43 protein-coding genes (2 of these 43 running past the window's edge) are annotated in these 57,671 nt (G+C 42.4%); 23 read left to right on the top strand and 20 right to left on the bottom strand.

The genetic code is table 11. The features are described 5' to 3' along the window. The 6 genes from BLQ87_RS25065 to BLQ87_RS25040 all read left to right on the top strand — a co-directional run. A protein-coding gene (locus BLQ87_RS25065; RefSeq protein WP_074611663.1) for a hypothetical protein crosses the window boundary here: on the top strand, positions 1-893 show its 3' portion. 13 nt of this gene lie to the left of the window's left edge; 893 of the gene's 906 nt are visible here — the last part of the coding sequence; the start codon falls outside the window, past its left edge; it ends in the stop codon at positions 891-893. 140 nt (positions 894-1,033) lie between these two features. Further along, positions 1,034-3,154: a S9 family peptidase gene (locus tag BLQ87_RS25060; RefSeq protein ID WP_074611662.1), complete on the top strand. Its 2,121-nt coding sequence runs from the start codon at positions 1,034-1,036 to the stop codon at positions 3,152-3,154. Between the two features lie 126 nt (positions 3,155-3,280). Continuing rightward, positions 3,281-4,891: a tetratricopeptide repeat protein gene (locus BLQ87_RS25055; protein ID WP_083362047.1), complete on the top strand. Its 1,611-nt coding sequence runs from the start codon at positions 3,281-3,283 to the stop codon at positions 4,889-4,891. Positions 4,892-5,151: 260 nt separating this feature from the next. After that, positions 5,152-7,920, top strand: a complete 2,769-nt coding sequence (locus tag BLQ87_RS25050) for a TonB-dependent receptor (RefSeq protein WP_074611661.1) — start codon at positions 5,152-5,154, stop codon at positions 7,918-7,920. A 5-nt stretch (positions 7,921-7,925) separates the two neighbouring features. Then, entirely contained in the window at positions 7,926-9,176 is a 1,251-nt protein-coding gene (locus BLQ87_RS25045; protein ID WP_074611660.1) for a right-handed parallel beta-helix repeat-containing protein, read from the top strand. 32 nt (positions 9,177-9,208) lie between these two features. Further along, positions 9,209-10,273 carry a phytase gene (locus tag BLQ87_RS25040; RefSeq protein ID WP_074611659.1) on the top strand — a complete coding sequence of 355 codons (1,065 nt, stop codon included), beginning with the start codon at positions 9,209-9,211 and terminating at the stop codon, positions 10,271-10,273. Here BLQ87_RS25040 and BLQ87_RS25035 read toward each other — a convergent pair whose 3' ends face one another. The 9 genes from BLQ87_RS25035 to BLQ87_RS24995 form a co-directional block, all read right to left on the bottom strand. Further along, a complete protein-coding gene (locus BLQ87_RS25035; RefSeq protein ID WP_074611658.1) occupies positions 10,274-12,088 on the bottom strand; it encodes an AsmA family protein in 1,815 nt (604 codons plus the stop codon). Positions 12,089-12,107: 19 nt separating this feature from the next. Further along, the gene (locus BLQ87_RS25030; protein ID WP_074611657.1) at positions 12,108-13,895 is read right to left on the bottom strand and encodes an AsmA family protein; all 1,788 of its coding nucleotides are present in this window, start codon (positions 13,893-13,895) and stop codon (positions 12,108-12,110) included. A 54-nt stretch (positions 13,896-13,949) separates the two neighbouring features. Then, entirely contained in the window at positions 13,950-14,795 is an 846-nt protein-coding gene (locus BLQ87_RS25025) for a DUF4249 domain-containing protein (protein ID WP_074611656.1), read from the bottom strand. A gap of 1 nt (position 14,796) precedes the next feature. Further along, a complete protein-coding gene (locus BLQ87_RS25020; RefSeq protein WP_083362046.1) occupies positions 14,797-17,346 on the bottom strand; it encodes a TonB-dependent receptor in 2,550 nt (849 codons plus the stop codon). Further along, positions 17,346-18,347: a FecR family protein gene (locus tag BLQ87_RS25015; RefSeq protein WP_074611655.1), complete on the bottom strand. Its 1,002-nt coding sequence runs from the start codon at positions 18,345-18,347 to the stop codon at positions 17,346-17,348. Before BLQ87_RS25015 ends, BLQ87_RS25020 begins: the two co-directional genes overlap by 1 nt. Before the next feature lie 12 nt (positions 18,348-18,359). Then, positions 18,360-18,974 (bottom strand): RNA polymerase sigma factor, encoded by a 615-nt coding sequence (locus BLQ87_RS25010; RefSeq protein ID WP_074611654.1) that lies wholly within the window; start codon positions 18,972-18,974, stop codon positions 18,360-18,362. A gap of 9 nt (positions 18,975-18,983) precedes the next feature. Next, positions 18,984-19,424, bottom strand: coding sequence for a hypothetical protein (locus tag BLQ87_RS25005; RefSeq protein ID WP_074611773.1), 441 nt, complete (start codon positions 19,422-19,424; stop codon positions 18,984-18,986). 292 nt (positions 19,425-19,716) lie between these two features. Beyond that, on the bottom strand, positions 19,717-20,724 hold the full coding sequence (locus tag BLQ87_RS25000) for a glycosyl transferase (protein WP_074611653.1): 1,008 nt from the start codon (positions 20,722-20,724) through the stop codon (positions 19,717-19,719). Then, positions 20,717-21,517, bottom strand: a complete 801-nt coding sequence (locus tag BLQ87_RS24995; protein ID WP_074611652.1) for a TIGR04325 family methyltransferase — start codon at positions 21,515-21,517, stop codon at positions 20,717-20,719. Before BLQ87_RS24995 ends, BLQ87_RS25000 begins: the two co-directional genes overlap by 8 nt. Positions 21,518-21,675: 158 nt before the next feature. Here BLQ87_RS24995 and miaB point away from each other — a divergent pair, with 158 nt between their 5' ends. From miaB to BLQ87_RS24930, 13 genes are all read left to right on the top strand, one after another. Then, positions 21,676-23,124 (top strand): tRNA (N6-isopentenyl adenosine(37)-C2)-methylthiotransferase MiaB, encoded by a 1,449-nt coding sequence (miaB, locus tag BLQ87_RS24990; protein WP_074611651.1) that lies wholly within the window; start codon positions 21,676-21,678, stop codon positions 23,122-23,124. An 18-nt stretch (positions 23,125-23,142) separates the two neighbouring features. Then, positions 23,143-24,372, top strand: coding sequence for a sigma-54 interaction domain-containing protein (locus tag BLQ87_RS24985; RefSeq protein WP_074611650.1), 1,230 nt, complete (start codon positions 23,143-23,145; stop codon positions 24,370-24,372). Positions 24,373-24,383: 11 nt separating this feature from the next. Continuing rightward, entirely contained in the window at positions 24,384-24,896 is a 513-nt protein-coding gene (locus BLQ87_RS24980) for an LptE family protein (protein ID WP_074611649.1), read from the top strand. Between the two features lie 24 nt (positions 24,897-24,920). Then, complete coding sequence (locus BLQ87_RS24975; protein ID WP_074611648.1) at positions 24,921-26,006, top strand: hypothetical protein; 1,086 nt, start codon at positions 24,921-24,923, stop codon at positions 26,004-26,006. A 14-nt stretch (positions 26,007-26,020) separates the two neighbouring features. After that, positions 26,021-26,380: a preprotein translocase subunit SecG gene (gene secG / locus BLQ87_RS24970; RefSeq protein ID WP_074611647.1), complete on the top strand. Its 360-nt coding sequence runs from the start codon at positions 26,021-26,023 to the stop codon at positions 26,378-26,380. Between the two features lie 324 nt (positions 26,381-26,704). Continuing rightward, complete coding sequence (locus tag BLQ87_RS24965) at positions 26,705-30,001, top strand: SusC/RagA family TonB-linked outer membrane protein (RefSeq protein ID WP_074611646.1); 3,297 nt, start codon at positions 26,705-26,707, stop codon at positions 29,999-30,001. An 11-nt stretch (positions 30,002-30,012) separates the two neighbouring features. Next, complete coding sequence (locus tag BLQ87_RS24960) at positions 30,013-31,437, top strand: SusD/RagB family nutrient-binding outer membrane lipoprotein (protein ID WP_074611645.1); 1,425 nt, start codon at positions 30,013-30,015, stop codon at positions 31,435-31,437. A 234-nt stretch (positions 31,438-31,671) separates the two neighbouring features. Next, the gene (gene groES / locus BLQ87_RS24955) at positions 31,672-31,965 is read left to right on the top strand and encodes a co-chaperone GroES (RefSeq protein WP_074611644.1); all 294 of its coding nucleotides are present in this window, start codon (positions 31,672-31,674) and stop codon (positions 31,963-31,965) included. A 58-nt stretch (positions 31,966-32,023) separates the two neighbouring features. Then, complete coding sequence (groL, locus tag BLQ87_RS24950; protein ID WP_073231974.1) at positions 32,024-33,664, top strand: chaperonin GroEL; 1,641 nt, start codon at positions 32,024-32,026, stop codon at positions 33,662-33,664. Between the two features lie 142 nt (positions 33,665-33,806). Further along, positions 33,807-39,815, top strand: a complete 6,009-nt coding sequence (locus BLQ87_RS24945) for a PKD domain-containing protein (RefSeq protein ID WP_074611643.1) — start codon at positions 33,807-33,809, stop codon at positions 39,813-39,815. 2 nt (positions 39,816-39,817) lie between these two features. Beyond that, positions 39,818-40,846 (top strand): PorP/SprF family type IX secretion system membrane protein, encoded by a 1,029-nt coding sequence (locus tag BLQ87_RS24940; RefSeq protein ID WP_074611642.1) that lies wholly within the window; start codon positions 39,818-39,820, stop codon positions 40,844-40,846. Positions 40,847-40,896: 50 nt separating this feature from the next. Continuing rightward, the gene (locus BLQ87_RS24935) at positions 40,897-41,553 is read left to right on the top strand and encodes an MgtC/SapB family protein (protein ID WP_074611641.1); all 657 of its coding nucleotides are present in this window, start codon (positions 40,897-40,899) and stop codon (positions 41,551-41,553) included. A 77-nt stretch (positions 41,554-41,630) separates the two neighbouring features. Beyond that, entirely contained in the window at positions 41,631-43,058 is a 1,428-nt protein-coding gene (locus BLQ87_RS24930) for an L-serine ammonia-lyase (protein WP_074611640.1), read from the top strand. A gap of 4 nt (positions 43,059-43,062) precedes the next feature. Here BLQ87_RS24930 and BLQ87_RS24925 read toward each other — a convergent pair whose 3' ends face one another. The 6 genes from BLQ87_RS24925 to BLQ87_RS24900 are packed head-to-tail and all read right to left on the bottom strand — an operon-like array spanning position 43,063 to position 49,121. After that, complete coding sequence (locus BLQ87_RS24925) at positions 43,063-44,409, bottom strand: DUF58 domain-containing protein (protein ID WP_074611639.1); 1,347 nt, start codon at positions 44,407-44,409, stop codon at positions 43,063-43,065. A gap of 11 nt (positions 44,410-44,420) precedes the next feature. Beyond that, positions 44,421-45,398, bottom strand: a complete 978-nt coding sequence (locus tag BLQ87_RS24920; protein WP_074611638.1) for an AAA family ATPase — start codon at positions 45,396-45,398, stop codon at positions 44,421-44,423. 2 nt (positions 45,399-45,400) lie between these two features. Further along, positions 45,401-46,582, bottom strand: coding sequence for a DUF4350 domain-containing protein (locus tag BLQ87_RS24915; protein ID WP_074611637.1), 1,182 nt, complete (start codon positions 46,580-46,582; stop codon positions 45,401-45,403). Then, positions 46,579-47,274, bottom strand: coding sequence for a DUF4129 domain-containing protein (locus tag BLQ87_RS24910; protein WP_074611636.1), 696 nt, complete (start codon positions 47,272-47,274; stop codon positions 46,579-46,581). Before BLQ87_RS24910 ends, BLQ87_RS24915 begins: the two co-directional genes overlap by 4 nt. A 25-nt stretch (positions 47,275-47,299) precedes the next feature. Then, positions 47,300-48,169 carry a hypothetical protein gene (locus BLQ87_RS24905; RefSeq protein WP_074611635.1) on the bottom strand — a complete coding sequence of 290 codons (870 nt, stop codon included), beginning with the start codon at positions 48,167-48,169 and terminating at the stop codon, positions 47,300-47,302. Then, positions 48,162-49,121: a stage II sporulation protein M gene (locus tag BLQ87_RS24900; protein ID WP_074611634.1), complete on the bottom strand. Its 960-nt coding sequence runs from the start codon at positions 49,119-49,121 to the stop codon at positions 48,162-48,164. The genes BLQ87_RS24905 and BLQ87_RS24900 overlap by 8 nt, the downstream gene beginning before the upstream one ends. Positions 49,122-49,205: 84 nt before the next feature. On the opposite strand from BLQ87_RS24900, the gene BLQ87_RS24895 reads away from it, so the two are divergent. Next, a complete protein-coding gene (locus tag BLQ87_RS24895) occupies positions 49,206-49,928 on the top strand; it encodes an RDD family protein (protein WP_074611633.1) in 723 nt (240 codons plus the stop codon). On the opposite strand, the gene BLQ87_RS24890 is transcribed toward BLQ87_RS24895, so the two are convergent. From BLQ87_RS24890 to BLQ87_RS24870, 5 genes are all read right to left on the bottom strand, one after another. Further along, positions 49,929-50,648, bottom strand: a complete 720-nt coding sequence (locus BLQ87_RS24890) for an SGNH/GDSL hydrolase family protein (RefSeq protein ID WP_074611632.1) — start codon at positions 50,646-50,648, stop codon at positions 49,929-49,931. A gap of 63 nt (positions 50,649-50,711) precedes the next feature. Continuing rightward, entirely contained in the window at positions 50,712-51,044 is a 333-nt protein-coding gene (locus BLQ87_RS24885; RefSeq protein ID WP_074611772.1) for a DUF2752 domain-containing protein, read from the bottom strand. Between the two features lie 12 nt (positions 51,045-51,056). Beyond that, positions 51,057-51,539 (bottom strand): DUF5684 domain-containing protein, encoded by a 483-nt coding sequence (locus BLQ87_RS24880; RefSeq protein ID WP_074611631.1) that lies wholly within the window; start codon positions 51,537-51,539, stop codon positions 51,057-51,059. Between the two features lie 78 nt (positions 51,540-51,617). Continuing rightward, complete coding sequence (gene lipB, locus BLQ87_RS24875) at positions 51,618-52,313, bottom strand: lipoyl(octanoyl) transferase LipB (RefSeq protein ID WP_074611630.1); 696 nt, start codon at positions 52,311-52,313, stop codon at positions 51,618-51,620. A 10-nt stretch (positions 52,314-52,323) separates the two neighbouring features. Next, positions 52,324-52,965, bottom strand: a complete 642-nt coding sequence (locus tag BLQ87_RS24870; protein ID WP_074611629.1) for a 4'-phosphopantetheinyl transferase family protein — start codon at positions 52,963-52,965, stop codon at positions 52,324-52,326. Positions 52,966-53,031: 66 nt separating this feature from the next. Between BLQ87_RS24870 and dcd the strand changes: the two genes are divergently transcribed. The 3 genes from dcd to BLQ87_RS24855 all read left to right on the top strand — a co-directional run. Next, the gene (gene dcd / locus BLQ87_RS24865; RefSeq protein ID WP_074611628.1) at positions 53,032-53,568 is read left to right on the top strand and encodes a dCTP deaminase; all 537 of its coding nucleotides are present in this window, start codon (positions 53,032-53,034) and stop codon (positions 53,566-53,568) included. An 86-nt stretch (positions 53,569-53,654) separates the two neighbouring features. Continuing rightward, positions 53,655-56,339, top strand: coding sequence for a TonB-dependent receptor (locus tag BLQ87_RS24860; RefSeq protein WP_074611627.1), 2,685 nt, complete (start codon positions 53,655-53,657; stop codon positions 56,337-56,339). Positions 56,340-56,452: 113 nt separating this feature from the next. Further along, positions 56,453-57,671 carry the 5' portion of a carboxypeptidase-like regulatory domain-containing protein gene (locus BLQ87_RS24855; protein WP_074611626.1) on the top strand. The gene runs 1,475 nt beyond the window's last position, so the window shows 1,219 of its 2,694 coding nt (coding positions 1-1,219); it begins with the start codon at positions 56,453-56,455; its stop codon lies beyond the right edge, outside the window.

The following is a 57,671-nucleotide window of genomic DNA, read 5'->3' as shown; positions in this document are numbered from 1 at the left end:
TCAAAACGCTCTTGATTTTAGGCCTCGCTACACAAACGTATGCACAAAGCAACAGCTTCCCCGATGAAGGAATGGCTGGAATCGGTATAAATCCATTGAACGGTTTACATATTTTTAGTCGCAATAATTTTAATGGAGGATCAATTAGATTTGGTCATAGCGGTTCCGAAGATGCGGTCATTTCTTATGGATGGGACGGAACCAGTCGGGATGTATTCAAAATCAGCAAATATCCCCACAATTCGTTATTGAGTCCTGTAGACCTATTTAGCATTACAACAGCGGGAAATGTAGGCATTGGAACCATTGATCCGAAATCCAAATTAGAAGTGGTAGGACAAATTAACATTAGCGGAATCAGCTCTGCAGTCAATTACCTGGATAGAGCCGATGATACTAAAGTAATGCAATTTTTTAATGATAGGGGGAAACTAAAGTTATTCTCCTGGGGCTATGGGACTGATGGCGACCTTTTAACAATTACCAGCAATGGAAATCTTGGATTAGGAACCACCATACCAAGAGAAAAGCTGTCCGTAAACGGAAAAATCCGTGCACATGAAATAAAGGTAGAGACACAAAACTGGCCAGATTACGTTTTCAAACCGGACTACAGGTTACAGCCACTCCATGAACTTGAGCAATACATTAAAGCAAATAAGCATCTCCCTGGAATGCCCTCAGCTCAGGCTGCCGAATTTGATGGCATCAATCTGGGAGAAATACAAAAACAACTCTTAAAAAATCAGGAAGAACTAACGCTACACCTGATTGAAAAGTCTAAAATAATAGCGGACTTAAAAGAAGAAAACGAAAAGCTAAAAAAGGAACAGGATGTAATTAAAGCAACATTAGATAAAGTTTTAAAGCATATTGAAAAAACTACTCATTAGCCAGACTAAAATAATTCTCAAAAAATCACCTGTACTTAAAGTAACATCTTTTAGACATTTTTGATAGATGGATTGCTATTCGTAAATTTTCAGAAATTTCCAATTTTTCGAAACCAACAAACATAAGGATATACAACTAAATGAAAACAACAATACTTATCGGTTTAGCCGCATCATTCTGCTTTAACCTGACTGCCCAGGCGCAGTTAAAAAGGTTAAATCAGCAGCAAACCCTTGGAAATCAAGCTTCCCTTACCAAACCAATGCCTATGGTAATGGGTTGGAGCGACGACAACCGTTATATTGAAACCAATCCAGGAGATCGGGAATTATATGCCGTAGATCCGAAATCCGGTGCAAAAACACCTTATACCCGGCCTCCAAAAAGCAATGTAAATGTTTCTCTAAAAGGCAATGATGTCTTTATACAATACGGAAAAGAAGCGGCAAAACAACTGACCAATACCAAAGCTGAAGAAAAGAACCCAACGCTTTCTCCGGATGGGAATTACATTGCCTTTACCCGCGACAATGATTTGTACTCGGTGGAAGTCAGCAGCGGAAAAGAAACCAGGTATACGAATGATGGTACAGACGTGATTTACAACGGCTGGTCCTCATGGGTCTATTTCGAGGAAATTTTAGGCCGCCCTACTCAGTACAAAGCATTTTGGTGGGCTCCGGATAGCAAGCGCATTGCATTTATGCGTTTTGACGACACTAAGGTTCCGATGTTCCCGATCAACGGATCAACAGGACAACATGGTTACACCGAGAAAACGCGTTATCCTAAAGCAGGAGACTCCAATCCGGAAGTTAGGGTAGGTTTTGTCCCTGTGACCGGAGGTACCGTTACCTGGGCTGATTTCAACGAAAAAGACGATCAGTATTTTGGCACGCCTTATTGGAGCTATGATGGCAGCAGCTTAATGGTACAATGGATGAACCGTGGTCAGGACAACTTAAAATTCTTTACCGTTAACCCAAATACAGGAGATAAAAAAGAGATCTATGATGAAAAACAATCTTCCTGGGTAGACCTGGATTACGATGGCCGTATTGAGTACCTTCAGGACAAAAAACACTACATCCTTAAAAGCGACAAAACCGGCTGGGCGCATTTTTACCTTTACACTTTAGCAGGAAAACTCATTAACCCAATCACCAGTGGAAAATGGCAGGTGACCGATCTGGAACATGTGGATGAGAAAAATAAAGTCATTTATTTTACTGCCCGTAAAGAAGCCTCTACCCGGAAAGATTTTTATCGCGTAGACTACAACGGAAAAAACCTGAAACGACTTACGTTCGGAGACTATACACATCAGGTACAAATCTCTCCAAATGGTCAGTATTTTATTACGACCTATTCTAACGTATCTACTCCTCAAAAAAGAACATTATTAGACAATACAGGTAAAGTTATTAAAGAGCTTGGCGACAGTAAATCTGCTGATTTTGCCCAATACAACTTTGGTAAAACAGAAATGATCACCATCCCTACAGATGATGGCTATCAGTTACCTGCAGTGATCACCTACCCTACAGACTTTGATCAGAACAAAAAATACCCGGTCATCATGAGCATTTACGGAGGTCCCAATGCCGGTACAGTAACCAATACCTGGAAAGGAACAGGAAACCAATGGTGGGCAAATGAAGGCATCATTCAGATTGCCGTAGATCACCGTGCTTCAGGACAATTCGGAAAAGAAGGCGTTGCACTCATGCACCGCAACCTTGGCAAATGGGAGATGAAAGATTATACCACTGCCGCAAGGTGGTTAAAAGCTAAATCCTGGGTAGACAACAAAAAATTATTAATCACCGGACATAGTTATGGTGGTTATATGACCTGCATGGCCTTAACTATGGGTGCCGATGATTTCGATTTCGGAATTGCAGGTGCACCGGTAACGAGCTGGGAATTGTACGACAGTCATTATACAGAACGTTTCATGGACACCCCGCAGGAAAATCCGGAAGGCTATAAAAATGGCTCTGTACTTACTTATGTAAACAAGTATAAGGGCTTGTTGCGCGTCATGCATGGGGACATGGACGACAATGTCCATGTGCAGAATACCATCCAGCTGATCGACAAATTACAGGATTCGAACAAGCATTTTGAACTGATGATCTATCCCGGAGGAAGGCATGGCTGGGGCGGTCTGAAAACGCCGCATGATAAAGCAGAACGTTACCGCTTTTATTATGAACATTTGTTGAACAAACCCGTTCCTGCAGACCTCTCGAACTAAGATAAATTTGATCCGCATCAGGAAAATATTCAGGCCGCCCTATTCGTTTAGAGGCGGCCTTTTTTAAGGTTAAGCATTCCGGTTGATTTAACAATTTATTAATACTGGGCCCTGTAATTTTAAAGGGTGAAAAAAGTCTATCCAAGCCAAATCTTCCGGATGCTGTTCTTTCTGCTGTTATCCGGCAACCTATATCCCTTTGCTACCTTCTCACAAGAGAACCTCAAACCCAATTTCCCTGTCATTGACACCTTAATACATAAGGCTCCGAACACCGCTTTTCTAAAGATCAAACAAACCTTAAAAGCCGCGTTGAAAAAGGAAGACTTTATTACCGCAGCGTTATGCTATCAGCAAATCGGGGAGCTCTTTTATTATCAGGCGGCCTATTCGCAGGCCATCATTTATTACTACAAAGCCGATCAGGTTTTCCGGCAGCAGCATGACCGGAACAACCTGGCAAAAAACCTGCACAAGATTGGGGAAACCTATTATTATGCCCGTCAGTACCGCGTATGCCTGGAGAAGTTTAAGGAAGCTTTGGGCCTTTACCAGCAATCCGGAGACCGTAAAGGAATTGCCAGGTCTTATGGCCTCATCGGGCAGACCTACGAGAAAAGCCTGGATTATCAGAATGCCATGAAATACCAGCAACTGGCATTAAACGTCTATAAAAAGGAGAAAGATCAGACTGGGATTGAGAAAATCTATGAAAATATCGGGAGCATTTATGAAGACAAGCCTCATTTAGATTCTGCACTTAAATATTACACACTGGCACTGGAAGGCAATACGGTGTTGAAGAATAACCGTGCACAGATAGAGATCATTAACAATATCGGGGATGTTTACCGGAAGACCGGCCGATATACAGAAGCGTTGGGTTATACCAGAAAAGCAGAAAGTCTGGCCAGGCGGATGAACGACCAATACCAGCTCAGCAGTGCCTACAGGGATCTCTCCAAAAATTTCGACCTGATGAAAAGGTACGACAGCGCCTATCATTATAGTGAGCTCGGCAGGAATATCTTTCTGAAAATTTTTACGGAGGATAACAATAAACAGCTTGCCCTCCTGCAAACTTTATTCGAGATCCAGCAAAAAGACGATGCCATTCTTCAGTTTGAAAATGAAAAAGATGCCAACCGGATTATGGTGATTGCTGCTGTGCTCATTATTGTGCTCCTCATTTCCCTCGCCGCAAGTACCATCAGCCGCCAAAGACTGAAAATCAAAAATGAGCAAAAGGCAAACGAACAGAACAACAGGCTCTACGAAACCCAGAAAACAGCGATCAAAGATGCGCTGGAGTTAAAGAGTAAAGAACTGACCAGCAATACTCTCCACATCATTCAAAGCAACCAGTTTCTGGAAAGCCTCAGGTCACAGATTGAGGAAATGGTAAAAGAGGATAAGCGGGACCAGAAGAGACAACTGCAGCAGCTTGTGCAACGGATCAACCAAAGCATCAGTCATGACCAGCACTGGAAAGATTTCACAGGAATGTTTGAACAGATTCATCAGACTTTTTTCGATCACCTGAAAGCACATTGTGACGAACTCACTGCAAATGACATCCGGCTGGTCGCACTGATCAAAATGAATTTGAGCTCTAAAGATATGGCTGCACTTTTTGGAATTTCACAGGATAGCTTACGCGTGGCACGCTATAGATTGAGGAAGAAACTGAACCTTCCACAGGGTGAAAATCTCAGCACTTTTATTCAGACTTTATAGCCCTTTTTTCAAAATACCTGACACTTAACAATAGCATAACATTACGCTAATCAAATGGTAATGGCGTTTTATGTTACCGACAAACAGCTAATTATCAATTAATTAAACAATCCATGTTCACGCTGTATGCGTTTTGTATATCCCTCATGTAACGCTGTATACATTTTGTTCACGGCAATAATTTCGAAGCTGATCTGCCAGTACTCACATTTGACCAACGTTAGCAAACACAAACCAGCAACAACAAATTAATTAAGAAAATGAAGACACTATTACCCGTTCTTTTTTGCCTATTATTTAGCATTACCGCAGCCCGGGCCACCAGCCTGAAGGGCTATGTTTACGACCAGAAAACAGGGGAAGCATTGGTGGGCGCTTCTGTTCTTCTGGAAAAGACAGATCGCGCGGTCCTCACCGGACTCGATGGATCATTCGTGATCAAACATCCACCAACAGGAACATTTACCATAAAAGTATCTTACCTGATGTACAAGACCTTCAGCCAACAGATCAGTATTCTTAAAGAAGACAACCCTGTAGTTAAAATTTTCTTATCCGAAACAAAAGATGCCGAGCTGCATGAAGTCATGATCTCTGCTAAAAATGACGGATCAGCAGAGAAAACAGCCAGAAGGATTGAGCAGAAATCCCCACAACTGGTCAATGTTGTTTCCGGCAGGGCCATGGAAGTTTCCCCAGACCTTACAGTTGCCAATGTCATTCAGCGCGTATCCGGTGTATCTGTGGAAAGAAGCAGTAGCGGTGACGGACAGTATGCCATCCTTCGCGGAATGGATAAAAGGTACAATTACACCCTCGTAAATGGTGTGAAAATTCCCAGTCCGGACAATAAATACCGTTATGTACCCCTGGATATTTTTCCTTCCGAATTATTGGAAAGACTGGAAGTTTACAAAACACTCAACTCCAATATGGAAGCTGATGCCGTTGGTGGCGCCATCAACATGGTCATGAAAGATGCACCCGATAAATTACAACTGAAAGTAAATCTGGCGACAGGTTATAGCCAGTTGTTCATGGACAGGGGTTTTGCAAGTTTCAAGACCAATGGTATCAATGGCAAATCTCCCTATGAATTGAATGGGAAGGACTATAAAGCCACACAGCTTGATTTTCCAAAAGGGACCATAGATTACAGTTCAAAACATCCTGCTCCCGGTCTGGTAGGTGGATTATCTGTCGGCAGACGCTTTTTGGATAACAAACTCGGTGTACTCCTTGCCGGAAGCTATCAAAACACTTATCGTGGCAGCAACAGCACCTTTTACAATTCTTCTAATGTAGATACGGATCCTTTTGCCACCATTACCTCCAGAGAGGACCGTCAGTATTCGGAGCAGCAACAACGCTATGGAACCCATGCAAAATTGGATTATATCTTTAATCCAAGACACAAATTAAGTTTATACAACGCTTATGTAAACCTGCAAAGCACTCAGCTTCGCGATTCAAAAGAGACTGATTTTTCTTCCGGTTATAACCAGAGCTTAGGGAACGCCAAATTAAATTACGAAACCCGTTCCCGCTTTACAGAACAGCAGATTTTCAATACGACGCTTCAGGGGGAACATCAGCTGATTCCTAAACAACTGAAATTGAACTGGTCTGCAGTATACTCTTCTGCAAAAAACGATGTTCCTGATCAGAGTACGATCAATATTCTTGGAATAAGAGAGAATTTTGCAGAACGGAAAACGGTAGTGCAATCCATCGGAGACGTATACACCCGTCGCTGGGAACGCAATACGGAAGAAGATAAAGCAGGTTATCTGGACCTGACTTATACCATACCCATTGCAGGAGTTAATGTAGATTTCAGTGCGGGAGCTTTATACCGCGACAAACAACGCAGTAGTTTTTATAACAACTATACCCTGACTCCTGCTACGCAGAACCTGGAATATGGCAAAGATTTCAACAACTACAGCGATATTTCATGGATCGTGAAAAATCCTGCCGGAGCCGTAAACAATCCTCTGACTTACGATGCCTCGGAGAAAATCGGCGCAGGATACGGGATGTTTAAACTGAATACCAAAGATCTTGAGGTGATCGGCGGTTTACGCATAGAACATACCGATCAGGGTTACCGCATGTTATTTCCCGCAGGAGAACTTCGTCCTTCCGGAAAGCAGGTTTATACGGACTATCTGCCGAGCATGAACTTAAAGTATAAGCTCAGCAAAAAAGAACAGCTTCGCGCCTCGTATTTCAGGTCGCTAAACCGTCCTGGTTTTTATGAATTGATTCCAGGTGGCGGAAACAGGGAAGAATATAAGGAAAGAGGAAACCCTGATCTGAAAAGAGCCCTGGCCGACAATCTTGACTTACGTTATGAATTGTTTCCCAATGGAACAGATCAGCTCATGGTAGGTGCATTTTATAAGAACATACAAAATCCTATAGAATATACCTTTCAGGCTGACGCAACCCGTGGACAAGACACCTATTATGTGCCTGGAAATTTTGGAACAGCAAAAAACTATGGATTGGAACTGGATTATATCAAGTTCTTTCATGAGTTCGGGGTTAAAGCCAATTACACCTATACCCACTCGAGGATTACGACCACTAAAACGTATAGAATACGTGATGCAAATGGAGATCTTCAACCACTCAGCACCAATCAAAGCAGACCTCTGTTCGGGCAGTCTGCACATATTGCCAATGTTTCCCTATTGTACAAAGACAGTAAAAAAGGCTGGGATGCCCAGCTGGCCGCCTCTTATACCGGAGAAAGGATCAACACCATTTCTCAGTTCTTAAACAATGACCTGTGGCAGAAGGGTTTTATCCAGATGGATGCTTCGGCAGAAAAGAAATTTAAGAACAACCTGAGCGTATTTATTAAAGCCGGAAACCTGTTGAACACGCCATTGAAATTATTTATCAAAGGAACGAACGAGAAAAATTCACAAACCACCGCTCAGGAGTTTGATGGCAATACCCTCATCCGTAACGATTATTACAAACAGAATTATTTATTAGGTCTTCGCTATAAATTATAAAAGACATGAAAGCAAAACAACTATTTATCTGCCTGACTTTAACCGCAGCACTTTTTGCAGGATGTAAAAAAGCAAATAGTGACGCAGATCCGGATACCGGTAATGGCACAATTTCCGGAGCAGCATCAGGCGTCTGGAAAAAAGGAAGCACCCAGCTGATCAAGGGCGATATCATCATACCAGAAGGACAATCACTAACGATTGAAGAAGGGGTTACGGTACTCATGGATACCCTTTCAAAACCAGAGATCATTGTAAGAGGAAATCTTTATGCGCAGGGAACGGCAGAATTTCCCATCCGTTTTACGGTAGCAGAAGGTGCCAGAACTAAAGAATTCGGCCGTCTGTGGGGAGGGATTCTGGCTGCACCGAGCTGTCAGGAACTCCTGCTGGACCATACCATTATTGAATATGCCGGAGCAACGACGTCAGACGCTTCGACCTCGGTAAAGCAAAACCTGTACAAGGGAGTGGCCGGAGAAAACCTTCCCGCACTTTGGTTTGCCAATGTTAACGGAAAACTCGTTGTCACCAATAGCATCTTTAGAAACTTACAGGAAGATTGCACCTATATTGATGGGGGAAAGATCATTTTTTCCAATAACAAATTTTACACAACAGGAGTTTCCGGTGGCGAGGCCATTAACCTGAAATCCGGTTGTGTGGCAGATGTGGCCTATAACCTGATCTACAGTGCCAATACCAATGCCTTAAAACTTTCGAACTCCGGCGACCGCACGCCTCAGGCCTATGTGATGGTGTATAACAATACCATGGTCAATACCGGATGGCGCAGACCTACTGCTAAAGGTGGCTCGATCTGGGTAGAAGCAACCGTACGTGTTGAAGTCTTTAACAACCTCTTTGCGAACACACGTTTTGGCATTAAAAGAGACACCAAAAAAGTAGAAGACAAAAGATCCCTGTTCGGGAATAACCTTTACTATGGAAACAGCCAGGCCACCGCAGACCAGTTTCAGCCTTCTGCGGAGATCATTGCAGGTGTAAATGACATCATCGGTAAAACAGCAGGATTGAACGATCCTAAATTTGTAAATTACCCTTTAACTACTCCTGTAAACAATGCGACTTTTATTCCGGCATGGGATTTCCACCTTCAGGCAGGATCACCGGCATTGGGTAAAGGAAAAACAGACATCAAGCCACACTATGCTGTAAATGGACTAGTAATGAACGGCATCAGCTATACCTCTCCGGCAGCAGCAAGCTATATCGGCGCTTTTGGAACCAACTAACCAATTTTTGACTAATTATAAAGAATTTTTTAATGAATAAACCGAACTTAATCCTTAGCCTTTCTGCTTTATTGCTGACGCTGAATATCTCCTGCTCTACCGTACAGAAAGATCCTCTAGCCGTAAAACCCTTATATACTTCAGACCCTGTACAGTTCGACTCTGATGATCCTGCGATCTGGGTAAACCCTGCCGATCCTGCCCAATCCTTAGTAATTGGCACCGACAAAGACGAAAATGGCGGACTTTATGTGTACGACCTTAAAGGGAAGACCATCAAGGAAAAGACTGTCAAAGGATTGAAAAGGCCCAACAATGTAGACATTGCTTATGGTCTGGTACTGGGCGGCAAAAAGATAGACATCGCCGTTGCGACGGAAAGAATGACGCATCAGCTCCGCATCTTTTCCTTACCGGATATGAAACCAGTTGATAACGGAGGAATTCCGGTTTTCGAAGGAGAACAAAAAGAGCTGTATAGAGACCTGATGGGCATTGCCCTGTACACATCGCCAAAAGGAGAGGTTTACGCCATTGTAGGCCGTAAAACAGGGCCTGCTGATGGATATTTATGGCAATACCTGCTGGAAGACGATGGCACAGGTAAACTGAAGGCCAGCCTGAAAAGGAAATTCGGCAAATACAGCGGAAAGAAAGAAATTGAATCGATCGCGGTAGACAATGAGTTGGGTTATATCTATTATTCTGACGAGCAGTTTGGGGTAAGAAAATATTACGCAGATCCTGCCAAAGGAAATGAAGAACTTGCCTTATTCGCAAAAACAGGATTCAAAGAGGACAATGAAGGGATCAGCATTTATAAGACATCCCCTACCACCGGTTATATCCTCGTTTCCGATCAGGCGGCAAATCATTTCCAGGTCTTTAACCGCGAAGGAAAATCCGGCCCTCATGATCATGTATTGCTGACCAGCATTCCTGTTTCCACCAATAACAGTGATGGTTCAGATATTTACTCAGGCCCATTAAACGGGGACTTTAAGCATGGGCTGTTTGTGGCGATGAGCGATGACAAGACTTTCCAGTTTTACCGTTGGGAAGACCTTGCAGGGAAAAAGTTATCCATCAACAAATAGTTATTTTTTTCTAAGGGCTTCTGCTTTTTTCCGCAGGAGCCTTCTTTTTTCTCTCCTGGCTTGCCGGGCTTCACGATCGATCTTCATCTGTCCAAAGCGGGCGATCTGTGTTTTGATCTTTTGCTGTTTCGCCTCAGTCACGCCAACACTATGTTTGATTCCCTGTAAGAGGCTTCTCCAGATAAAAGCGAAGAAGGAACCATTCTTTTTTCGTTCTTCATGAATTGCTGCAGTAATCAGGATGCCACTGCTATCGGGATTATTGGGATTGAGGATGATGGCATTGGCAAGGAAGGACATCCAGCCCTGTCGCACCAGACGACTCTCCCCCTCCTCTCTTTTCAGCAGGTTTACCGAAAGGTCATTGTATTGAAATTTCATCAGCCCGCTGGCCTTCCGGTCGTTGGCATCGATCAGAAACTCCAGTTTTTTTACCGTTCCGCTTTTCACCTCCACCATTCCCAATGGCCTGGTGATGCGGTTCAGCGAGCGGCCTTCCATGGGTCCCAGAACCCCGGAATACGAAAAAGCGCCATCTTTGGCATTCAGGTCGAATTTAAAGTTAACATCCAGTTTCCCCTTTCCCATCAGATAGCTCGTTAAACTGGCCGTCATAAATGGATTTAAGGATTTGTACTTAGGAGTATTCGTCACATTGCTAAAGCTCCCGGAGGTGTTTTCAAAGCTGATCGTTCCCTTCTGCCTGCTATCCCGGTCAAACTCAGAATAGCTGATATTTACATTGCTCAGGTTAAGTTTACTGATGTTCAGCTTTGCTTCTACCTTTTGCAGCAGCTGATGGGGATACCGTCCGATTTTTTCCGTATTCCTTTTGGCGAGGGAGTTGTTGTTGAATACGGCAACAGACCCATTGGCGATGTTCATTTCTCTGGCAAAAAGTTCCTGTTTAAGAATGTATAAAGGCAGGTTGATGCCATCCAGGCTAATGTCGCTCATTTGAATCTCATACCTGTCTTTGGCATAGCCGAGGATCTGGCCAAACCTCATCTCGTCATACCTGGGGATCAGGCTGAAACTTTTAATGTTCAGTTTGCCGGAAGCGGCAGAAAAATCCAGTTGATTCAGGTTGAGGCGGTACAGGCTGTCCGGAGTAGCAAAAGTATAGTTGTTCAAATTGATCTTCACATCCTTCAATAAATACAGGCGGTTTTTATCTGTTGCAGAATGAGGATCGATCAGGTAGTCTTTCAGCCTAATGTTCAGATTTTTCACGGAATCTATTTCCGGCTTTGCTTTGTTATTGTTGATGTATTTAAACCTGACGTTGTTAAAATCGATGGTATGAATGCGGAATTCTTTCAGGTAGGCAGAGATATAGTCGTAGGGACTTTGGTTGGGCCGGGGCTGTTTATCTTCATTGAAGTCGAACTGTTTATTGATCATGACCACATTTGGATTGTCCAGGCGGAGCTGACTAATATTTAGTTTACGGTGTCTGAGTAACCTGAAGAGGTGAAAATTTCTGATTCCCAATTTCTCCAGTTCCACATAATAGATGTTATTGGGTGCTTTCTTTAAGGCGGTCAGCTTTTTAAAAACCTGCGTATCGGGGATTACTTTCACTTCCGTTAAAGAAGCATTCGCAGTGAGCAGATTAATCCGGATAGCAGAAAATTCAATATGGTACAGGCTGTCCGTAGACCTTAAAACCAGCTCTTTGATCTGTGCTTTTATTAAGGGTTTGAATTTATTGGCAAAATACTTTGAGGTCAGGCTAATGCCCAGTACCAGTATTAGTATAATGCCCCCTGTCCAAATCAGTATCTTCTTTCTTTTTCGGGATTTTTCAATCATAGGCCTTACACTGAATACCCTAAGATACTTTTTTTTCGCGCTTCTTTTCCTCTCGTGCTCTACTTTTCTCTTTGCGCTCCTTTTTCTTCTCCTTAATGGCTTCCGTTCCTTCCTCCGGTGTTTTTACCGGGACCATGCCAAGGCCGGCTGTTTCGCGCATCCCCACAAACACCCCTTTCCAGAGCAGATTAAAAAAAGAAGCCGCCGGGGAGCGTTGAAAGGTAACATTCGCTGTTCTTGCTGCTGCCCCTTTAGCGGGATTTGCATCTTCCACGAGCAGGTTATTGGCCAGGAAAGATAACAGCCCTTTTTTCTTCGGAGCTGCTCCATTCTCCCCTTCTTTGAGCAATTTCAGCTTCAGGTCCGTATAATAAAAATGAACCTTTCCGGAAGAGCCATTGCGGTTTGCGGTAAAATTGAAATCAACTTTCTGCATATTACCGCTTTCAATTTCAATCAGTCCTAATGGAACAGCTACCGGGTTAAGGGCTTTCAGATCTAAGGATCCTGCAGCGCCAGAATAGCTGAACGCCCCATTTTTATCCGTCAGGTTGAAATCTATCTGAAGATTAATTTTAGTCTTTTTCATCACCATCGCATTCAGATTGGCGATGGCATGGTTGCTTTTAACCAGGCTTAAGGAATCGGTGGTCACGTGACGTATTGTTCCATTCAGGTTTTGAAAATAAACCGTCCCTCTCTTCTGACTAATGGGATTGTACTCCGTGTAGGCGAGATCGATATCCTCGAGTTTTACCGTATCAATAGTCGCCGGCAGGGTTAATTTTCTCAGGGCCATGTGCGGGAAGTTCGCTCCTTTATCCAGGCCCGGAGCCGGTGGCATCTCCCGGTTTAAAAATATGCCCACTTTGGAGGGGCCAAGCCTCAGCGTTTTCGCATGAAACACCTCCTCTTCATTTAAGCGAAGAAAATCTACTCCCGAAAAGCTGATCTCGCTAAAATTCAGGTCATAGCGGTCTTTTCCATATTTGTACATCCGGCTAAAGGCCAGATCAGGATGTAAAGGGATCATTTTGAGCCCCTGAATCCGTATGGTTTTTCCGGTTGCAGAGCCCGAAATGGTATCCGCTTTAGTCAGGTACATTTTGTCTTTAGACTGGTATCCGGTCAATTCAAAACCAATATCTTTGGTATGGTAGAAACGGGTCGTATCATATTGTGACAGAGAATCGATCAGCAAATCTTTAACATTCAGGTTTAGTTTCCTGATTCTGTTTAAAGGTTTCGAGGTTTCTCCTTTCACATAATCAAAATCTGCATTTACGATTCTGATGGCATTGACATGAATTGATTTTATTCTTCCGGGCAACAGTTGATACAGGCTGAGCTCCGGTTTCAGGCTATCCTTTCTTTTGCGGACCTTATAGTGGATCATATTGATGGAAGGCTGATCCAGCACTATACTGCTGATGTCAACTTTTTTATTAAAATAAGCATTGAGCAGGCCGATATGATTGATTTGTAGCTTTTTCACTTTAACCTGAAACAAGTTTGCCGGGGCCAGTCCAACTTTTTTCAAGGCAGAAAACACGATGGTATCCGGGTTCAGCACCGCCTCGTCTACAGAGGCTGTACCCGTCAATACATTTAAATGAATATCTTTAAAATCGAGTATATATAAGCCTTGAGAGCTATTCACCACTGTTTTTTTTATTTTTTCGGAAAGAATGGGTTTCCATTTATGATATAAATAGAGTCCTGATCCAATTGCTATAAGAAGAAGGGTCGCGAAAATTCCGGCAACCCATTTCCACCATCTCTTTTTTACTGATTTCTCCTGTGCCATAAGCTCCTGATAATGGGAATGACCTGCAATATCAAGGCCACAAATCAGGACATATTACAACTCGCTCGCCTTGTACCTCCGGGCATCAACATCTATTGCATAGAAATATCCCTGTACATTTCCGGATATATTCCCTGTAGCATTGACGGGAACACTGGAAAAAAGCCCACTCCAGTCTGTTTCCATAAATACGTCATAGAGGTATTTGGCATAGCGCTCAGAAAGCGACAACTTATAAATCGTGATGTAATCGTCTTTGCCCAGGGTAAAAGTTCTTTTTAGATTATTGAGCGGATAAAGCGAATTTGGAGAGCCCAGAACATGCGTATAACTGTAGTATTTGGACTGATCAAATTTACCGGGGTTCCATAAGGGAATATCCGAATAAGAAATCATCCATTTATTAGGGTTCAGATAACCGAATGTATGTTTGGGAATCGTTCCGTTATACTTTCCATCTGCCGCTATTTTTGTTGACAAGGGCAGGAAATCATCTACAATATTGACTACCTGCCTCAAGGTATCCACGGCAGTATACGATTTATCGTTGTATTTGATGGTCAGGGTATAAGCTCCATTATAATTGGGTTCATTTATAGCCGTTCCGGTATAGACTCCTTTTACCGCGGACTCCTTAAACAGGATATCAGATTTTCCACCGACACCAGATCTCCCGTCGTTTATACTAATCACTGCTTTAGAAATGGGTGTTGGGTCCTGATCGGGGCTCATCGCTGGCTTGGAAAGCCGGATATACTGGGTCGTAAACCGGGTATTGAACCCTCCTTCCACCGACAGATCATACTGCCGTTTTGGAACGAGGAACTGATCATCCAGAGATTTCTTACATCCTGACAACCCCGGAATAAGAAGTACCATTAACAGCAGATAGTTCCTCATACTAAATCTTAAAACTGTAAGCGATCCATGGATAAAAACCGAAACCGTATTCAATATTACTCTTTTTTGTTTCAAATGAGGAAGAATTCAGGTGATAATACAGTGGATTCTTCCGGTTATACAAGTTGTACGTACCTACGGAGATGGTACTGGAAATGTGTCGTTTTCCAAATAACCTGGTTTGAAACTGGTATTGGGCAGACAGATCCAGGCGACTAAAATCAGGAAATCTGGACGTATTCCTTTCCTCAAAGATGGGCACGTTTAAACCATCATGCTGATAGTAACCAACAGGGAGGGTCAATGGTCTTCCCGTAGAATAGATAAAAAATCCCTGGAAAGACAATTGTCTGGTCAGGTCATACCTGGCCGTTATTTTCAATTCGTGCGGGATGTCGTAATTCGCGGCAAACCTATTGCCGAAGTTAATATCGGCGATCTTCCGGAATACCCTGGAATAGCTGTAAGCAATCGTTCCACTTAGCTTTCCTTCCGTTTTGGTCAGTTCAACCTCCAGTCCATAGGCATTTGATTTTCCGGCTCTCAGCTGGCTTCTTACTTCCGGGTTTTTGATGATTTGCGCATGATCAATCAAATCCAGCTGATGGTCCAGGTATTTATAATAGGCATTCACTGAAAGCACGAAATTTGTCGGCGAATAACGATAGCCCATAGAAAAGTAATCAGAATGCTGAGGCTTAATTGTTTTTGAAGCAGGAATCCATGGTTCCAATGAAGAAAATGCCAGGGTGCTGTTCTGGATCAGCTGGAGGTACTGGTAATTGCGGTTATAAGTCAGGAAAAAGCGTTCCGATGCACTCGGCAGGTAACTGATGTTCAAACGGGGTTCCGGGTTAACAAATACCTTTACTTCATTTACACTGATGCGGTTTCCCTGGGGATCGAAGACATTATTCCGTTCCTGAACATTTTTAAACAGCCCCAGGCGAAGGCCATAGCTCAGTTCAAAAGATTTGTTTAATGTGATTTGCTGCACATAATATAATGCTGCTTCCAGAGATTTATCACGGGAGATGTTAAACTCATCCTTCGGTGATTTACGGATTTCTCCGGGACTAAACAGGTGATAGATTCCTGAAGCACCAAACTTAATCTGGTTTACCGGGCTGTAGTAATAGGTATAATCTGCTTTCAGCGTAATGTCCCTCACCCCGGTACTCCATTGTGTTTTTTGTGAAAGTGTGTCCGCATTCAGGTCCAGCAGGTTGCTATAGTTGCTATAAATCACAGAAATGTTCTGAAAGATCTTTGCGTTAAAAATGTGGTTCCAGCGCAGCGTGGAAGTCAGGTTTCCCCAGTTGTTGGTATAGGAATTTTCGGACAGTAATTTATCCTGACCAGCATAGACAGAATAGAAAACGCTGTTATTTTTATTGAGCCTGTAATTGGCTTTGGCATTGAGGTCGTAATAGACCGAATAGGGGCTAAACAACTTGAAATTATTTTGAAATACATCCAGCAGGCTTCTTCTGAAAGCAACGATAAAGGAGCCTTTCTCTTTTACAATCGGCCCTTCTACGGCCATGCGGGCCGACATCAGGTTTATGCCACCACTAAGATGGTACTCTTTATTGTTTCCTTCCGCCATTTTGTTCACCAGCACTGAAGAAAGTCTTCCGCCAAAATTGGCCGGCATATAATCCCTGTAAATCTGTACGTTGTTGACCACATCGGGATTAAACACAGATACCAAACCGTATAAATGAGAAGGATTATAGACAATCGCCTCATCCAGCATCACCAGGTTCTGATCGGTATTACCTCCTCTGACGAATAAGCCGGAGCTGCCCTCGGACATCGATTTGATTCCGTTCTGCATTTGCAATCGTTTCACAACATCCGTCTCTCCGGCATAATAAGCGGCATTATTTAGCTGCTTAATGCCGAAATTCTGTTCATTTAACAAGATTGGGTTCGGTGCAATGGCCGATTGCTTAATTTCGACTTCTTCCAGACGGTTTGTTTTCTGGCGGAGTTCAATTTCCAGTTCAAGATCTTTATATAAACGGATTTTTTCTTCCTTTGTCTGATAGCCTGTATTGGAAATTTGTACCTGATAAACTCCTTCAGGAACAGATATCGCATAAAAACCATATTGATTGGTATTGATCCCCACCCCCAGCTCGGGAATATAGAGTGTGGCTCCTATGAGTTCTTCCCCGCTTGATCCGTCCCGGACATGGCCACGGATGGTCCCTGTTGTTGGTTTTACCGGCGCGATTACAATATCCGCCCCGATCAGTTTAAAGCCTAGTTTGGTTCCAAAGAGCAACTGCTCTAAAATTCCGCTTAATGGGGTTTTAGAAAAATGAAAAGCTGCGGTCTTTTTATTCCGCAATTGATCCGGGTCATAGGCAAAGCTACATTTTGCCTTTGACTCCAGCAGATTTAACGCCAGGATCAGGGAATCGGCAGGTATGTTTATGCTTAATTGCTGATCCAGGATGTTTTTAGTCTGGGCATATCCCCTGATGGAACCCGTAAAAAATAAAAGAATACAAAGGCAGTAAAGCCACCTATAAAACTTCATTAATTGTCATATAAGGTATAGGTGTTTTGGGATTTTGCCACTTTACATTGTAAAGAAGCGGAGATCACGGCAAGTGCACTATCCAGGGTCTGATATTTCAGGCTGGCCGTCAGTTTACGTTTTTTGAGCTGATCACCCCTGATGTCAATTCTGGAACTGTAAGCCTTCTCCAGCTGGCTGGCGACTTCCGCTATGGGAACAGCAGTAAATACAAAGTTTTTATCTATCCAGGCTTTATAATTAAGATCCGGATTGTTGGCCGCAATCAATTCTTTGGTAGCCGGATTGTAAAGTCCTATTTTACCCGCTGTTAGCAGCACTTCTTTCTTGCTGCTGTGGTGTCGCAATGCGACTTTACCTTCTTCAACAATCACCGCTATTTTATGTTCATTTTTGCTGATGTTAAAACGGGTTCCAATATCCTTTGCTTCCAGCTCTCCAAGGTCTACTCTAAACTGAACGTTCTTATCCTCAGCCACCTGTACAAAGGCCTCGCCTTTTAGCAGTTCCAGTTTCCGATCTCTTCTAAAGTTGCTTTTATTGTAACTGATGGTTGTTGCCGCATTCAATTTAACCGCTGTTCCATCCGGAAGGACAATATTAGTTACTGTAGCCTGTTGATCTGTACTAATGACCACATGCTGATTTTTCTGAACAAAGTAATACCCGATGGAGCATAGGATCAGTAATGATGCGGCAATCTTAAGCCAGTAATGGTTTTGTTTTTCTTTTTTAAAAAGAGGAAGTTCTTCCAAAGCAGGAGTATTTTCTATTTTTTTATCGAGAGATTCCCAGGAGCGCTGGGCATCAATATCGAGGCGTCCCACCAATTTATCAAGGTTTACCTGAACGTTCAGAAATTCCTGATAGGTTTTTTCATTGGCAGGGTCAGCTTGCCTCCATTGCCTCAGCAATTCCTTGTTTGCGGGAGTTATGGTATTGTCCAGATCATCTATGATCAGTCCAAAAATAAGCTCTTCGTTTGTTTCAAAATTTTTCATTGTAGGGATGAGTTAGCGTATGATTATTTTTAAGAACAGGATCAAAAGAATGACGACCGGTCCATGTTTTTCCAGATGATTTCTAAGCCTCTGAAAGCCATAAGTCAAATGGTTTTTTACTGTTTTCAGGGAAATCCCCATCTGATCTGCGATCTCCTGCTGTTTCAGTTTACCAAAGCGGCTCAGGTACATCACCTGCTTGCATTTTTCCGGCAATAGCACCAGTGCTTCTTCCAGGTTTTTCAACAACGTTTCTTCTTTTTCAGCAGCTTCTCCATCTGCTGTCAATGGTTCCTCATGACTGTTTTGCCAGGCCAATTGCTTCATTGCATTCATCTTTTCTTTCTTGATGAAGTTCAGTGAGGAATTTACGATTGCCCTGAACAAATAACTTTTCATTGAATGCTGAATATTTAACTGATCCGCTTTATTCCATATGGTGATAAACAAATCATGAACAATTTCCTCTGCTGCTTCCGACTGTCCTACATACTGGTAGGCCGTACTAAACAACTGTTTATAATATTTTTTATAAAAGGCTTCAAATACCTTTTTATCTTTTTTACTGATCGCGCTGATCAGTATTAAATCTTCATTAAGCGGGCTAAGTATCGGTTCGCTGCTCATGATACCCTCCTAATTTTGCTTTAGTGTCAATATGCCTGAAATTTCAGGAGATTTAGCTAATGTATTAATGGCTACAAACCATAATCCTTTTAGCAGGTTTCTTTCCTGCAATGGACTTAAAGTAAGTGTACCGGACAATGGTAAGGGTACTGTTGCCCCGGATTTCTTATAAAGAACTGCGGTTAATGTTCCCTTCGAACCTTTTGTCCCGTTTCTAAGGCTGATTTCTTCCGGCACCAAATCCTTATATTCCAGCTTGTAGCTCAACAATTTTGTTCCTTCGTCGTACGCTCCTTTTAACACCGCTGTTCCTTCAGAATTCGTATTGGTTCCTTTTTTATCAATTCTTGCTGTTACCACGTAAGACCTTACCGGAGGCTTGATTTTCTGATCTGCTACAGGTACTTTTTTACAAGCCCACAAACAAAAAAACAAGCTGAACAACCCCATTCTCAAAAATATAACCCCCTGATTTTTAATACCCCACATGTTGCAATTTTAGCGAGGGACTAAATTACTAACTTTTTTGATTGGTATATTATTGTTTTTTTCGTGTTCTTTATTGATTTTCAATGGTTCTCAAGAACTCGTAAACTCGGTTTAGCGGTTATGAAGCTATCATGCGCCTATTATTCATTGATATTTATTGATTTCAATGGTATTCAGGAGCTCGCAAGCGAGGTTCATTGCTTTTTGTAAGCGGTATGCTTATGGTGGTTTCATCGGTTTTGAGGTTTAATGTTTAATAGAAAAAGCTGTATTGTAAGGACCACTTAGCGTAAAAATGTCGATAGGAACCCAAAAGAGAGAATAGCACATACCTTCCCGTCATTTTGTTAACCCATTCCGGCTTATTATTAATTGCATAAGGAACAAGGCCATCCACGCTGGCATTGATCTGTTCTTCAGCTAAGGAAAGTGCTTTTACATAGGGTTTATAAATATGTTTAATGTGGTTTCTATTCAGACGATAAATTTTATGAGTCAGCATATAACTGCTTTTAGAAGAATAGCTGAATCCATGATAGTGGAAAAACACCAGGTCAAAATCTTGATGCTCAGATAATTCCTTACACACCGCTTTGCCGGATTTATTTTTAAAGGCATACTGCTGTACATTCCAGGGGGCCACGCCGCCACCAAGGTGTTTCAGGACATGTACACAGGAAAACCTTTCCGTCCAGTCGTCCAGATACTTCTGATCTCCAAACTTACCATCCTCATACCTGTTGAAGCACCAGTCCAGACAGGCATTTACCCACCAGTTCAAGACCGACATTCCTTCTTCCGTATTTTTGAAAGTCATAAACTGCACACAATAGATCCCACTTGTGGCCGATTGATTGTAATCCGGTGTATATCTGTGTTCTGTAATCAACACTGACTTCTCTCCCATTTCATCGATCAAGACCTGTGGATTTTTAAAAAACAACAGATCCGCATCCACATACGTGCAATGATCCAGGCGGAAGGTTTCTATACAATATTTGATCGTCGAGGAAGCACAGGTCCAACAATATTCCTGAGCAGTCCGCTCCGGCTTCAGGGCCAGCAGCTCGTTGTTTTCAAATTCTTTCAAACTTACAACAGTTGCCCGGGGAAGTTCCAGTTTAGACAAGGCCTCAAAGCAATGTTGATCAAAAGCAAAGATATACAGATGAAAATCTGTGCAATGTTGCTCAAGAGAGCGATACATGGCCAGGCCACGTGACAAATAAGTCGTGTTAAATAGTGTACAGAAGTTAAGCATGTTCTGAAATATTAATTAGGTAAAAGCCTTTATCGTAACCTGATTGAATCTCATCAATCAGCATTGTTTCTTCTCCTTTAACATAGGAGGTGAATTCTGCCATCATCTGATATTGCGGAGAAAAATGGTTTAAGAAGTTTATTTCATTAAAAAACCAGGATGGATAAGAAGCAGGATAAATTTCAGGAGGAACCTTTTGCAGGGTTAACCGGTCTTCCTCCCCATAATGAAAAGCGGTACGATCAAACAACAGAAACTTAAAATTATAGCGGGCCAGTTCTTCTAAAAAATCATGTGGTTTTTCCAGGTACTGGACACTTCCCGATAAAATCACCAGATCGATTGCTTTCTCTGCAAGGCAGCCATCTATAGTTTCATAGAATTTTAATGTTCCATCTTCAAAGTATGACTTTCCACATTCCACGTAATGCTTTTGCTCTACGACATTCCAGCTGGCACAGACTTCAGGAGTTAAGAATTCTTTAACCTGGTAATAGGTACTCCCCAATGAACCTCCAAAATCAATGATATTGATTGGTCTTTTACTTACAGCAGCACTGCGCAAAAGGAAGGTAATCAAAGGAAAAGGGTATTCTTTTTTATCGAAGACTACGGAGTCTCTTTCATAAACAGCTTCTCCGTTTTTGACTTTTAAAATTGCGTTTTTTGTTCTTTCCAGAATCACATCTGCATCATAGCCGTCGGCCTTTCCCGTAACTTCCGCCCAGGAAGAATAATTACCGAACCAGCCATATTGGTTTTCGCGGCGTTTTACGAACAGATTTTTGAACATATATGAATTAATTAGCTTCGTTTGTCTCTAAAGACAATGACTTACTAAAAAGGTCCTATATGCTGTATAGATTTATTTTCGGGCTTAAACCTTCTGCCACTTTGTCATTTATAAATATAAATGTGTATTTTTGAAGCCCAGAAAAATGTTAACCATTTATGATTGATTTACAGCTAACAGATAAGACACACGATGAGGAGCGCCAGGGCGAAGCTTTAGTGATTGATGCCCCAGAGGTACGCAATGGACGAAAGCTATATATTGAGAGCTACGGGTGTCAAATGAATTTTGCAGATAGTGAGATTGTGGCCTCGATCTTAAAGGATCAGGGATTTGAGACTACAGGAGACTATCATGAAGCTGATGTGGTGTTTATCAATACTTGTTCTATCCGTGAAAATGCCGAACAGCGCGTACGTAACCGTCTGTCTCAGTTCGGTGCTGAAAAACGCAGGAATCCCAAATTGGTGGTTGGTGTTTTAGGCTGTATGGCTGAACGGTTGAAATCTAAATTCCTGGAAGAAGAGAAGTTAGTGGATATGGTGGTTGGCCCTGATGCCTACCGTGACCTTCCTCAGCTGATCAGTCAGGTAGAAGATGGACATAAAGCCATCAACGTTTTATTGTCACGCGAGGAGACTTATGCGGATATTAGCCCGGTAAGGCTGAACGGAAATGGCATTACTGCATTTATTTCTATCATGCGTGGTTGCGATAACATGTGTTCGTTTTGCGTTGTTCCTTTTACCAGAGGGCGTGAACGAAGCAGGGATCCACATTCTATTCTGGCGGAAGCACAGGACTTATTCGATAAGGGCTACAAAGAGGTCACTTTACTAGGCCAAAATGTAGATTCCTATAAGTGGAAAGGTCCGGATGCTGAAGAAAGTGCGGAGATCGAAGTTAATTTTGCCCAGTTATTGGAAAAAGTTGCACTGATCAGTTCTGATTTAAGAATCAGGTTTTCGACCTCACATCCCAAAGATATTACTGACGAGGTATTATATGCCATCGCCAAATACGATAACATCTGTAATTACATTCACCTGCCCGTACAATCCGGAAGCAGCAGGGTACTGGAATTAATGAACAGAACTTATACCCGTGAATGGTACATCAACAGGATTGATGCCATCAGACGCATTATTCCAGGTTGTGCCATTTCATCTGATATTATTGCCGGCTTCTGTACAGAAACAGAGGAAGAGCATCAGGAAACGCTGACCATGATGGATTATGTAGGTTATGATTTTGCATTTACCTTTAGTTATTCAGAAAGACCAGGAACACTTGCAGCGAGAAAGCTGGAAGATGATGTCCCGGAGGAAGTAAAAAAACGCAGGTTAGCAGAAATATTACTTAAACAACAGGAAACTTCTTTGTTCCGCCTACAACAATTCGTAGGAAAAACTGTTAGGATTTTAGTGGAGGGTACTTCCAAAAAATCCGACAAGGACCTTTGTGGAAGAAATGATCAGAATGCAATGGTTGTTTTTCCTGCGACAGCAGGAGTTAAGGCGGGTCAGTATGTGAATGTTCATATAGACCGTTGTACATCGGCAACTTTATTAGGAACAATTGCAGTTGAAGTACCCGAAATTGTTTAATTAAAAAAACAAATTACTTTGGACATACAAGACATTAAAAACCGGTTCGGGATCATAGGTGGCTCTCCGCTGCTGAACCGGGCAATAGATATCGCCAGACAAGTTGCACCTACCGACATGTCGGTTTTAATTACCGGAGAAAGCGGTAGTGGTAAAGAAGTTTTCTCTCATATCATTCATCAGATGAGTACCCGTAAACACGGTGCTTTTATCGCCGTAAACTGTGGCGCAATCCCCGAAGGAACGATAGATTCTGAATTATTCGGACATGAAAAGGGCTCTTTTACAGGAGCTCATGAAGCCCGCAAAGGTTATTTTGAGGTGGCTAACGGCGGAACCATCTTTTTAGATGAGGTTGCAGAATTGCCTTTGGGTACTCAGGCGCGTTTGCTGAGGATTCTGGAGAGTGGTGAATATTTACGTGTAGGTTCTTCCAAGGTACAAAAAACGGATGTGCGGATTATTGCCGCTACAAATGTGGATGTGTATAACCGGGTGAAGTCGGGAAAATTCCGGGAAGATTTATATTACCGGTTAAATACGGTTCCCCTACGCATTCCTGCGCTGCATGAACGGAAGGAAGACATCTATTTATTATTCCGGAAATTTTCGGCCGATTTCAGTGATAAGTACAGAAGTCCAGGCATTCAGCTGGAGCCGGAAGCCATTCAATTACTCAGCAACTACAGCTGGCCGGGAAATGTAAGACAGCTGAAAAATATTGCAGAGCAAATCTGTGTATTGGAGAAAGAACGAAATGTAACCCCTGCTGCATTGCTGAATTATATTCCAAACGAGAGTGGCAGCAACCTGCCCATGGCCATCAATGGCAGCAATAAGGAAGATTATACCGAAAGGGACATTCTTTACAAGGTGCTGTTTGACATGAAAAAGGACATGATGGAGCTCAAGAAACTAGTCGCAGAGATTATTCAAAGCGGAGGAAACACCTCCCATATCATTGCAGACAATCCTCATTACATCAACCAGCTTTATCAGGAAGTAGACCAGACGATTAATGAGCCTACATTTACCATCAAAAAGCCGGTTCAAAATGCACCGGTAGATTATAACTATACCCAGGAAGCCGAAGAAGTGGAAGAATCGCTATCACTCATCGATAAAGAATCGGACCTGATCAAAAAGGCCTTGAAGAAACACAAGGGGAAACGTAAATTTGCAGCACAGGAACTTGGTATTTCTGAACGCACTTTATATAGAAAAATTAAAGAACTCAATTTAAACTAGGCAGGTTAATAATGAAAAAATTATATTTCCTTTTAATCATTGCACTCTTCAGTTCCTGTTCCATTAAGTTTAATGGTGCCTCTATTCCCGCAGAGATGAAAACGGTTAATGTTACCTTTTTTGAAAACAATGCGCCACTGGTAGTTCCTAATATGTCCAGTAAGTTTACTGAAAATTTAAGGAACGTGATTCGTAACCAGACCAGTCTGAATATGACCACCAATGAGGCCCATGGTATTTTCTCCGGAACCATTACGAATTATGACATCCGGCCAACGACCATGCAGGATGCGAATAAACGCGGAGTGGCAGCAAGTGGAACCAACAGGATGAGCATCTCTGTAAGCGTGAAATACACGAATAACCTGAACCCAAAAATGAGTTTCGAACAAACCTTTGAGCGACATATAGATTTCCCGGCAAGCGGACAAAGCTTCCAGGCTCAGGAACAAGGCCTGATAGACCAGGTCCTTACTTTCCTCACAGAGGATATTTTTAACCGTGCATTTGCAGATTGGAATTGAGATTTCAATTGTTAACTTAGCGACGTGGAGCAGGAAATAGACATTAGACAAGAACTGGCAGTATTATTAGCGGAACCGGAAAAGGTAAGATCCGAACATGCGCCTATGCTGCAAGACCTGGTATCATCGTATCCTTATTTCCAGCCATTGCATCTTTTACTTGCGAAGGCGAGCTCAGGAGATACAGAAAAGAACAGCTATCTGGCTACTGCTGCTTTGTACACCAATGGACAGTTGCTGCACAACTTTCTTTACGAACCAGATTACCTGGTAGAGACCGCATTTAATATTGTTTTTTCACCGGCTTTTGATCAGCTGAGTAATCAGCCGGAAACATTGGACGAAGCTGTGCTTGATGAAGTTCCTTCGGAATCTGACGATGTTTATGTGATAGATACACCCGAAGACGATGCCATCCCCACTTCAGAAAGTCTCTCCGATCAGGAAAAAGTAGCGGATGATTTTGTGCTGGAGAACATTGTATCTACAGACTTCTTTGCTTTCCAGGAGAATTTTAGTCCGGAGCCTGCACCAGAAGAATTACCAGCAGCAAGCACGGGCCTGGAACAAATACAGGATGCTGAGCAAAAGGAAGAGCCGGTGGTGATCAGTAAATATGATGATGACCAGTTGCCTTATACCTTTCTCTGGTGGTTACATAAAACAAGAAAAGAATATCAGCAGATCTTCCAGCCATATGTTACGCTTAAAAAGGAGCCTGCGGTTCAGACAGGAACGCCAAATGAATTACAACAGCAATATGTAGAACACATTTTTCACCTTCAGAGCCCTTTTACAGAGGCAGGAGAAAGTGACTACAACCCTTCCGGTTTACGGAATGCACACAAGGGAACTGACATTATAGAGAGTTTCCTGAAAAATGACCCACAGATCAGCCCTCCGAATGCAGAGCAGATCAATACAGAGAATAAGGCAAAAAAGAGTGCAGAAGACCATAATGACCTTGTATCTGAAACACTGGCAAAGATCTATATTGAGCAAATGCTTTATGACAAGGCCATAGAGACTTATGAAAAATTAAGTTTGAAGTTTCCAGAAAAAAGCCGTTACTTTGCCGACCTTATCCAATCCATAGAAAAGAAAATTTAACCATATAACCTATTATGCTTTTTTTAATTATTTTATTAATCATTGTCTGCATCGCCTTAGCGCTATTTGTTTTGATACAAAATCCTAAAGGTGGTGGCCTTGCAACAGGCGGATCAGGCAGCAACATGTTTGGCGTTCAACGTACTGGTGACGTTCTTGAAAAAGGTACTTGGGTATTATTAGCATTAATCGTAGTGCTTACTTTATCAATCACTACCATTGCAAAATCCGGTGGTTCTGCTTCAGCAGTAGATTCTAAAATTCAGGAACACCTGGATAAGATCCCTACTCCATCACCACTTGGAACAACTGCACCTGCTGGTCAGGCACCTGCTACAGCAACTCCTGCAGCAGGAGACAGCACGAAGAAATAAGCTTTTTACACCAATACAAAAAAGCCTCCTGAATATATATTCAGGAGGCTTTTTTGTGTCGAAAATCCTGTCCTTATCAGAATAAACAACATTGTCATCTGCAATGACTCCGTAAATCTCAAGAAGGTCCTATTGAAACAATCTTAAAGCAATATAATTATTATTTTATATAAAAAACAATTATTGAACATAATTCGTACAATTTCTATTTTTATATAAAAATATTCATTGATTAAATATATTATTCATTAAATTTAATCATGGCCAGATGAATCTAATCATGTTTATCCGGCTTGCTATTAACTAACCCTAACCTTATTGTTTATGAAAAAACTTGTATTGAGTTTGTTCATCTGGATGTTTATTGCAGTATCTGCACAGGCACAGGATCGAACCCTTACTGGTAATGTAAAAGGAGATGATGGTCTCCCATTGCCAGGCGTAACTGTAAAATTTAAAGGAGCCCCAGGCGGCACAATGACCAGCCCCGATGGCAAGTACAGTGTCAAAGTGCCCTCCGGCAGTACATCAGTTGAATTTTCCTACCTCGGATTTGTTAGTCAAATCATCCCCCTTGGATCACTAAGCGTAATCAATGTAACCCTTATCCCTGATTCAAAACTACTTTCAGAAGTTGTCGTTACCGCATTCGGTCTCCAGAGGAACAGGAACCAGGTAGCTTATGCTGCTCAAAGCTTAGACGGTACCGCAGTAAGTGAAAACCGTTCTCCAAACCTCGGCAGCAGTTTGTCCGGTAAAGTTTCCGGCTTGGAGATTCGTCAGAACAATACCATGGGCGGTTCCACGAACATCGTAATTCGCGGGATTAAGTCCATGACCCAGGACAATCAGGCCATGTTTGTGGTAGATGGAGTGCCTGTCGCAAATACCAATCTAAATACCTCCGGACAACAAACCGGAATTGGAGGTTATGATTATGGCAATCCCGCATCGGATATCAATCCCGATGACGTAGAAAATATTACTGTATTAAAAGGAGCAGCAGCTTCTGCGTTATACGGTTCCAGGGGTAGTAACGGAGTGATTCTCATTACGACCAAAAAAGGAAAATCAGGATTGAACATTACATTTAATACCGGATTAGGGTACGCTGTGGTAGATAAAAGCACCTTTCCGAAATATCAAAAGAAATATGGTGGTGGTTATGGTCCCTTTTATGGAACAGATGAATCCAACTACCTGGTCAACAATATTGATGTGAACGGAGACGGAATACCGGATTTAGTTACCCCCCTAACAGAGGATGCTTCCTATGGCCAGAAGTTTGATCCAAATCTAATGGTGTACCAATGGGATTCCTTTGACCCGACCTCCCCGAACTTTGGAAAAGCAAAACCATGGGTAGCCGGGGCCAATGATCCAAGCACCTTTTTTGAAAAACCACTTTCCAACAATCAGAGCATCATGCTCAGCAACAGCTACGATAAAGGCTCGTTCAAACTCGGATACAACAGGGACTATCAAAAAGGTATCCTGCCGAATTCTCACATCGAAAAAAACACCTTCAACTTTGGTTCTACTTTTAAAATAACAGATAAACTTACCGCCGGAGCAGATGTTAATTATTCCAATGTAAACGGGCTCGGCAGATATGGTACAGGATATAACGGCAACGGAGTAAACAATCCAATGACCAACTTCAGGCAGTGGTGGCAAAACAACGTGGATGTACAGGATCAGAAAGCAGCTTACTTCAGACTGAAAAACCTGAGTAAAACTGAAGCCCGTTACGTGGGAAAAGAAAATGTATCCTGGAACAGGAAAGCCTTTAACAACCCCGTAGCAGCTTATTGGGATAATCCATATTTTTCACGTTATGAAAATTATGAAACGGATAGCAGGGACCGCTACCTGGGCAATGTAAACTTAAACTATAAGGCGACCGACTGGTTAAATCTGATGGGCCGTTATTCACTGGATACCTATAAGCAAGTACAGGAAGAACGTCAGGCCATAGGAAGTTTAGATGTTCCTTTTTATTCCAAGTACTTTGTGGACTATAAAGAATCTAACATTGATTTCTTAGCCACGGCAGACAAGGATATCAGCAAAGATTTAAATTTTAAAGCATTATTGGGAGCAAACATTCGCCGGCAACGGACCCAATCTATTTATCAAACCACCAACGGAGGTTTAAGTCTGCCAGGCATTTACACCCTGAACAACTCTGTAAGTGCGATGGAACCAGCCGTAGAATTCGATTTAAAAAGAGAGGTGCAAGGTATATTTGCGGGTGCAACCTTCGCTTATCAAAACACCTACACTATAGATGCAACGATCAGAAGAGATGCCTCTTCTACACTGCCAAAAGGAAATAACGTTTATTTTTACCCATCTGTTTCTGCCGGATTTGTGTTCTCACAATTGCTGAAAGAGGAAAAATGGCTTTCTTTTGGTAAGCTAAGAGCAAATTATGCGGAAGTTGGTTCGGATGCACCAATTTATTCACTGGTGGATACCTATAATTTAGCCACACCATTCGATGGCAGGCCACAAGCTTCCATTCCTCAGTTAAAGACGCCTTTTGACGCCATTAAAAACAATCCCAACTTAAAACCTGAGCGCTCAAAGAGTAAAGAGATAGGACTTGAAGCCTCCTTTCTCAGCAATCGCCTTGGTATTGACTTCACTTACTACCACACTAAAACAGTAGATCAGATTTTACCGGTAAAAGTATCTGTTGCCACAGGCTATACTGCCAAGTATTTAAACGCCGGTTCTGTAGTCAATCAGGGGATCGAGCTCTCTTTAAATGGCACACCGTTTAAAACTTCAGATTTTGAATGGCGAATAAACCTGAACTGGACCCGTAACAGAAATAAGGTGACGGACCTGTTTAAAGACGATTCGGGCAACCAGTCTACCAATCTGGCCATTGCGAACTTCCAGGGAGGAGTGAGTGTAAATGCTACGCTTGATCAGCCTTATGGAACCATCAGGGGCAGGAATTTTGTTTACAATGCCGCCGGACAGAAGGTGATTGGTGCAAACGGAAGATACCTGCAGTCGGCCACTTCAAATGAGGTGATCGGAAATATGAATCCGGAATGGATTGGCGGGATCAGCAACAGCTTCAAATATAAAAATCTGAGTTTAAGTTTCTTAATTGACATCCGTAAAGGGGGCAGTGTCTTCTCTCTGGATCAATATTATGGTCTTTCATCGGGAATGTATGAGGAGACTGCCGGACTCAACGAGCTTGGCAAAGAATCCCGTCTGCCAATTAGCGAGGGTGGAGGTTTCATCAATCCAGGCGTCCGTGAAGACGGCTCCCCTAATACTGTAAGGGTTCCCAATGACGAATATGGATCTTATGGATACCGGAGACTTCCGGCCGCAGCCTTTGTTTATGATGCAAGTTATGTGAAGCTGAGAGAGGTCGTGATCGGATATGGTCTCCCTCAATCGCTTGTCAGGAAAATGGGACCAATTAAAGGAGTGGATTTGTCATTAATTGGAAGGAACTTATGGATCATCCACAAAAACCTGCCTAATGCCGATCCTGAAGATGGCATCAGCTTTGGAAATGTTCAGGGTTATCAGCTTGGCTCCTACCCTAGCATTAGAAATTTCGCATTTAACTTGAAGGTTAAATTTTAACAAGATCGATCATGAAAAAAATTATAACAGCTATCCTTCCAGTATTATTTCTGGTCGCATGTACTAAAGATTTATCAAGTGTGAACGTCGATCCGAAGAAGCCCACTTCGGTATCCTCTTCCTCCCTGTTCACTATGGCACAACATGGCCTGGTGGATATCCTGACTTCCGCAAATGTAAACCGGAATGTGTTCAGATTAATTGAGCAACAATGGCAGGAAACTACTTATCTGGATGAAAGTCAGTATGATTTTGTAACCAGAAATATAGCAGATAATTTATGGAATGCCTTTTACCGGGAGGCATTAAATAATTTTGAGGCCTCCAGAAAAATAATGCCTTCCGATGTACCAGATGAAAACCAACGTAAAAACCAAATCGCCATTCTGGACATCATGGAGATCTACAGCTGGTATTACCTGTTGACGACCTATGGCAACATTCCCTTTAAGGAAGCACTTAATATCGACAATACTTTTCCTAAATACGACGATGCTTTAAGCACTTACAAGGAGCTGTTAAGACGCCTGGATGTTGACATTACCACTCTAAATCCGGCAGCAGCCAGTTTTGGTAATGCGGATGCCTTCTATGCTGGTGATCCTACAAAATGGAAACGCTTTGCAAACTCCTTAAAGCTAAAAATGGCCATTACGATTGCAGATGCAGATCCGGCTATCGCCAAAGCAGCAGCAGAATCAGCCGTTGCGGGTGGTGTATTCAATTCCAACGATGACAGCGCGAAGTTCCCTTATGTTTCTGCCACACCGAATACCAATCCTGTTTGGATAGATCTCATACAAAGTGGCAGGCAGGATTTTGTGGCCGCAAGTACGATTATAAAAATCATGAGTGATGTTAAGGACCCACGGTTGGCCTACTATTTCACAAAAGACAACAAGGGAGGATACTCAGGGGGAAGCCCTGGAGTAAACAGCCCTTTTAGCAATTTTTCGCATACCGCTGTGAAAACCACCAACACCAATTTTCCAGGAAACATTCTGGACTATGCAGAGGTACAGTTTTTAATGGCTGAAGCTGCGGCAAGAACCTTTAATGTTGGAAATACCACTGAATTCTACTACAATGGTGCGATCAGGACCTCCATTTTAGACTGGGGTGGCAGTGCAGCCGAAGCAAACGCCTATTTATTACAACCGGAAGTTGCTTTTGCTACTGCTGAGGGCACCTGGAAACAAAAGATAGGCACACAGAAGTGGCTCTCGCTCTATAACCGTGGAATTGATGCATGGATTAGCCACAGACAGTTAGACTTTCCTGTTTTAGCTTTGCCTGCGGATGCTGTTTCTGGCTTTCCTACCCGTTTCACCTACCCTGTAAATGAGCAGAATGTAAATAATGTGAACAGATCTGCCGCAGCGGCAGCGATCGGAGGCGATGTCGTGGAGACCAAACTCTTCTTTGATAAATTTTAATTCGGGGGGATTAATTCAAATCAACCAGTGTTGTAAGAAAGGGGTGCCTGAAAAGGCATCTCTTTTTTTATGGGAAACAATTCTGCCACTCTGACACAAAAATGGTTTCCTCTAATCTATTAGCTGACAATGCAGTGTAAATTTGGCAAGCAAGCCTCCCTTGGCATAGAAACTGATATACAAGGAGCACGTAATACTTTTACATTAATTTTAAAATTAAAACAACAATAAGTTATGGCTTTAAACATTAAACCCATTGCAGATAGAGTAGTCATTGAAGCTGCTCCTGCCGAAGAAAAAACAGCTTCGGGTCTTTACATTCCTGATACAGCTAAAGAAAAACCTCAGCAAGGAACAGTAGTTGCAGTAGGACCTGGCAAATATGCCGAGTCTACAGGTAATCTAATCCCATTGAGCGTTAAAACTGGCGATCAGGTTTTGTACGGTAAATACGGTGGTACTGAAATTACCTTTGAAGGTAAAGAATATCTTATCATGCGTGAGTCTGATCTTTACGCAGTTCTTTAATCGTTGAATTAACCGATTCAACTTTACAACAATCAATCATTAATAACAATATTTTAAAATGGCAAAGCAAGTAAAATATAATGTAGAAGCCCGTGACGCCCTGAAAAGAGGTGTGGATATTTTGGCCAATGCAGTAAAAGTAACTCTAGGTCCTAAAGGACGTAACGTAATTATTGACAAGAAATTTGGTTCACCTGCAATCACTAAAGATGGTGTTACAGTAGCTAAAGAAATTGAATTAAAAGACCCAATTGAAAATATGGGTGCTCAAATGGTTAAAGAAGTGGCTTCTAAAACTGCAGATATTGCAGGTGACGGAACTACAACTGCAACTGTATTGGCACAGGCAATTGTAACTGCAGGTATTAAAAACGTTGCTGCCGGTGCAAATCCAATGGATTTGAAACGTGGTATCGACAAAGCAGTTACAGCAATCGTTGCGAACTTAAAGTCTCAGTCTCAGACTGTAGGTGAAGACAATAACAAAATCAAACAAGTTGCTTCTATCTCAGCAAACAATGATGAAGTTATCGGTTCTCTTATCGCTGAAGCAATGGCTAAAGTAGGTAAAGATGGTGTAATTACTGTAGAAGAAGCTAAAGGTACTGAAACTGAAGTAAAAACAGTAGAAGGTATGCAATTTGACCGTGGTTATCTGTCTCCATACTTCGTAACTAATGCGGATAAAATGGAAGCGGAATTAGAAAACCCTTACATCTTAATCTACGATAAAAAAATCAGTAACATGAAAGAATTGTTGCCGGTTTTAGAGAAACAAGTACAAACAGGAAAACCATTGTTGATCATTGCTGAAGACTTAGATGGCGAAGCATTAGCTACATTGGTAGTGAACAAGATCCGTGGATCTCTGAAAGTTGTTGCGGTTAAAGCACCAGGTTTCGGTGACCGTAGAAAAGCAATGTTAGAAGACATCGCTATCTTAACCGGTGGTACTGTAATTTCTGAAGAAAGAGGTTATAAATTAGAGAATGCTGACCTTACTTATTTAGGTACTGCTGAGAAAGTACTTGTTGACAAAGACAATACTACAATCATCAATGGTGCAGGTAAGTCTGAAGACATCAAAGCTCGTGTTAACCAGATCAAAGCTCAAATCGAGACAACTACATCTGATTATGACAAAGAGAAATTACAAGAGCGTTTGGCTAAATTAGCTGGCGGTGTTGCAGTTCTTTATGTTGGTGCCGCTTCTGAAGTTGAAATGAAAGAGAAAAAAGACCGTGTAGACGATGCATTACATGCAACACGTGCTGCGGTTGAAGAAGGTATTGTTGCCGGTGGTGGTGTTGCTTTCATCCGTGCTATTGAGGCATTAGAAGGAATGAAAGGTAGCAACGATGATGAAACTACTGGTATTGCTATTGTAAAACGTGCGATCGAAGAGCCACTACGTCAAATCTGCCAGAATGCAGGTATTGAAGGTTCTATCGTAGTACAAAAAGTTAAAGAAGGTAAAGCTGACTTTGGCTACAATGCACGTACTGATGTATATGAGAACTTAATTGCTGCCGGTGTGATCGATCCAACTAAAGTTGGTCGTGTAGCATTAGAAAACGCAGCTTCTATCGCAGCGATGTTGTTAACAACAGAGGTGGTATTGGCTGACGATCCTGAAGATGCTCCTGCTGGTGCAGGTATGCCTCCAATGGGTGGTGGTGGTATGGGCGGAATGATGTAATATCATCCACCTATAATTACAATAAAAAGAGACCGTCTCCTAAGTAAAATTAGTAGACGGTTTCTTTTTGCTCAAAAAAGAACAAAAAGAACAGAGAAAACACGTAATATATTGATTACATTAAAGATGTAAACTTATAGAAATGGTAAAACGCTTTGCTTTTTTAACCATTATCGTATTTTTTTGCCAGTTGACGGGGGCGTTTTCTCAAATCATTCTTACTGTTGCTGATCCGGGTCCCTATACTCCCGGCTCTGGTATTACCGCTATGCTTGAACTGCAGGACGGCAGCTGCCTTAAGCCTGGAAATGTATTTGAACTTTATCTATCTGACGCCAGCGGCAGTTTTAGCGGCAATAATAGAATTGGAACCTACAATGGTTTTTACGCAACCTTTGTTAACGGAATAATCCCCTCAACAGCACCTCCGGGAGCGAGTTACCGGCTTCAGGTTAAGTCTACCAATCCGGCCTTTGTTTCCAATCCTTCCCTCCCGTTTGAGATTAAGGCTGGGACAAAAGTTTCCGCAGCGGTCGGTTCGTCGCCGGAATTGCCAACTGCAGGTCCGGGCGCCACAAAAGAAGCTTTTGGGCGGTGTCCCGGGATTGCAAATGTCGTCTTTGATTTTACCAATGCTTCCACCACGTCAAGCGTAGTCACGGCCAGTATCAAGAATGAACTCAGCAAATTAAATGTAGCCAATCTGGCCTTTACCCCCGAATCGCCAATTCAAAGCTTTACCGCTCCATTGGGTCATTACACATTGATTGTTAAGGCCAGTTTAAATGGCACAGTAAGCACAAAGGCTTACATGCTGATCAATAACACCACAAACAATAGTTTTGGCACTACCGGAGGAAGTATTGTTTGTTTACCGGGAGGATATCTTCAGTTTCCGGTAGATCTATCTCAGAACGGGATTAAAAATAATTATCCGGGAACTACTTATCAAATCGACTGGGGAGATTCGGAAGGCAGACCCGAAGTATACACCCTGTGTGACCTTCAGCTCGGATATGTCCGCCATGAATACCTTTTGCCCTCTTGTGGAAGGCCCGTATACAATACAGGAACAGGACCAAGGTACAATGTATTTGGGATAAACATTGCCGCGGTAAGTCCGTTTTGTGGCATAACCGGCGGAGAACTTTCCACCTATGTCAAAGTTGTTAAAAAACCCGAAAACAGTTTCAATTATCCGGCTACAGGCTGTACCGGCAGCACGATTAACTTCCTAAACACCTCTATGCTGGGAGAAAGTGAAGCCAATAATCCCATTTGTGCAGACAATGATGTGAAATATAACTGGTACGTAGACGATGTTAAAAAGGCAGCCAACTTACCCAGATCGGCGATTTTCCAATATCTCTTTGCAGCCCCCGGGATTTATTCGATCAAATTAGAATCTGTTACCAGTGGACAATGTAACGGGGAATCTGTTACCCATCAGATTTGCATTCAAAATCCACCCAAACCAGATTTTGATTTCAATGGCATCCCCAATACACATTGCGCTCCATTTGAGATTCAGGCACATGATAAGTCCATCCTTGACAATAGCTGCGGCCCCAATCATACTTACAACTGGGTGGTGACTAAATCAAATCGTAATGCCAACACCTCAGAAGTTACTTTTACCAATGGAATTCCGCAGCCCACGTTTAAATTTCTAAAACAGGGGACTTATGAGATTACCTTAAAAATCAGTAGTGCCGCCTGCGGGGAAGTTAGCACAACGCCCCCACAACGGATCATTATTATTGACAGCGCGCCAACCATCACATTAGCGGCAACCGTTGATCTTTGTAAACCAGATTTGTATAAGTATGACGACCAGATCAGCGGTCCAACCAAAGTACTATTTTCCGGAACCGAGCTTGATGTTGCAGACACCTATACCTGGGCAGTAACTGCAGCAGACGGAACAGCCTTAACCAATGCAGACTTTAGCTTTGAGAACAGTACAAATGTAAACAGTAAATTTCCAGCCATTCTATTCAAGCAGTACCGAAGCTATAAAGTCACAGTCACGCATAAAAACAGCTGCGGATCAGTTAGTAAAGAACAGCTGATTACCTTTTACCCTTCCCCTATTGTAAAAATTACCGCAGATAAAAATCCCATCTGCTATGACGCATCCGTAAATTTGAGCGGAGTGGTGACCAATGGCAATTACAGGGCCAGCAGGTGGGTGGGAGCAGGAACGTTCTCCAATCAGACCGACAATCTGAACACGAATTATATCCCGACACAACAGGAACGCGACCTACACAAAGCGACCATAAAACTTATTGTCAGTACAAACCTTACCGGACTTTGTGCGGAAGTGGAAGATGTCATCGAAATCGGGATTTTCCCTAACAATACAGGGACAAATACAGTACAGCAGATCTGTTCGGGCAATCCCCTTTCTTACGATCCGGCTGCGGGTACAAGTCTGCCGGGAAGCAGTTTTAGCTGGACAGCAAAAAATATTGATCTGAATGCCGGAAGTTCATTTAGTCCTGCAGGATCAGGAAAAATACTTGATGTTATCCTCAATTCCAGCAGCACCGCTAACGCTGTGGTTGTTTATGAAATTACCCCCTCCCTGAATGGCTGTGCAGGAATTCCATTTTCCTTTACAGTAACCGTATATCCTAAACCTTCAGCCACCGCAGCACTTTCAAAACCTGCAATTTGCAGTGGAGAACGCTCAGGAATTACACTAACACCCAGTTTTCCCGGCATCAAATATACCTGGACGAGTACAAGCACTAATGGGGTAACAGGAAACCATGATCAGCCAACACCAACAGCAATCACTGCCATCAATGAAACATTGGTCAATACCGGAGATCTGGCTGGAACTGTGACCTATAAGATCATTCCTATCTCTGCAACCGGATGTCCCGGTGAAGAAATTACGGTAACCATTACTGTAGATCCGGCAATTACTATCGCAACTGCCGGAATGAATGTCAGCATTTGCGACGCATTAACCTATACACTGGATGGCAATCATCCTAAGTCAACTGAAACAGGGGCCTGGTTGCTGACTTCCGGACAAACAGACCTTACATTTTCCAATCTCCATTCTCCAAATGCAGTAGTCAGTGGCCTCGTTGCAGGAGAAACCTATACCTTCAGCTGGACCATATCCGGTACAGGGACTTGTAGTCCGTCGGTAGCAAACGTCGGCATTACCGTTAACCCGCCAACCATAGCAGGCACACTTGCAGGAGACAGAACTACTGTTTGTTATGGTCTAAATACCGGGCAAATTACCCTAACCGGGCATATTGGAGCGGTACAACGCTGGGAAAGCTCAACCGATGGAAGCAACTGGCTGATCATCGACAATACTACTCCTGTCTTAAACTTTAGTAATCTAACCGTAAACACCCAATACCGGGCAGTGCTGAAAAATGGTGCCTGCGACGAAAAAATAACGGATGCAATCCCCATTACCATCATTCCTGCAATCAGTATCGCAACTGCCGGCCCTGACCAGCAATTATGTAACGTGCCCATTTTCCAGCTTTCAGGAAATGCTCCAAATACCAGTAACGGAGAAAGCGGCAAATGGACCATGATACAAGGAGATCCTAACGCCCTGATTACTGATCCCGCGAATCCGCAATCGACAGTTACAGCGGTTACTCCCGGGACCTACAAATTCCGATGGACGATTACCGGCTCTGCAATCTGTGATCCCACAGCCGATGAACTCAACATCAGCAACCTTCCCCCGATAGTCAATACCATTGGCAATCCAAATACAGTGGTTTGCTACGGACAAGCCATCAATATCTCCAATATTGTCCTTTCCGGTGGAGACAATGCCTATACTTTTACCTGGGAAAATAGCCGTAACGGAACTGACTGGAGTATTATTCCTGATCAGCGCAGTGCAGATTTAAACTTTAGCCTTCAGGAAACCCTGAGCTTCAGAAGGATCGTCAGAAGCGGTGCCTGCATGGAGCCCAGCAATGTGATCCGTATTATTGCCTTGCCCTCAATTACCAACAATACCATCACGGCCGCTCAGACTATTTGTTCCGGATTGACACCAGCAAAATTGGAAGGAACTTTCCCACAGGGGGCAGACGGCAGCAATTACCTTTACCAATGGCAATCCAGCATTGATGGATCTACCTGGACTGATCTTCCGGGAGCAAAATTCCAGGACTATCAACCGGATCCACTTAGTATCACCACCTTTTTCCGGCGTGTTGTAGGCAGTATTGAATGTAGCGGTGCGTTGCAGCATCCGAGTAGCCCGGTTACGATTACTGTAAAACCAAATGCGAAGGCTGTGTTCAGCTTCAGTGCCGACAAAGGATGTATCCCCTTTAATATTGACGCACAAAATATAAAGGCCCTTCCCTTTCCTCAGGGAAATGACACCTATACCTGGTATGCAGATGGCCTTAAAATAGGCGAAGGACTATCGTTTCCCGGGTACACGATTTCGAACAGCTATCAATCTGTAGTGATTAAACTCGTAACCAGCAGCAGTCAGAATTGCCTTCCGGACGAATTTAGCCATACCTTCAGCACCCAGCAAAATGTAACTGCTGCTTATACACAAAGTGCAACTGAGGGTTGCGGGCCCTTATTGATAAATTTCGTCAACACCTCTACCTCTCTGACCAATGCAACCTTCAAATGGGATTTTGGGAATGGCACAACTTCCACACAAACCTTAGCTCCTCCGGTCACATTTTTACCTGACCCTTCAGGAGATGACATCAGCTATACAGTGACTTTAACTGCGATTACCTCTTGCGGAGAAAACACTTTTACTTCTACTATTTTAATAAAAGCTAAACCAAAAGCGGTATTCTCCCCGGATAAGGTGACCGGTTGTTCTCCAATGAAAGTGACTTTCAGCAATACCTCTCCGGGCGCAACAAATATGTTTTACTATGATTTTGGAGATGGCAGCCCGATATTTACCACCAGGGATAAATCCCCCGTTGAGCACATTTATAATACCTTGATCACGCAGGATTTTACTGTAAAAATGATTGCAGAGAATGAATGTGGAACAAACGAACAAAGTTTTGTCATCAGAGTAGCACCGAATACCATCACTCCCGAACTCGTGGTGAATGCTAATGAAAAAGAGGGATGTGCCCCATTCACAGTAAACTTCTATAACAATTCCAAAGGAGCCAATCTATTTAAGTATGACTTTGGGGATGGCGCCACCTTACTGACCAGAACAGCTCCGGAAATGGTGCGCCATACCTTCGAAAGGTCTGGGATCTATACGGTGACATTAACCGCTTCCAATGGCTGTTCAGTAGTGAACACCTCCGAAACCATCACCGTACTGGAACAACCTTTAACTGCCTTCAGTGCCAACAATACGACCGGTTGTCCGGGAATGGAGGTTAAGTTTATCAATACCAGTACCGGTGCTGTTTCCCAACTCTGGGACTTTGGCGACGGTACCAGCTCCAACGAATTTGAACCTTCACATGTTTATTCAGGCCAGGGACCTTTCTATACCGTTACCTTAACCACAACGAATGGCCTGGGCTGTACCCATCGCCTGATACAAAACAATTTCATTCACATTGTAAGTCCTCCGATAGCACAATTCAGTGTAAAACCAGGCATTCAGATCAGCATCCCGAATTACACCTTCAACTTTATCGACGAAAGCAGCAATACTCCGGATCAATGGAGCTGGGACTTTGGGGACCATACCAGTTCCGCTTTAAAGAATCCAAGCCATACCTATCTTGATACCGGATTGTATAAAGTTACCCTTAGAGTAAGCAACCAGCAAGGCTGTTTTACAGAAACCAATAAATCCGTTCGCATTACCGGGGTTCCCGGATATTTATTTCTCCCAAACTCCTTCATTCCGGGAAGTGAAACAAACGAGTTGCGCCTTTTCAGTGCCAAGGGTTCTGGCATCAGATCATGGCAGTTCAGTGTCTATGACAAATGGGGCGAAAAGATGTGGGAAACAAGTTTGCTGGAAGAAGGCCGGCCTGTAGAAGGATGGGATGGGACCTTTAAAGGACAACCCATGCCGCAGGGCGTGTATTACTGGAAAGTGGAGGTCCAGATGATCAATGGATCAGAATGGAAAGGCATGACTTATGGAGCCGCTGCACCTAAACGTACGGGACCAATACACCTAATCAGATAAAAATGAGGATAGACATAAAGTACTTATATCTAACGTTTCTGATCGTCTTAAAGCTAGCTGCTTTCGGACAGGACCATAGTTATTCGCAGTTTTTCAGTTCCCCGATTTACCTTAACCCGGCCCTGACAGGTCAGTTTGAAGGGGATATCCGGATGAACATGGTATATCGCAACCAATGGTCGGGACTAAGCGGAACCTTAACTTACTTCACCGCTTCCGCAGACCTCCATATTCCAAGGTTTGCCGGTGGGGTGGGCCTGATGTTTACCAGAAGTAGTGAGGGTACTGCATATCTGGTTAAAAACAATGCTTCAGCTACTTATTCCTATAGTGTGGGCAGCGACGACTTTATTGCTTCTTTCGGGATACAGGCCGGCTTTACCAATCGCGATATCGATTGGAGCAAATTAGTTTTCTCTGATCAGATTGACAGGCGTCTTGGCTATATACCAGGAAGTGTTTCCTCCGCCCTGGTCCCGGAAATATCCAGCAAATTTTATTTTGATGCCTCAGCAGGCACCAATATCGTCTTCTATAATTTTATGGTTGGAGCCGCCTTTCATCACATCAACCAGCCCGATGAGTCCTTTAGCGGAACACAGGCGAAACTACCATTTCGTACCACCATCAATGCCAGTTACCGGATTTCGTTGAGCCCCTATTCATATGACGACAATGACGAAGGTCCATATATCATTCCCTCTGCCTTATATCACAAGCAGGCTGGCGCATCCTCCATGAGTCTAGGCGCACAATTTAAATACAGAAATTTAAATACCGGATTATGGTATCGCAGCAGTGGAATGGAAGGACCTGATGCATTTGTGGTGTCACTGATATTCGACCTTTTCAAGGGCAGTAAAAATGGCGAAAAATTGCGCTTAGGCGCCAGTCATGACGCAACGATTTCCAAAATCAACTACACCAATACCAGCGGAACTACAGAAATCGGCATTGGTTACGAAAGATATTTCCCCAACAGCTCCAGCTACAATAAATACAATGGATTGCGATGTTATGATTTCTATTGACAAGTTGTAAATTAACGCTGAATCTTTGTTATATTGAGCTTATCAATCTTATGGAGAATATCTTAGAAAGCAATCATTTCCTCACGCAAACTGAAGTCAACAAATTTCTTCTTGCCACACTCTTATGTGGTCTGATTGGTGCTGAGCGAGAATTCAGAAGCAAACAGGCCGGCCTGAAGACGATGATCATGATTGGGCTCGGCTCTACACTTTTCACGATTTTATCTATCAAGATCGGATTAACAAGTCATGACCGCATTGCTTCAAATATTGTGACAGGAATTGGCTTCTTAGGTGCAGGAGTAATCTTTAAAGAAGACAATCAGGTAAAAGGGTTAACCACGGCCTGTGTGATCTGGATTGTCGCTGCGATTGGGATGGCTATCGGCGCAGGATATTATGAACAAGCTACTGGTGTAACCCTCGTTGTCCTCTTTGCTTTACTGACCTTTCCATTTCTTGAGGAAATGGTGGAGCAGCGTTTTACCAAAAGGATCTATCGCATTGTGAAGAAATACGAGAATGAAAGTTTGGAGAAGTATGAAGAAGACATCAAAACTTCCGGACTGAGGCTAAGCAGAGGGAAGCAGGAACTGGCCAACGGAACCATCAGCGGAACCTGGGTTGCTATCGGCAGTCCCAAAAACCACAAGAGATTTGTAGACCGGATGCTCCAGGACAAAAAGATCATTGCTTTCGATTTTTAGTCTGGTTTGTTTCAATTAACTCCTTTCTATCCCCCTCAAAAGCCGTAAATGTCACAAAACTATATTAGCTTTGTAATATGCATAGGGAACAAATCTCAGTTTTTGATATTTTTAAGATAGGCGTTGGACCGTCAAGCTCACACACTTTAGGTCCCTGGCGGGCGGCTCAACAATTTACCGCATCATTAAAAGAAAAAAATCTGTTAGCACAGGTTGATCAGATTAAGATTCTATTATATGGCTCTTTGGCTAAAACAGGCAAAGGACACGGAACTGATGTAGCCATCCTACTGGGATTGAATGGTGCAGATCCGGTGACCTTCGATGTGAATGCCATTGATTCTACCATTGAAGAGATTAAAACCTATCACCTGCTGAACCTGAATGCGGAGCGAAACATCACTTTCGACTATGAAGAAGACCTTGTTTTTCTATTTTTTGAAAGCCTCCCTTTTCACCCCAATGCAGTGACCTTTCAAGCCTTTTTAAACACAGGTAAAGCGATATCTGAGACTTATTATTCTATAGGCGGCGGTTTCGTGGTAAAAGAAGGAGAAAGCGGTAGTGATAAGGAACAGGTAGACCTTCCTTTCCCGATAGAGAAGGCTGCTGACCTTTTACACTGGTGCTTAACAACGGGATTAAAAGTTTCTGAGGTGGTAATGGAAAATGAACTTGCCTGGCGCACAGAAGTGGAGACCAGAAAGGGCATTATGCAACACTTCAATGTGATGAAAGACTGTACTTACCGTGGTTGTCATACAGCGGGATTCTTACCCGGAGGACTAAATGTTGGAAGAAGAGCCTGTGCCTTGAACAAACGCCTTATCGGAAACAGTACTTACACCAATTACGAAAGCTGGATTGAGGCCATTAGAAGCGGCGGAAATGGCTTTAATTACATCCTTGACTGGGTGAGTTGTTTTGCCCTGGCAGTAAATGAGGAAAATGCTTCATTTGGCCGCGTTGTGACCGCCCCTACCAATGGCGCAGCAGGCGTAATTCCGGCCGTACTTCAATATTACATTGCTTTTTGCGATGGCTATACGGATGAGAAAATCAGTCAGTTTATTGCCTGTGCTTCAGAAATAGGCAGTATCTTTAAAAAAGGGGCCACCATCTCTGCAGCTATGGGTGGTTGTCAGGCAGAAATAGGGGTATCCTCTGCGATGGCTGCGGCGGCTTTAACCGAGTGTTTAGGCGGCTCACAGCGTCAGGTACTAATGGCTGCTGAAATTGCCATGGAGCATCATCTTGGCTTAACCTGTGATCCGATTGGAGGTCTGGTGCAGATTCCTTGCATCGAAAGAAATACCATGGGTGCAATTAAGGCGATCACTGCAAGTCAGCTTGCCTTACAAAGTAATCCAGACAAAGCAAAAGTAAGTCTGGACGCTGTGGTAAATACCATGTGGGAAACGGCACTCGATATGAACTCTAAATATAAAGAGACTTCCGATGGAGGTTTAGCGACCAATATCCCGATCAGCTTACCAGAATGTTAGCCTATTAGGTTTTCTGCTGGGCTTTTATGGCCAGGTACCGGTTAACAACATTGATGGTCAGCTTTTCCGGTGGGGTAAGGATACTCAGGATTCCATGTTTAGTCAGCTCTTTAACCATGAGTTTTTTCTCGTGCGCAAATTTTGCCGCAATGGTTTTAATGTAGATTCCTTCCACATCTTTAGCTGGTTCATCACTCAGCGTTTTGAGTTCGGTATTTTCAAAAAAGACAATGAGCAGGAGGTGAAATTTCGCAATCTTCTTTAAAAACGGAAGTTGCCTGTTTAAGGCAGACATGCTTTCAAAATTAGTAAAAAAGACCACCAGACTTCGTTGTTTTAAGACTCCGCGGATACTCAGGTATAAAGCCTCCATATTGGTTTCCAGATAGCGCGTCTTTTCTTTGTAAAGCACTTCCATTATTTTCCCCAGCTGTGCAGGTCTTCGTTCTGCAGGAACGACACTCCCTATTTTTTCAGCAATCGTAATTAGCCCGGCTTTATCTTCCTTAACCAAAGCGACATTGGAGAGCACAAGACTTGCATTAATGGCATAGTCAAGCAGACTTAATCCATTAAAAGGCATTTTCATTGTTCTGGATTTGTCAATTACACAATAGACATGCTGTGCCTTTTCATCTGTAAAAGAATTCACCATTAAATCTCCTCTTCTCGCGGTAGCCTTCCAGTTGATGGTGCGGTAGTCGTCGCCCTGCACATAACTTTTCACCTGATCAAATTCCAGGCTATGCCCAATCCTTCTGATCTTTTTAATGCCGATTTCGCTGAGCCTGTTGGAAATGGCCATCAACTCATATTTGCGCAGCTGTAAAAAAGATGGATATACGGCAACCATGGTCTCCTCTCCAAAATTATACCTTCTGGAGATCAGGCCCAATGGGGATTGCACATACACACGCGTCTGTCCAAAGCGGTACTCTCCTCTTTTTGTGGGACGCAAGGTATAGGTGATGGTTTTATTTTCTCTTGATTTTAGAGCACTGCTAAACCAGAGGTCTCTTTTCTGAAACTGAAAAGGGATTTCATCGATAATCCCGATATGAATGCCAAAGGAATAAAAATTCTCCACATGGAGCAGGAGCTCATTATCATCCCCGTTACTCAACCGCTCCGGAAGGTCTCTTCGCAGGAAAACACCTCTTTCTGTTTTAAACAATAAAATCAGATCCGCAGCAATCAATAACAACAATATCCAGAAGCATAGGTAAGGCAGGGCCCCAAGCCATGGCAGAAAGAAAGAAAACAGAAACAGGGATACACAGACTCCAACACCGGCAAAAAGTCTTTTACGGAGGAAGAGGTCTTTGTAATATTTAGTAATGAAGCTTTTCAATATGCTACTTTTTATCTTGGAATTTCTATTTTCTGAATGATCTGAGCCACAATATCGCTCGTTGTAAGTCCTTCCATCTCCCTATCGGGCGTCAGCATGATGCGATGCGCCAACACTGGTGCCGCCACTTTAATGATGTCTTCCGGAGTGACGAAATCACGCCCCTGCATTGCGGCGAAGGCCTTCGCACCGTTCAGCATTGCTAAGGAAGCACGTGGAGAAGCCCCCAGATACAGCGATTTGTTGCTTCTGGTTTCATGGGTGATCTTTGCCACATATTCAATTAATTTGGGCTCTACGTGCAATCCTTTAATGATGGCCCGGCATGACTTCACCTGATCTATGCTCAGTACCGGTTTCACGGCCTTAAGGGCATCGTCCAAACGATACTGGTGTTGATTGAGCAAAATGGCTGTTTCTTCCTCCAGACTTGGATATTTCACTTCAATTTTAAACAAGAAACGATCCAGCTGAGCTTCCGGCAAACGGTATGTTCCCTCCTGCTCAATTGGATTCTGCGTAGCCAGGACCATAAAAGGTTCATCCATCAGGTAAGTATGTCCATCAACAGTGATCTGACGTTCCTCCATCACCTCAAATAAGGCAGATTGTGTTTTTGCCGGGGCACGGTTAATCTCATCCACCAAAATGATATGCCCAAAGATAGGGCCCTTCCGATATTCAAAAGCCGAATTCCGGGGATCAAATACTGAGGTACCCAGCACATCTGAAGGCATCAGATCTGGTGTAAACTGGATCCTCGAAAATGAAGCATCAATACTTTTAGCCACTAGCTTAGCGCTTAATGTCTTTGCTACACCTGGTACGCCTTCTAACAGGATGTGTCCATCGGCCAGCAATCCGGCAATCAGAAAATCTATGGTATCTTTTTGTCCGACAATGATCTTACCCAGTGTTTCTCTGATTTGTTCCACAGCAACATTTAGCTGTGTCAGGTCGGTTCTTTTGTTAAACATTTCCGCTTCCATTTCTATTGGGCTTCTTTATAAAATTTTTCTATTAATTTATTCAATGTAATTAACTGATAGTCAGTTACCCTTCCAGGCTTGCTGACTTCTTCAATTGTGGCAAATAAATGCCGGATATCACTTTCATTCCCTCCTGATTTCGAGACAAGGGCAGCCATCAGTTCTTCATCTATGGCGTTGGTTTTTAAGCGGTATGTTCCTCTGATAAATTCAAGAAGGTAACTGATCTTTTTAGAGGCAATATCGCTGTTATCCCGTTGCTGGTAATAAACTTTACCTACCACCCTTACAAAGTCTACAGAAGAATTTCTGAGCTGAGGGATGATAGGAATGATTCTCTGTCTTCGTTTCATTTCAAAAAGTACAAAGATCACTAAACTGATCATAGACAAGTAATAAGCCCAGCGCAGCTGATCGTGTTTAAAAAGCACTCTCAGCAGACTTTCATTGCCCAGGTTCCCTTTCGTATTGTTCTCATCCCAGATTAGTGTTTCCGCCACTGGCAGGTAGGAAAGTGCTTTTGCCGCATAAGCCGCACCTTCAGCGCTCAATAATGCATAATTGCTCAACAATTGCGGATTTGGCAAGACATACAGTGCTCCTTCGCCGAAGGTATATTTGACAAAGTTAACTGCCCCCTCTTCATTTCTTCCCAGTACTGTGGCCCTGGAAGTATCTACCTTACTAAAATAGAGGTCTCCCAGCCCCTTATCAAAAACATAGGGCTGTTTCGCCTTTACAGAGGGGTTAACAAAATTGATTGGAACACTTTTCTTTTTGCCGTAATTCAGCGAAGAATTGATGTCCAGTTTCAAGGTATCTTTCAGGTAGCTTCCTATATCAAAAGTTGCGATAAAAACATGATTTCCTGCTTTCATGAATTTAACGAGTTCTTTATAATCCAGTTCATCAACATGTAATGCGCCTGCGACAATGAGGTAGTTGGTGTTTTTTCTTTCTTTATCCTTCAGGGTATTGTAGACCGGTAGTCTCGACATTTCAATTCTGGTTTCCGGAAATATGCTTTGATATTCCTTATTCAACACGAATAACCCAAAAGGAATTTTATCCTCTTTCAGGTAACTCGGGCGCCAATCTGTAGGTTTTGGCTTGTAATATTCTGCGGCGAGGTATAAGATGAGCAGAATACCTGTTCCGATAAGGTATAATTTCATGCCTTTCATGTGCCCCTCCTGTTAAATCTATCAAAATCCTTCTTTACTTCTGCAAAGCTTTCTTTATCGATGAAAAACTCTCCATACCAGATGTATTCAAACTGAGTGGTCAGTTCTCCGAATTGTTTTCTTTTTTCGGGATCAGTAAGTTCTCCTACATAAGCCTGATTGGTTTTGTCCGGTTGCCAGTTGATCATCTGACTATCGTTCATCATTTTTAAAGAATGTAAATAAAAGAGCCTGACTGCCAATCTGTAATTTCCGACCGAAATTGCTTTTTCTATTTCTGCCCGAAAATTAATCTCATGTATGTTCTCCAGGGATTCCGAGTAAGGAACCTCCAGGGCTTTGGATTTGCCCGAAAATACCTTCAGGTCAAGTCCCATTGCCTTAATAATGATAAATACAACCAAGCCTGCCAGGACGGTAATGATTCCATATTTGATAAAAGTCCCGGATGTCTTATTCTCTAAAACTTCTGAGAACCAATTCCAGAACCAGCGCCAGAACCGGGCCCATAAGCTATCCTGATCAGGTGGCTTTTCCTTATACCTGAATTCTGACTGCTCCGTATACGCCTTCATCTTTTCCGCATCAAAATTACGCAAGATCACTTTGCTGCTGTCATTCCCAACCTGCTTCCGGACAGGCTTTTGCAACAAAGGAGCAGGAAAGCCACTGACCGTGGCAGTAATGAGCATAAAGATTAGAAAAAGCCTCCGCATGCTAATATTCTTCCGGGGTATTGAAAGGTTCTTTTGATGCACCCATCTGACCGATACGGTCCATTAATCCTGTACTATCCAATCGTTCTACGAGGTTAAAATAACAAATAGAAATGCCCACAAGCGGGATAATCATAAATACCTGACATACATATTGCACAGTGGTAGAGATGATAATTGCCGTATTACTCAAACCCTTCGCTCCTTCAGTAAATGCACTCACAAAAGTAAAAACGAGTGCGGGAAGAGAGGCCATTGACTGGCTGGCCAAAGTAATAAAGTAAATGATCAGTATCGTTCCAAAAGTAATCCACCAATGTCCTTTGACCAATTTAAATGCACGTTCAAAGGAATAACCAAAACTGGCATTTTCATAAACCATGATTGGAAAGAACAGCATCATCGCGGGCATCACATAGAATCCGGGAATCAAAAAGAAAAGAAAACAAAGCACACAGAAAAGGCCGATTAAAACCCCGCTTCCCAACACTCTAAAGAAATAGAACTTAAAATAAGACCAGACCTCCTCTAAACTGGGGGCAACATTTCCCTTTCTTATATAAACAGCTATGAAACTCAGAATGGAAACATTCATCGCCGTGTAGCTTGCCATGTTGAAGAGTATGACGAGGAAATAATTAACATTAAATATCTTCCCCAACATGGAAAAGGGGTTATCACTGGATATGAGTGCTCTTTGCATTCCTATTTGTTGGTAGATTCCAGCTATGATTGATCCCAGGAGGAAGATTCCACTGAAATAGACAAATACTTTTAACAAAGCTTTAAAGTTCTGTTTGATGAACAAAAACATATCGTTGATGATCTCTCCGAACTCTCTGAGTTTTTTGAATTCCAGGTTTTCAGGCATTTTCTATAGTTTGATGGCGTTTATGAAGTTTTGATGGATATAGGATCACGTACCAGATGATAAAGAACAGGGATCCTGCCAGGATACTGATGCTGAGTAAAAGCGGCATTTCTGTATGGCGGGTAATGAAACCTTCAAAGAAGGCAGCAACCAAAATGATTGGGACCAGCCCTAAAGCGATTTTTGTTCCGTCTTTAGCGCTGTTTTTGAAAGCTTGAAATCGGGTATATGTTTTAGGAAAAAGCAGACCGTGACCCAAAACCAACCCCGCAGCACCGGCGATAATGATGGCTGAGATTTCCAATGTTCCATGAATCCAGATAGTCAGTACGGATTCCGCGCCTAAACCCTTACTAAAAAAATAATATTCAAAGGCCCCGATCATCACTCCATTTCTTAACATGAAAAAGACAGGACCAATGGAAAGGAAAATTCCACTGACAAACATGAGCAGAGACACATAAGTATTGTTTGCGGCAATCATCAGGAACATTTCCACTTCTCCCTGTCGTTTATATACGCCGAACGGATCTCCTTTTGCGATATTTTCATTTGTCATGTTCACATAACCATCCCCAAGGATCAGTCTCACAAATGAATCATCATACTTCGCAGAAAGGGCTCCTATTGATGCGGAAAGAAGAAAGAACAGCAGGGAATACAGTAATTGTTTGCGATAGGTATAGAACAAAACCGGCAGTTCCGTCTTCCAAAAGGTAATAAACCGGTTGCTGTTTTCTTTTTTATTTTTATAAATAGACTGGTGTAAAACCGCCGCCAGGCCATTGAGATAAGCCGTAGTCTTTGATTTAGGGTAAAAAGTGTTTGCATAAGCCAGATCATTGGTAATGTCAATGAAGCGCTCCGCCAGTTCATCTGAATTTTCCGTACGCATTTGTTCATAACGCTTCCATTTCTCAGAATTCTGTTTAACAAACAATGCCTCTCTCATAAATGAAGATCAAATTTTCTGTAAAATAGCGACAAAAAACAATTTTACAATAATAATTTGAACATCAATATTATATTTGATCTTATGGAAACAATTAAGGTAAACACTAGTCAGCATGTAGACATCGATTATCCGGTGGCCGGATTAGGGGAGAGAATTGCTGCAAGGCTCATTGACCTGGCTGCCTTTTTTGGAGTATATATATTAGTTATGGTTTTCGGCCTTTTAGCAGGTCCGGAGACTGTTCTTACCGTACTTATAATTGCGCTAGCTGCCTTTTATGTTTTTTACAACCTCATCTGTGAAGTCTTTATGAATGGACAGAGTTTAGGAAAAAGGTTGATGAAGATCAAAGTCATCAGCATCGATGGGGCTCAGGCGAGCATTGGCCAATATTTTATCCGCTGGTTGTTCCGATTGGTCGATTTTGCACTGACTGCCCAGATTGGTGGCTTAATAGCAGTAGCCGTATCAGAAAACAAGCAAAGAATAGGCGATATGGTAGCTGGAACTACGCTGATTAAGACCGTTCCAAGAACCAACCTTGAACACATTGCTTTTCATCCAACGGAGGAAGAATATACTCCTGTTTTCAAGAATGCAGACTTGTTGACTGACCACGATATCGAGCTCATGCATGAGGTGGTTCTCACCTATTATAAAACATCCAATGCGGACCTGATTTACAACATGTCTGCAAAGGTGGCCGAACATTTATCTCTCAGTATTCCTCAGGGGATGAACGAGCTTAACTTTCTAACCACCGTTATCAAAGATTACAATCATTTAACTTCTCAGTCTGACTAATTATTTCAATGCCTTAATCAAGGCGGGTGCCAGTTGAACTGCCCATTCCTGATACATTTTTGCAGAGGGATGTAATCCATCAGAAGCAATCAGTTCTCTATCTGAGGCCACTAGTCGGGAGCCAGGCGTAATGTCCGTATAGCTGAGCCCCTGCGAAAGTGTTTCTTCTTTATTTATGGCATTAAAAGCATCAATATCTGAACTGACGGAGGGAATGTCTCTACCACTTTCCAATCCGTAAGGAGTAAGGCCCCAATCCGGAATAGAAACCACAAATACCCCTGCTTTATTTCCATTGGCAAAACCGAGGGCTGTTTGTAGGAGTTCCTTAAACTCCTTACGGTACCTTTCCTTCGATTCACCCCGGTATTGATTGTTTACGCCAATCAGCAGTGTAACCACAGTAAACTTCTCATTCAGGTTTGCTTTTTTTATCGCTTCCTGTAATTCACTTGTTGTCCATCCGGTTTTAGCAATAATATGAGGCGTACCCACATCAAGTCCATTATCTTTTAAAATTGTGGTCAACTGACAAGGAAAGCCACCTTGCAGGGGAACTGCTTCTCCAATCGTATAAGAATCACCGATTGCTAAATAAGAAATCTCATTTTTTGGTTTGGTATTCAGGGTAGGGCTGGTATTTGTCGTCATTTTAAAACTATCTTTTTGGCAGGCCAATAATACCATTAATGCCAGAATTAAAATAGGAATTTTGATCATAAATACATTTACGCGAAAGCGCTCCTTATGGATTTGTACGAACAACCTATTTCTCTTCCGGGTTCAGGAATGTGTATGAGGAGAAAAAATTTTGAAGAAATAGCTGATCATGATGATGGAGCCCGTAATTAAATACAGTACTTTAATCAGTTTATCGCTGTTTCCTTTACTCAGGTAATTTGCGCTCAGGCCAACTATGAAAGTGATCAACAAAGGAACCGTTGGTGGGTATAAATGGAAGCTTTCCTCCATATTGCCTTGCATCAATGCAAGAAAAGACCGTTGAAAACCGCAACCAGGGCAGTCAAAACCAGTCAGGTATTTAAATGGGCAGGTCAGAAAAAAATTATCCGCCTGATCTAAAAAAGAAGACCAGGCGGATAACAGGTATATCATCAACACCAGCAATTAAGCTTGTGGTGTGGTTGGAGGTTTATTAAACGGATCATTTGTTCCAAACGGGTTGTTCGTTCCAAATGGATTGTTGGTGCCAGGAAAGCCTTGTTGTGCCTCTGCTGATGCTGGACCTAAATACCTTGCATCTCCAAATCCTAATATAGGATAGAATACGATAGGTAACAGGATCAATCCTGCAGTAAAGCCTTCACTTTTACCAAAACTCTTGCTTAGCAGATTCATTGCCCAGATTCCGAAGTAAATATTTACACAAGGAATCAACATCCAAAGAATCCAGATGGTTGGTTTGCCAATGATTTCAAGAAGGACAATAATGTTGTAAATAGGAATAAGTGATGCCCAACCTGGTTTTCCAGCCTTCGTGAAGACTTTCCATAATGACGCAATAATAAGTACAACGAGAGCAAGATAAATAATCCCACCAACAGCACCGATTGCTGCTATGCCCGCTGATTGTTCTGAAGTGTAATCCATAATAGTAGTTTGTTTTTCGAGTAAAGATAATATTTACTACAAAAAAACAAAGGAATTATTCCTATTTTTTTAAGGAGGTCAGAACAAGTCCATATGAAACAGACTGGAAATGTGTCCCTTTAGCACTTCTTTTACTTCTGCCATATTCAAGGCATGCCCCAATTCCCTTTGCATAGAAGTCACATCTTTATCGTCTATCCCGCAGGGAACAATATTTTTAAAATAATTAAGATCGGTATTCACATTGAAGGCAAAACCATGCATCGTTACCCAGCGACTGCATCTGACGCCCATCGCACATATTTTACGGGCTTTCTCATTGTCTGCATCCAGCCAGACTCCTGTAAATCCCGGATATCTTCCGGAAGGAATGCCATAATCTTTCAAAGTCAGGATAATCGCATCTTCCAATGTCCTGAGGTAAAGATGGATGTCGGTAAAGAAATTATCAAGGTCAAGAATCGGATAACCTACAATCTGTCCGGGGCCGTGATAGGTAATGTCTCCGCCGCGATTGATCTTATAATAGGTTGCTTCTTTTTCCAACAGGCCTTGTTCATCCAGCAACAGGTTTTCCGGATGGCCGCTTTTCCCGAGTGTATAAACGTGTGGATGCTCTACAAAAACCAGATGATTTGGTGTTTCTGTTGTCGTATTGTTGTTCCTGTTATCTGTTTTAACGGCAATGGTCTGATTAAAAATCAGCTCCTGCCGATCCCAGGCTTCCTGATAATCGGTGAGTCCCCAATCTATGAATTCTACTTTTTTATTCATCATTTGAAAATTAAGCCACTACATAGCCCAACATATAACCATCACTGGTCTTGAAGTAGTTGACACTCAGCTCTCGGGTCCCTTCAGGTAAATCGACCAGGGCAGTCAGACTTCCTTCAGTTTTCAGTTTAAATGGCTTGATGTGCATGTCCTGTTTAAATTCCAGGCCTTTTCTTCCATTCCATTTATAGATCGCTTCTTTGGCACACCAACAAACATACAAGCCATTGATGTTATCGCCGATCTGCTTTTGTGCAAGCTCAATATCGGAAAGAAACTTATGCTTAATACTTTTGATTTTATGTTTGATGAGCTCTATATCTACTCCTACTTTCCTGTCTTTTCCGATAATCACTGCCGCATAATCATAAGAATGACTCAGGGAAATATGGTAATCAAGGTTAGGGAGAAAAGGTTTGCCATGTTCGTCCATCTGACAATCAATATATTCAGAGGTGTTGAGCATGGTTCTCAGCAGCACACGGGTGCTTAGCCAGTGTAGCAGACGTTTCCCGTTGTTTAAGGAGGAAATGAAATCCAGCTCATGCTGTTTCAGTTGCAGGCCGGAAAGCAATTGCTCTTCAGTCTCTTCGATTTTCCATACCGCAAGTATGGTATTCTCGTCAATATTTTTATTAAAAACTACGGGCATCTCTATTTTAGAAAACTATGCAAAAGTATCTTAAATTAATCATAATTTAGCCCAATACTTGATAAAATGATACTTTCCGACAAACGAATTCTGGAAGAGATAGAGAAGGGCACCATCATTATTGAGCCTTTTAAGGCTGAATGTCTGGGCACAAACTCTTATGACGTCCATTTAGGCAAATACCTCGCTACTTATAAAGATAGGATACTTGATGCAAAAGCGCACAATAAAATAGAACATTTTGAAATCCCAAAAGATGGGTATGTTTTACAGCCTGGTACACTTTACCTGGGTGTGACGCTGGAATATACAGAAACGCACGCACATGTTCCCTTTTTGGAGGGCAAGTCGAGTACGGGCCGCCTGGGTATAGACATCCATGCGACTGCCGGAAAAGGCGATGTTGGTTTTTGCAATACCTGGACGCTGGAAATTTCCTGTGCACAACCAGTAAGAATATATGCAGGAATGCCCATTGGTCAGCTGATTTACTTTATCGTAGAAGGCGAGATTGAAACAATGTACAACAGTAAAGACAATGCAAAATATAGCAATAAGACCACGAAACCGGTCGAGAGCATGATGTGGAAAAACAAATTCTAAGTTCGACATCCCTTATCTTTTAAGTTTACTTTAAGCCTCAATATTTGTATATTGAGGCTTAATTATTTACTTAAGGTTCCGAACTTATGAAACGTAAATCGCTCTACCTCTTTCTATTAATTACCGGGTCCTGCCTGGCTTTTGTATCCCGTATGGATGGGGATCCTTTTGAGCTCCTTCTAGAAAGGATGAAGACTTATAATAAAACATATGCTCAGGAGAAGGTTCACCTGCACCTCGATAAGCCCTACTATGCCGTTGGAGATAACATTTGGTTTAAAGCCTATATTATCAATACAGAAAATCTCAAAGCCTCAGACATCAGTAAAATTTTATACGTAGAGCTGATTAATGACAAGGATTCTCTAAAAAAGCAATTGAGGTTACCCGTTGAAGGAGGTGTTACCTGGGCTGATTTTCAACTACCGGATTCTCTGACAGAAGGAAACTACCGGATCCGGGCTTATACTCAATGGATGAGGAATGCCGGACCAGAATTTTACTTTGATAAAATCATAAAAATTGGCAATTCCTGGTCTAATACCGTTTTCACGAATACAAACTATGCTTTTAGCAAGGAGAACTCGGGAGAAAAGATACAGGCCAACATTACTTTTAAAGACAAGAGTGGTAAACCCTACACCGGAAATGAGGTGCGCTATGAGGTTCAGCTGAATTCCAGAAGTCTTTTTAAAGGCAAGGCAGTCACCAATCAGCAGGGTGAAGTCTCGCTTAATTTTTTAAATACACAACCTCCTTTATATCGATCCGGAAAAATACTTGCCACCATTAAACTGAGTAATCAAAAGAAAATAACCAAGGAAATCCCGATAAAGGCGACTTCAAAAGAGGTGGATGTTCAGTTTTTCCCGGAAAGCGGAAACCTGGTAGAGGGGTTACCTAACAAAATCGCTTTCAAGGCCCTGAATGCTTCCGGTTTGGGTGAGCAGATTAGTGGAGTGATTCTAGATCAAAACGGTTCAGAGGTTAGCCATTTTGAAAGCAAACACCTGGGTATGGGAAATTTCATCCTTAATTCAGAACCAGGAACAATCTATACTGCGAAAATTAAATTTTCTGATGGCTCAGAGAAAAATTACAGCTTGCCTCCAGCTCATCCCAGTGGCTATATATTAAGCGTAAACAATGCCGATAAGGACAAATTGAATATAAAGATCGTGAGGTCTAAAAGAGTGATTGACCAAAAGGAATTAAAGCTGGTAGGTCTGCAAAGCGGAACAGTACAATTCACATCAAAGATAAATGCAGACAAACAAATCACCAGCATCTCCATTTCAAAAAAAGAACTGAATGAAGGCATCCTTCAACTGACTTTATTCTCAACAGAAAATGCCCCCCTTGCTGAACGGCTTGTTTTTATACATAGTCAGTCGGACCGCATCCTGACAAAACTGGAAACAGAGAAAACAACATACAAGAAAAGAGAAAGTGTAACGCTGAACTTAAGCAGCAGCTATCGTGGCGAACCGAATCCGACCGCTTTCTCCGTATCAGTAACCAATACCTCATCCGTAAAACCTGATCCTGAAAATGAAAGCAATATCTTCAGCACCATGCTGCTCAGTTCAGATCTCGTGGGTTATATAGAAAAACCCAATTATTACTTCGTAAATGAGGGCCCCGACGTTGAGCAAGACCTGGATAACCTGATGTTAACTCAGGGATGGCGGAGGATTTTATGGAAAAATGTAATCAACAATATGCCGCCAATTACACAGTTTCCGGCAGAAAAACTGCAAAACATCAGCGGAACAATTACCAATTATAATGGAAAGCCTGCAGCAAAAAGTAAAGTTTCTCTATTTTCTTCTTCAGGTGAATTTTTCGCAATAGACACCCTTACTGATGCCCAGGGAAGATTTAATTTTGATCAACTTGCTTTCCCTGAAGACACCAGATTCGTGGTTCAGGCAAGAACTGCAAAGGATAAAAGGAAAGTGGACATCCACATGGACCTGGTTCCCGGGCAGATCATCACCAGGACTAAAAACAGCGGAGACGTAGAGATCAATGTAAACGAAGCTTTATCTGTTTATCTAAAGCAAAGCAGCAATTATTTTGATGAGCTAAACAAACGCGGACTATTGGAAAAAACATGGTTATTGAAGGAGGTACAGATTATCGAAAAGAAAAAGACAAGAAGCCTATCCAATCTATCAGGAAGAGCAGATGCTGTGATTACCGCAGAACAGCTTAGTAACTGCGTTACCTTATCTCAATGCTTACAGGGTCGTGTTTTGCGCATGGTTATCATGAATGGCAAAGCTTTCATTCAACGCTGGAGTGAAAGAAGACCCATGACAATCATCATGGACGGAATCAACATGGGATATGATTTTCTTGACAACGTCAATGTCAATGATATCGAAACTATTGAAATCCTCAGCTCCATTGGAAACTCGGCTATCTATGGAGTTCGTGGTGCCGACGGCATTATTATCATTAACACCAAACGCGGCCACGGAAATTACAACAGTGGCTTTACCCCCGGCATTGTTTCCTATAACCCAAAAGGATTTTATGTTCCAAGGGAATTCTATAGTCCAAAATACGAACCTTCGGTTCCTGATCATAAGCCGGATTTAAGAACCACAGTTTACTGGGGACCTCAGATTCCCACAAATGAACAGGGAAAATCTTCTTTCAGCTTTTTTAATACAGATGAAGCCGGAACTTACCGGGTAGTATTGGAAGGAATGGATCATATGGGTCGTCTGGGAAGAGCAGTTTATACTTATCAAGTAAAATAAAGTGTAAAGAAAAAAACACAGATCGCCAGACAGTACATTTGACTATGTAAATATTTACTTTAAGCCTCAATATTTGTATATTGAGGCTTTATTATTTGTTAAGGTTCATCATTATGAAACGTAAACTGTTTTATCCTTTTTTATTGATTGCAGTAACCTGCCTGGCCTTTGTATCCCGAATGGATGGAGACCCTTTTGAGGCCCTTTTAGAAAGGATGAAGGTATTTAACAAAACATATGCACAGGAAAAGGTGCATCTCCATCTGGATAAACCTTACTATGCAGTTGGGGATAACATTTGGTTTAAGGCCTATATCATTAATACTGAAAACCTGGAAGCCTCAGACATCAGTAAAATTTTATATGTAGAGCTGATCAATGAGAAAGACTCTTTAAAAAAACAATTGAGGTTACCCGTTGGGGGAGGTGTAAGCTGGGGTGATTTTAAAATCCCTGATTCTCTGACAGAGGGGAACTACCGGATCCGGGCATATACTCAATGGATGAGAAATGCGGGACCGGAATTTTACTTTGATAAAACGATAAAAATTGGTAATTCCTGGGCCAATACGGTATTTACCAATACGAACTATACTTTTAGCAAGGAGAATTCAGCAGAAAAAGTACAGGCCGACATCGTTTTTAAAGATAAAAATGACAAGCCATATGCCGGAAATGAAGTCCGTTATGAGGTTCTGCTGAATTTCAGGAGCCTGTTTAAAGGAAAGGCTTTGACCAATGAACAAGGTGAGGTATCGCTTAGTTTCTTAAATACCCAGCCTTCATTATATAAATCAGGAAAGATACTCGCGACCATTACACTCGCCGATCAAAAGAAAATAACGAAGGAAATCCCGATAAAAGCAACCTCAAAAGACGTAGATGTTCAATTTTTCCCTGAAAGCGGAAACCTTGTCGAGGGGCTTCCTAACAAAATTGCCTTCAAAGCGGTAAATGCTTCAGGTTTAGGTGAGCAGGTAAGCGGAGTGATTGTAGATCAAAGCGGTTCTGAGATTAACCGTTTTGAAAGCAAGCACCTGGGCATGGGAAATTTTGTACTCAATCCACAACCCGGAGCGACCTATAACGCAAAGATTAAATTTTCAGACGGCTCAGAGAAAAGTTACAGCTTGCCCGTAGTTCGTCCAAATGGTTACATTTTAAGTGTAAACAATACCGATAAAGAGAAGTTGAGCGTAAAAATCATACGATCTGAAGGCCTTCTCGATCAAAAGGAGCTGAAACTTGTGGGACAGCATAGCGGAACGATACAATTCACATCGAAAGTGGCTGCAGATAAACAGATCAGCAGCATTTCCATTTCCAAAAAGG

This window comes from Pedobacter steynii (assembly GCF_900103665.1).
Lineage (GTDB): Bacteria > Bacteroidota > Bacteroidia > Sphingobacteriales > Sphingobacteriaceae > Pedobacter > Pedobacter steynii.
Note: the sequence above shows the minus strand (reverse complement) of the source record. Positions and strands in the feature narration are given on the sequence as shown.

Excerpts from the sequence above, each read along its gene's own strand:
- BLQ87_RS25060 (WP_074611662.1), top strand. The coding sequence starts at position 1,034 with ATGAAAACAACAATACTTATCGGTTTAGCCGCATCATTCTGCTTTAAC.
- BLQ87_RS25050 (WP_074611661.1), top strand. The coding sequence starts at position 5,152 with ATGAAGACACTATTACCCGTTCTTTTTTGCCTATTATTTAGCATTACC.
- BLQ87_RS25045 (WP_074611660.1), top strand. The coding sequence starts at position 7,926 with ATGAAAGCAAAACAACTATTTATCTGCCTGACTTTAACCGCAGCACTT.
- BLQ87_RS25040 (WP_074611659.1), top strand. The coding sequence starts at position 9,209 with ATGAATAAACCGAACTTAATCCTTAGCCTTTCTGCTTTATTGCTGACG.
- BLQ87_RS25035 (WP_074611658.1), bottom strand. The coding sequence starts at position 12,088 with ATGATTGAAAAATCCCGAAAAAGAAAGAAGATACTGATTTGGACAGGG.
- BLQ87_RS25030 (WP_074611657.1), bottom strand. The coding sequence starts at position 13,895 with ATGGCACAGGAGAAATCAGTAAAAAAGAGATGGTGGAAATGGGTTGCC.
- BLQ87_RS25025 (WP_074611656.1), bottom strand. The coding sequence starts at position 14,795 with ATGAGGAACTATCTGCTGTTAATGGTACTTCTTATTCCGGGGTTGTCA.
- BLQ87_RS25020 (WP_083362046.1), bottom strand. The coding sequence starts at position 17,346 with ATGAAGTTTTATAGGTGGCTTTACTGCCTTTGTATTCTTTTATTTTTT.
- BLQ87_RS25015 (WP_074611655.1), bottom strand. The coding sequence starts at position 18,347 with ATGAAAAATTTTGAAACAAACGAAGAGCTTATTTTTGGACTGATCATA.
- BLQ87_RS25010 (WP_074611654.1), bottom strand. The coding sequence starts at position 18,974 with ATGAGCAGCGAACCGATACTTAGCCCGCTTAATGAAGATTTAATACTG.
- BLQ87_RS25005 (WP_074611773.1), bottom strand. The coding sequence starts at position 19,424 with ATGGGGTTGTTCAGCTTGTTTTTTTGTTTGTGGGCTTGTAAAAAAGTA.
- BLQ87_RS25000 (WP_074611653.1), bottom strand. The coding sequence starts at position 20,724 with ATGCTTAACTTCTGTACACTATTTAACACGACTTATTTGTCACGTGGC.
- BLQ87_RS24995 (WP_074611652.1), bottom strand. The coding sequence starts at position 21,517 with ATGTTCAAAAATCTGTTCGTAAAACGCCGCGAAAACCAATATGGCTGG.
- miaB (WP_074611651.1), top strand. The coding sequence starts at position 21,676 with ATGATTGATTTACAGCTAACAGATAAGACACACGATGAGGAGCGCCAG.
- BLQ87_RS24980 (WP_074611649.1), top strand. The coding sequence starts at position 24,384 with ATGAAAAAATTATATTTCCTTTTAATCATTGCACTCTTCAGTTCCTGT.
- secG (WP_074611647.1), top strand. The coding sequence starts at position 26,021 with ATGCTTTTTTTAATTATTTTATTAATCATTGTCTGCATCGCCTTAGCG.
- BLQ87_RS24965 (WP_074611646.1), top strand. The coding sequence starts at position 26,705 with ATGAAAAAACTTGTATTGAGTTTGTTCATCTGGATGTTTATTGCAGTA.
- BLQ87_RS24960 (WP_074611645.1), top strand. The coding sequence starts at position 30,013 with ATGAAAAAAATTATAACAGCTATCCTTCCAGTATTATTTCTGGTCGCA.
- groES (WP_074611644.1), top strand. The coding sequence starts at position 31,672 with ATGGCTTTAAACATTAAACCCATTGCAGATAGAGTAGTCATTGAAGCT.
- groL (WP_073231974.1), top strand. The coding sequence starts at position 32,024 with ATGGCAAAGCAAGTAAAATATAATGTAGAAGCCCGTGACGCCCTGAAA.
- BLQ87_RS24945 (WP_074611643.1), top strand. The coding sequence starts at position 33,807 with ATGGTAAAACGCTTTGCTTTTTTAACCATTATCGTATTTTTTTGCCAG.
- BLQ87_RS24940 (WP_074611642.1), top strand. The coding sequence starts at position 39,818 with ATGAGGATAGACATAAAGTACTTATATCTAACGTTTCTGATCGTCTTA.
- BLQ87_RS24935 (WP_074611641.1), top strand. The coding sequence starts at position 40,897 with ATGGAGAATATCTTAGAAAGCAATCATTTCCTCACGCAAACTGAAGTC.
- BLQ87_RS24930 (WP_074611640.1), top strand. The coding sequence starts at position 41,631 with ATGCATAGGGAACAAATCTCAGTTTTTGATATTTTTAAGATAGGCGTT.
- BLQ87_RS24920 (WP_074611638.1), bottom strand. The coding sequence starts at position 45,398 with ATGGAAGCGGAAATGTTTAACAAAAGAACCGACCTGACACAGCTAAAT.
- BLQ87_RS24915 (WP_074611637.1), bottom strand. The coding sequence starts at position 46,582 with ATGAAAGGCATGAAATTATACCTTATCGGAACAGGTATTCTGCTCATC.
- BLQ87_RS24910 (WP_074611636.1), bottom strand. The coding sequence starts at position 47,274 with ATGCTCATTACTGCCACGGTCAGTGGCTTTCCTGCTCCTTTGTTGCAA.
- BLQ87_RS24905 (WP_074611635.1), bottom strand. The coding sequence starts at position 48,169 with ATGCCTGAAAACCTGGAATTCAAAAAACTCAGAGAGTTCGGAGAGATC.
- BLQ87_RS24900 (WP_074611634.1), bottom strand. The coding sequence starts at position 49,121 with ATGAGAGAGGCATTGTTTGTTAAACAGAATTCTGAGAAATGGAAGCGT.
- BLQ87_RS24895 (WP_074611633.1), top strand. The coding sequence starts at position 49,206 with ATGGAAACAATTAAGGTAAACACTAGTCAGCATGTAGACATCGATTAT.
- BLQ87_RS24890 (WP_074611632.1), bottom strand. The coding sequence starts at position 50,648 with ATGATCAAAATTCCTATTTTAATTCTGGCATTAATGGTATTATTGGCC.
- BLQ87_RS24885 (WP_074611772.1), bottom strand. The coding sequence starts at position 51,044 with ATGATATACCTGTTATCCGCCTGGTCTTCTTTTTTAGATCAGGCGGAT.
- BLQ87_RS24880 (WP_074611631.1), bottom strand. The coding sequence starts at position 51,539 with ATGGATTACACTTCAGAACAATCAGCGGGCATAGCAGCAATCGGTGCT.
- lipB (WP_074611630.1), bottom strand. The coding sequence starts at position 52,313 with ATGAATAAAAAAGTAGAATTCATAGATTGGGGACTCACCGATTATCAG.
- BLQ87_RS24870 (WP_074611629.1), bottom strand. The coding sequence starts at position 52,965 with ATGCCCGTAGTTTTTAATAAAAATATTGACGAGAATACCATACTTGCG.
- dcd (WP_074611628.1), top strand. The coding sequence starts at position 53,032 with ATGATACTTTCCGACAAACGAATTCTGGAAGAGATAGAGAAGGGCACC.
- BLQ87_RS24860 (WP_074611627.1), top strand. The coding sequence starts at position 53,655 with ATGAAACGTAAATCGCTCTACCTCTTTCTATTAATTACCGGGTCCTGC.